Annotated in this window: 47 protein-coding genes, 1 tRNA gene, 2 pseudogenes and 1 riboswitch (2 of these 51 only partly in view); of the genes and pseudogenes, 22 read left to right on the top strand and 28 right to left on the bottom strand. The window is 65.2% G+C overall.

What is annotated here, in order from left to right; genetic code table 11:
- Positions 1-671 (bottom strand): annotated as a pseudogene (locus WBR68_RS24940) (type VI secretion system Vgr family protein) (it extends 1,440 nt beyond the left edge of the window).
- 142 nt (positions 672-813) lie between these two features.
- Here WBR68_RS24940 and WBR68_RS24935 point away from each other — a divergent pair.
- Positions 814-1,050 carry an AbrB/MazE/SpoVT family DNA-binding domain-containing protein gene (locus WBR68_RS24935; protein WP_230695544.1) on the top strand — a complete coding sequence of 79 codons (237 nt, stop codon included), beginning with the start codon at positions 814-816 and terminating at the stop codon, positions 1,048-1,050.
- A 51-nt stretch (positions 1,051-1,101) separates the two neighbouring features.
- Here the strand turns inward: WBR68_RS24935 and WBR68_RS24930 are convergent, their stop codons facing one another.
- A complete protein-coding gene (locus tag WBR68_RS24930) occupies positions 1,102-1,785 on the bottom strand; it encodes a GntR family transcriptional regulator (protein WP_230695543.1) in 684 nt (227 codons plus the stop codon).
- Between the two features lie 98 nt (positions 1,786-1,883).
- Positions 1,884-3,659: an IlvD/Edd family dehydratase gene (locus WBR68_RS24925; RefSeq protein WP_230695542.1), complete on the bottom strand. Its 1,776-nt coding sequence runs from the start codon at positions 3,657-3,659 to the stop codon at positions 1,884-1,886.
- Between the two features lie 222 nt (positions 3,660-3,881).
- Between WBR68_RS24925 and WBR68_RS24920 the strand changes: the two genes are divergently transcribed.
- Together WBR68_RS24920 and pdeR are read left to right on the top strand one after the other, a co-directional pair.
- The gene (locus tag WBR68_RS24920; RefSeq protein WP_050447982.1) at positions 3,882-4,877 is read left to right on the top strand and encodes a Bug family tripartite tricarboxylate transporter substrate binding protein; all 996 of its coding nucleotides are present in this window, start codon (positions 3,882-3,884) and stop codon (positions 4,875-4,877) included.
- Between the two features lie 300 nt (positions 4,878-5,177).
- Positions 5,178-7,175, top strand: coding sequence for a cyclic di-GMP phosphodiesterase (pdeR, locus tag WBR68_RS24915; protein ID WP_050447981.1), 1,998 nt, complete (start codon positions 5,178-5,180; stop codon positions 7,173-7,175).
- 27 nt (positions 7,176-7,202) lie between these two features.
- Here the strand turns inward: pdeR and WBR68_RS24910 are convergent, their stop codons facing one another.
- Positions 7,203-8,087, bottom strand: coding sequence for a crotonase/enoyl-CoA hydratase family protein (locus WBR68_RS24910; RefSeq protein WP_230695541.1), 885 nt, complete (start codon positions 8,085-8,087; stop codon positions 7,203-7,205).
- A gap of 387 nt (positions 8,088-8,474) precedes the next feature.
- On the opposite strand from WBR68_RS24910, the gene WBR68_RS24905 reads away from it, so the two are divergent.
- Positions 8,475-10,574, top strand: coding sequence for a TonB-dependent receptor (locus WBR68_RS24905; protein ID WP_050447979.1), 2,100 nt, complete (start codon positions 8,475-8,477; stop codon positions 10,572-10,574).
- Positions 10,575-10,582: 8 nt separating this feature from the next.
- On the opposite strand, the gene WBR68_RS24900 is transcribed toward WBR68_RS24905, so the two are convergent.
- Positions 10,583-11,338: an SDR family oxidoreductase gene (locus WBR68_RS24900; protein WP_230695540.1), complete on the bottom strand. Its 756-nt coding sequence runs from the start codon at positions 11,336-11,338 to the stop codon at positions 10,583-10,585.
- A 140-nt stretch (positions 11,339-11,478) separates the two neighbouring features.
- Between WBR68_RS24900 and WBR68_RS24895 the strand changes: the two are divergent.
- Positions 11,479-11,692 (top strand): annotated as a pseudogene (locus WBR68_RS24895) (helix-turn-helix domain-containing protein); the annotation flags it as partial.
- Positions 11,693-11,762: 70 nt separating this feature from the next.
- On the opposite strand, the gene WBR68_RS24890 reads toward WBR68_RS24895, so the two are convergent.
- From WBR68_RS24890 to WBR68_RS24865, 6 genes are all read right to left on the bottom strand, one after another.
- Positions 11,763-13,157, bottom strand: a complete 1,395-nt coding sequence (locus WBR68_RS24890; RefSeq protein ID WP_127184197.1) for a GntP family permease — start codon at positions 13,155-13,157, stop codon at positions 11,763-11,765.
- A gap of 153 nt (positions 13,158-13,310) precedes the next feature.
- The gene (locus WBR68_RS24885; protein WP_230695539.1) at positions 13,311-13,739 is read right to left on the bottom strand and encodes an NUDIX hydrolase; all 429 of its coding nucleotides are present in this window, start codon (positions 13,737-13,739) and stop codon (positions 13,311-13,313) included.
- 62 nt (positions 13,740-13,801) lie between these two features.
- Entirely contained in the window at positions 13,802-15,064 is a 1,263-nt protein-coding gene (locus WBR68_RS24880) for an ABC transporter substrate-binding protein (protein ID WP_083447436.1), read from the bottom strand.
- A 132-nt stretch (positions 15,065-15,196) separates the two neighbouring features.
- Positions 15,197-15,940, bottom strand: coding sequence for a GntR family transcriptional regulator (locus tag WBR68_RS24875; RefSeq protein ID WP_050447974.1), 744 nt, complete (start codon positions 15,938-15,940; stop codon positions 15,197-15,199).
- 3 nt (positions 15,941-15,943) lie between these two features.
- On the bottom strand, positions 15,944-17,590 hold the full coding sequence (locus WBR68_RS24870) for an AMP-binding protein (protein WP_230695538.1): 1,647 nt from the start codon (positions 17,588-17,590) through the stop codon (positions 15,944-15,946).
- A gap of 3 nt (positions 17,591-17,593) precedes the next feature.
- Positions 17,594-18,634 (bottom strand): cyclase family protein, encoded by a 1,041-nt coding sequence (locus WBR68_RS24865; protein ID WP_050447972.1) that lies wholly within the window; start codon positions 18,632-18,634, stop codon positions 17,594-17,596.
- A gap of 120 nt (positions 18,635-18,754) precedes the next feature.
- On the opposite strand from WBR68_RS24865, the gene WBR68_RS24860 reads away from it, so the two are divergent.
- The gene (locus WBR68_RS24860; protein ID WP_050447971.1) at positions 18,755-19,750 is read left to right on the top strand and encodes a Bug family tripartite tricarboxylate transporter substrate binding protein; all 996 of its coding nucleotides are present in this window, start codon (positions 18,755-18,757) and stop codon (positions 19,748-19,750) included.
- Complete coding sequence (locus WBR68_RS24855) at positions 19,747-20,469, top strand: SDR family oxidoreductase (protein ID WP_050447970.1); 723 nt, start codon at positions 19,747-19,749, stop codon at positions 20,467-20,469. Before WBR68_RS24860 ends, WBR68_RS24855 begins: the two co-directional genes overlap by 4 nt.
- Before the next feature lie 31 nt (positions 20,470-20,500).
- Here the strand turns inward: WBR68_RS24855 and WBR68_RS24850 are convergent, their stop codons facing one another.
- A complete protein-coding gene (locus tag WBR68_RS24850) occupies positions 20,501-20,947 on the bottom strand; it encodes a hypothetical protein (protein ID WP_230695537.1) in 447 nt (148 codons plus the stop codon).
- Positions 20,944-21,831, bottom strand: a complete 888-nt coding sequence (locus tag WBR68_RS24845) for a GlxA family transcriptional regulator (RefSeq protein ID WP_230695549.1) — start codon at positions 21,829-21,831, stop codon at positions 20,944-20,946. Before WBR68_RS24845 ends, WBR68_RS24850 begins: the two co-directional genes overlap by 4 nt.
- Before the next feature lie 90 nt (positions 21,832-21,921).
- Between WBR68_RS24845 and WBR68_RS24840 the strand changes: the two genes are divergently transcribed.
- Positions 21,922-22,596, top strand: a complete 675-nt coding sequence (locus WBR68_RS24840; RefSeq protein ID WP_230695536.1) for a DJ-1/PfpI family protein — start codon at positions 21,922-21,924, stop codon at positions 22,594-22,596.
- Positions 22,597-22,612: 16 nt separating this feature from the next.
- On the opposite strand, the gene WBR68_RS24835 is transcribed toward WBR68_RS24840, so the two are convergent.
- Positions 22,613-23,095, bottom strand: coding sequence for an Lrp/AsnC family transcriptional regulator (locus WBR68_RS24835; RefSeq protein WP_050448032.1), 483 nt, complete (start codon positions 23,093-23,095; stop codon positions 22,613-22,615).
- 142 nt (positions 23,096-23,237) lie between these two features.
- Here WBR68_RS24835 and WBR68_RS24830 point away from each other — a divergent pair, with 142 nt between their 5' ends.
- Positions 23,238-23,861: a LysE family translocator gene (locus tag WBR68_RS24830; RefSeq protein WP_230695535.1), complete on the top strand. Its 624-nt coding sequence runs from the start codon at positions 23,238-23,240 to the stop codon at positions 23,859-23,861.
- A gap of 32 nt (positions 23,862-23,893) precedes the next feature.
- Here the strand turns inward: WBR68_RS24830 and WBR68_RS24825 are convergent, their stop codons facing one another.
- Both WBR68_RS24825 and WBR68_RS24820 read right to left on the bottom strand, forming a co-directional pair.
- Complete coding sequence (locus WBR68_RS24825) at positions 23,894-25,792, bottom strand: ABC transporter ATP-binding protein (RefSeq protein WP_230695534.1); 1,899 nt, start codon at positions 25,790-25,792, stop codon at positions 23,894-23,896.
- Positions 25,793-26,145: 353 nt separating this feature from the next.
- Complete coding sequence (locus tag WBR68_RS24820) at positions 26,146-27,078, bottom strand: LysR family transcriptional regulator (RefSeq protein ID WP_230695533.1); 933 nt, start codon at positions 27,076-27,078, stop codon at positions 26,146-26,148.
- A 156-nt stretch (positions 27,079-27,234) separates the two neighbouring features.
- On the opposite strand from WBR68_RS24820, the gene WBR68_RS24815 reads away from it, so the two are divergent.
- Positions 27,235-29,829, top strand: a complete 2,595-nt coding sequence (locus WBR68_RS24815; RefSeq protein ID WP_230695532.1) for a penicillin G acylase — start codon at positions 27,235-27,237, stop codon at positions 29,827-29,829.
- Here WBR68_RS24815 and cydC read toward each other — a convergent pair.
- On the bottom strand, positions 29,801-33,433 hold the full coding sequence (gene cydC, locus WBR68_RS24810; RefSeq protein ID WP_230695531.1) for a thiol reductant ABC exporter subunit CydC: 3,633 nt from the start codon (positions 33,431-33,433) through the stop codon (positions 29,801-29,803). The genes WBR68_RS24815 and cydC overlap by 29 nt on opposite strands.
- Positions 33,434-33,527: 94 nt before the next feature.
- On the opposite strand from cydC, the gene WBR68_RS24805 reads away from it, so the two are divergent.
- Positions 33,528-34,499: a LysR substrate-binding domain-containing protein gene (locus tag WBR68_RS24805; RefSeq protein WP_127184208.1), complete on the top strand. Its 972-nt coding sequence runs from the start codon at positions 33,528-33,530 to the stop codon at positions 34,497-34,499.
- 45 nt (positions 34,500-34,544) lie between these two features.
- Here the strand turns inward: WBR68_RS24805 and WBR68_RS24800 are convergent, their stop codons facing one another.
- From WBR68_RS24800 to WBR68_RS24790, 3 genes are read right to left on the bottom strand one after another with little or no spacing between them, the layout of a single operon-like run.
- The gene (locus tag WBR68_RS24800) at positions 34,545-35,333 is read right to left on the bottom strand and encodes an ABC transporter ATP-binding protein (RefSeq protein ID WP_050447955.1); all 789 of its coding nucleotides are present in this window, start codon (positions 35,331-35,333) and stop codon (positions 34,545-34,547) included.
- Entirely contained in the window at positions 35,321-36,091 is a 771-nt protein-coding gene (locus tag WBR68_RS24795) for an ABC transporter permease (protein ID WP_050447953.1), read from the bottom strand. The genes WBR68_RS24800 and WBR68_RS24795 overlap by 13 nt, the downstream gene beginning before the upstream one ends.
- Before the next feature lie 18 nt (positions 36,092-36,109).
- Entirely contained in the window at positions 36,110-37,108 is a 999-nt protein-coding gene (locus WBR68_RS24790; protein ID WP_050447951.1) for an aliphatic sulfonate ABC transporter substrate-binding protein, read from the bottom strand.
- Between the two features lie 265 nt (positions 37,109-37,373).
- Between WBR68_RS24790 and WBR68_RS24785 the strand changes: the two genes are divergently transcribed.
- The 4 genes from WBR68_RS24785 (at position 37,374) to WBR68_RS24770 (ending at position 40,958) form a co-directional block, all read left to right on the top strand.
- Positions 37,374-38,561 (top strand): NAD(P)/FAD-dependent oxidoreductase, encoded by a 1,188-nt coding sequence (locus WBR68_RS24785; protein WP_127184209.1) that lies wholly within the window; start codon positions 37,374-37,376, stop codon positions 38,559-38,561.
- 4 nt (positions 38,562-38,565) lie between these two features.
- On the top strand, positions 38,566-39,204 hold the full coding sequence (locus tag WBR68_RS24780; protein WP_230695530.1) for a HutD/Ves family protein: 639 nt from the start codon (positions 38,566-38,568) through the stop codon (positions 39,202-39,204).
- Positions 39,205-39,276: 72 nt separating this feature from the next.
- Positions 39,277-40,026 (top strand): electron transfer flavoprotein subunit beta/FixA family protein, encoded by a 750-nt coding sequence (locus WBR68_RS24775; protein ID WP_230695529.1) that lies wholly within the window; start codon positions 39,277-39,279, stop codon positions 40,024-40,026.
- Positions 40,026-40,958, top strand: a complete 933-nt coding sequence (locus WBR68_RS24770) for an electron transfer flavoprotein subunit alpha/FixB family protein (protein ID WP_230695528.1) — start codon at positions 40,026-40,028, stop codon at positions 40,956-40,958. Before WBR68_RS24775 ends, WBR68_RS24770 begins: the two co-directional genes overlap by 1 nt.
- A 57-nt stretch (positions 40,959-41,015) precedes the next feature.
- Here the strand turns inward: WBR68_RS24770 and WBR68_RS24765 are convergent, their stop codons facing one another.
- Together WBR68_RS24765 and hutG are read right to left on the bottom strand one after the other, a co-directional pair.
- A complete protein-coding gene (locus WBR68_RS24765) occupies positions 41,016-42,029 on the bottom strand; it encodes a LysR family transcriptional regulator (protein WP_127184213.1) in 1,014 nt (337 codons plus the stop codon).
- A gap of 69 nt (positions 42,030-42,098) precedes the next feature.
- Positions 42,099-42,902 carry an N-formylglutamate deformylase gene (gene hutG, locus WBR68_RS24760; RefSeq protein WP_127184214.1) on the bottom strand — a complete coding sequence of 268 codons (804 nt, stop codon included), beginning with the start codon at positions 42,900-42,902 and terminating at the stop codon, positions 42,099-42,101.
- 280 nt (positions 42,903-43,182) lie between these two features.
- On the opposite strand from hutG, the gene WBR68_RS24755 reads away from it, so the two are divergent.
- Together WBR68_RS24755 and WBR68_RS24750 are read left to right on the top strand one after the other, a co-directional pair.
- The gene (locus tag WBR68_RS24755; RefSeq protein WP_050447941.1) at positions 43,183-43,866 is read left to right on the top strand and encodes a MarC family NAAT transporter; all 684 of its coding nucleotides are present in this window, start codon (positions 43,183-43,185) and stop codon (positions 43,864-43,866) included.
- A gap of 247 nt (positions 43,867-44,113) precedes the next feature.
- Positions 44,114-44,329 carry a hypothetical protein gene (locus WBR68_RS24750; protein WP_127184216.1) on the top strand — a complete coding sequence of 72 codons (216 nt, stop codon included), beginning with the start codon at positions 44,114-44,116 and terminating at the stop codon, positions 44,327-44,329.
- Here the strand turns inward: WBR68_RS24750 and WBR68_RS24745 are convergent.
- Together WBR68_RS24745 and WBR68_RS24740 are read right to left on the bottom strand one after the other, a co-directional pair.
- Complete coding sequence (locus WBR68_RS24745) at positions 44,326-45,627, bottom strand: LLM class flavin-dependent oxidoreductase (RefSeq protein ID WP_050447937.1); 1,302 nt, start codon at positions 45,625-45,627, stop codon at positions 44,326-44,328. The two genes, WBR68_RS24750 and WBR68_RS24745, sit on opposite strands and share 4 nt — an antisense overlap.
- Before the next feature lie 5 nt (positions 45,628-45,632).
- A complete protein-coding gene (locus tag WBR68_RS24740; protein ID WP_230695527.1) occupies positions 45,633-46,415 on the bottom strand; it encodes a 3-oxoacyl-ACP reductase in 783 nt (260 codons plus the stop codon).
- A gap of 106 nt (positions 46,416-46,521) precedes the next feature.
- Positions 46,522-46,626: riboswitch (TPP riboswitch) on the top strand.
- A gap of 101 nt (positions 46,627-46,727) precedes the next feature.
- On the opposite strand from WBR68_RS24740, the gene WBR68_RS24735 reads away from it, so the two are divergent.
- The gene (locus tag WBR68_RS24735) at positions 46,728-48,179 is read left to right on the top strand and encodes a sodium:solute symporter family protein (protein ID WP_230695526.1); all 1,452 of its coding nucleotides are present in this window, start codon (positions 46,728-46,730) and stop codon (positions 48,177-48,179) included.
- 111 nt (positions 48,180-48,290) lie between these two features.
- Here the strand turns inward: WBR68_RS24735 and WBR68_RS24730 are convergent.
- From WBR68_RS24730 to WBR68_RS24720, 3 genes are all read right to left on the bottom strand, one after another.
- Positions 48,291-48,366, bottom strand: a tRNA-Ala gene (locus WBR68_RS24730).
- A gap of 68 nt (positions 48,367-48,434) precedes the next feature.
- Positions 48,435-49,217, bottom strand: coding sequence for an exodeoxyribonuclease III (gene xth, locus WBR68_RS24725; RefSeq protein ID WP_230695525.1), 783 nt, complete (start codon positions 49,215-49,217; stop codon positions 48,435-48,437).
- A gap of 361 nt (positions 49,218-49,578) precedes the next feature.
- Positions 49,579-50,382 carry a FadR/GntR family transcriptional regulator gene (locus WBR68_RS24720; RefSeq protein WP_230695524.1) on the bottom strand — a complete coding sequence of 268 codons (804 nt, stop codon included), beginning with the start codon at positions 50,380-50,382 and terminating at the stop codon, positions 49,579-49,581.
- A 281-nt stretch (positions 50,383-50,663) separates the two neighbouring features.
- On the opposite strand from WBR68_RS24720, the gene WBR68_RS24715 reads away from it, so the two are divergent.
- A complete protein-coding gene (locus tag WBR68_RS24715) occupies positions 50,664-52,100 on the top strand; it encodes an aldehyde dehydrogenase family protein (RefSeq protein WP_127184220.1) in 1,437 nt (478 codons plus the stop codon).
- 123 nt (positions 52,101-52,223) lie between these two features.
- On the top strand, positions 52,224-52,928 hold the full coding sequence (locus tag WBR68_RS24710) for a riboflavin synthase (protein ID WP_050447929.1): 705 nt from the start codon (positions 52,224-52,226) through the stop codon (positions 52,926-52,928).
- Between the two features lie 63 nt (positions 52,929-52,991).
- Here WBR68_RS24710 and WBR68_RS24705 read toward each other — a convergent pair whose 3' ends face one another.
- Positions 52,992-54,485 (bottom strand): M81 family metallopeptidase, encoded by a 1,494-nt coding sequence (locus WBR68_RS24705; protein WP_230695523.1) that lies wholly within the window; start codon positions 54,483-54,485, stop codon positions 52,992-52,994.
- Positions 54,486-54,809: 324 nt separating this feature from the next.
- Between WBR68_RS24705 and WBR68_RS24700 the strand changes: the two genes are divergently transcribed.
- Both WBR68_RS24700 and WBR68_RS24695 read left to right on the top strand, forming a co-directional pair.
- A complete protein-coding gene (locus WBR68_RS24700) occupies positions 54,810-56,243 on the top strand; it encodes an amidase (protein WP_230695522.1) in 1,434 nt (477 codons plus the stop codon).
- A gap of 60 nt (positions 56,244-56,303) precedes the next feature.
- Positions 56,304-56,935, top strand: partial view of an ABC transporter substrate-binding protein gene (locus tag WBR68_RS24695; RefSeq protein ID WP_230695521.1) — the 5' end (the start) only. The gene runs 952 nt beyond the window's last position; the window shows 632 of its 1,584 coding nt (coding positions 1-632); the start codon lies at positions 56,304-56,306; the stop codon falls past the right edge of the window.

The following is a 56,935-nucleotide window of genomic DNA, read 5'->3' as shown; positions in this document are numbered from 1 at the left end:
TGCCGAGCGGTACGGACTTGCTCGGCATAGGAAAACCGCCGTAGCGCGGGTTCGGGTTGGTCGCCGCCGGGCGCGGGTTGATAACGCACGGCATCCCCGTCAATGCGGCCGTGTATGTGCAGGCGGTCGCTGTGCACCAGCCGGTGGCCTTTGGCGTGGTGATGAAAGGCGTAGAAAAATCCTTCTTCGCGGGCCAGGCGTTCAAGAAAGTGCAGGTCCGTGTCGCCCGCCTGTACGCAATATTCACGCGCCAGGTGCTCGTGCGTAATCGTCTGCTCGTAGTCGAGGATGCCGTGCTCTTTCAGCACGAGTTGCAGAATCTCGGGCACGGACAACTGCTGAAAGATCCGCCAATCGGAACACAGGCCTGCGCGGGCCAGCAGCGGTTCAACGGTGGCGCGATAGCGCGTGCGGCGAAAGCCGGTCGTGCCTTGCTCGAAGCGGGACACCACGCCGTGCACATAGCGCACCGGGGTGTCGCCGCGCCAAATGGTCAGCAGCGCGGGTTGATCCAGGATCCGGGCAAAGTCGATCGACGCATCATCGCTGGCCAGTTCCAGGTCCAGGCGAAACGGTTCGGAAAGCGCCTCATCAAGTGTGAACTGGACAAGCTCGAAATCCAAGCCGCCGACAACGCCGAAACTAAAACGCAGGTCGCATTGATGAGTCACGATAGCTCCCCGGAACGTGAGATGCCGACATGGTCGGCCACATCGCCGGAGTAGAGCTATAGGATGATTATGAAATGTAGACGGTGGTGTCTTCAGGCATCATTAATGGAAATGCCCTTCGTTTATCCAAGGAGTACCTCACATGCGAGTCGTCAAGTTCGGTAGCGGCCTGGCTTTACGCCTGCCCGACAACGTGGTCGATACGTTGAACCTGAAAGAGGGCGATGATGTTGAAATCCACGTCAAGGATGATCGCCGTTTCGAAGTGCGCAAGACCGTCGAAGAGGAAGAGGTGCTGATCAGGTTGCGTAAATTCCGTGGGAAGCTACCCGCGGATTTCATCTTCAATCGCGACGAAGCGAACTGCCGCGGTTGGTAACGCGGATTTTTTCTTTCCAACCTTGCCTGATCTATGAAGCGCCGCGGAATTTCACGCCCGTAACCGCGTCTGCTCCGACGCCAGATAGGCGTCTCTTGAAGGCAGCAAATGATCCCGGCAGATCGTCATCAGCGCGTCGCGGTCGCCTGCGCGCAGCGCCTGGATCATGGCCCAGTGTTCCTGCCTTGCACGTTCGCGGTAGGCCGGCGCAACCAGGGTGCCGAAGCGGATCGGATGGGTGCGGCGGGCGTATTCCTCGATAGCCTGGCCCAGCACGGCGTTGTCCAGCAGGCCGAAGAATTCGCGGTGAAAGCGTTGGTTGCTGCGGAACACGCGGCGCGCGTCGCCGTCGGCCACGGCAGCGTCGTGTTCGCGTTGCACGATGACCAAGGCCGCCAGTCGCGCTTCGGGCACGGGTAGCGGCATCTGGCTGGCGGCGTGCACTTCGAGCACTTCGCGCAGCGCGTACAACTCCATGACTTCGCGTGCCGAGAATGCCCGCACGACCGCGCCGACGTTGCGCTTTTTTTCCACCACGCCCAGCAATTCAAGCTCGGTCAGCACTTGCCGCACAGCATGGCGCTTCATGGAAAAGCGCGCCATCAGCTCGTCTTCGGTCAGGCGTTCGCGCGGGTGCAGCCGGCCGAAGACGATGTCTTCTTCCAGGGCTGCCACCGCGGATTGCGTGGCGTCGGGGGCCTCTGCTTGCAGGGCGTCGGGCGTGATGGCGTTCATGTGTGCGGGCGTTTGCTCAGTCGGCTTATGTTGGGTCTGCTTATGTCGAACCAGCCGCTTCGAAGCGGCCGCTTCGAATTGGCTGGCGTCGAGTCGATTTACTTCTTCGGCACGGTGTCATGCGTGACGCCAGCGCGCAGGAAATCAAAATCAACTCCCTGGTCAGCCTGCGTTACGGTTTGCAGGAACAGCTTGCGGTAGCCACGATCGGCGGTCGGTCGCGTGATCGGTTTCTCCGCCGCGCGGCGCGCCAGTTCGGCATCATCCACCAGTAGCGCAATTTCCCGGTTGGCGACCGACAGCCGGATGCGGTCGCCATTTTGCACGTAAGCCAGCGGGCCGCCAATCGCGGATTCAGGCGTAACGTGCAACACGATGGTGCCGGCCGCCGTGCCGCTCATGCGGCCGTCTGAAATGCGGACCATGTCTTTGACGCCCGCGCGCGCCAGCTTCTTGGGGATCGGCATGTAGCCGGCTTCCGGCATGCCGGGTGCACCGGTCGGGCCGATGCGCTTGAGCACCAGGATGTCGTCGGCGGTCACGTCGAGTGCGTCGTCGTCGATGCGGCGCGCCATGTCCTCGGCGTCCTCGAACACCACGGCGCGGCCTTCATGCTCCATCAGCTTGGGGTTGGCGGCCGACTGCTTGATGATGGCGCCGCCCGGTGCCAGGTTGCCGCGCAACACGGCCAGGCCGCCCACCGGATAGATGGGCTGCTTGGCCGTGCGGATCACGTCCTGTTTGAAGGGCGCGGGTGCGTCGTCCAGTTCCTGGCCCAGCGTGCGGCCGGATACGGTCATCACGTCCAGGTGCAGGTACGGGCGCAGTTCGCGCAGCAGCGCCAGCATGCCGCCCGCGTCGTGGAAGTCTTCCATGTAGTGCTGACCTGACGGCTTCAGGTCGACCAGCACGGGGGTTTCACGGCTGATGCGGTCCAGCCCGGCCAGGTCGATGTCGATACCCAGACGGCCGGCGATGGCGGTCAGGTGGACGATGCCGTTGGTGGAGCCTCCAATCGACAGCAGCACGCGCAGGGCGTTTTCAATGGACTTGCCGTTGATGATCTGATCGGGCGTCAGGCGCGATGCGGCCATGGCCACGGCGGTGGCGCCGGTGCGTTCGGCCACGCGCACACGGTCGGCGGTAACGGCTGGGGCCGACGCGCCGCCCGCCACCATCATGCCCAAGGCTTCGGTGATGCAGGCCATGGTGCTGGCCGTGCCCATCACCGAACAGGTGCCCACGCTGGCGACCAGTTGGTTGTTGACGTCGGCGATCTCGGGTGCGTCGATCTCGTCGGCACGGTAGCGGCCCCAGTAGCGGCGGCAGTCGGTGCAGGCGCCGACCCGTTCGCCACGATGCGAACCGGTCAGCATCGACCCCGTGACCAATTGAATGGCGGGCACGCCGGCGGATGCCGCGCCCATCAATTGCGCGGGCACGGTCTTGTCGCAACCGCCAATCAACACCACGGCATCCATGGGCTGCGCGCGGATCATTTCCTCGGTGTCCATGGACATCAGGTTGCGCAGGTACATGCTGGTGGGTTGCGAGAAGCTCTCGTGCACCGAGATGGTCGGGAAGTCCATGGGCAGGCCGCCCGCCAGCATGACGCCGCGCTTGACGGCTTCGATCAGTTGCGGCGCGTTGCCGTGGCAGGGGTTATAGCTGCTGCCCGTGTTGACGATGCCGATGATGGGGCGGGCCAGGGCGTCATCGGACAAGCCGGCGCCCTTGATGAACGCCTTGCGCAAGAACAGCGAAAAGCCCTTGTCGCCGTAGTTCGTGAGCCCGCGCGCCACGCCTTGCGCGGTGGCGCTGTCGCTATCAAAAGGGCCCATCGCGGGCTTGGCGCCCTTGCTCTCGTCCGTCATTTTCAGTCCCGATAATATTATTGATAATCCAGGCCGAAGATCATATCCAGCCTTTGAATACGTCGGCAAGCGGTTTCTGTGGACGCGAATATTGATCTAAATAAACGATCAGTCGATAGAAAAATTCTGATTCTTCAATCAAGTTCAGGCTCCTAAACTGGCGCGGTTGACGAGCCGGGCGTCCGTCCATTCCTATACTCATCCCGGCTGGAGAGAGACCTTATGTCAGACCTGCGTCTGCGGCCGCGCCGTGCCGTCCTGCTATCCCTGCTGGCCTTGTGTGCCGGTGTGTCCGCCCCGGCCCTGTCCGCCGATGCCTACCCGGACAAGCCCATCCGCCTGATCGTGCCGTACCCGCCCGGCGGCGCCACCGACGTGATCGGCCGCGTGCTGGCGCAGGAACTGACGGGCGCGCTGGGCCAGTCCGTGATCGTGGAAAACCGCGCGGGCGCGGCGGGCAACATCGGCGCCGACCAGGTCGCCAAGGCGCAGCCGGATGGCTACACCTTGCTGATGGGCGCGCTGACCAGCCATTCCATCAATGCCGCCTTGTACCGTGGCCGCGTCACGTACGACGTGCAAAAGAGCTTCTCGCCGGTGTCCATCGTGGGCACGGTGCCGCTGGTCTTCGTGGTGAACCCGTCGGTGCAGGCCAAGACTTTGTCTGAGTTCATTGCCCTGGCCAAGTCCAAGCCGGGCTACATCACCATGGCGTCGGCCGGCAACGGTTCGCCGCAGCATCTGGCGGGCGAAATGTTCAAGCGCGCCGCCGGCGTCGACATCCTGCACGTGCCCTACAAGGGCAGTGGCCCCGCCATGACCGACCTGATGGGCGGCCAGGTGTTGAGCATGATCGAAACCGTGCCGGCCGCGCAGGGCAACATCAAGGCGGGCAAGCTGCGCGCCTTGGCGGTGACGTCGCCCACGCGCGTGGACGCGCTGCCGGACGTGCCGACCGCGGCGGAAGCGGGCCTGAAGGATTTCGAGGTCAGCTCCATGTTCGGCATCGTCGCGCCCGCCAACACCCCGGCGCCCGTGATCGACCGCTTGAACGGCGAACTGAAGAAGATTCTGGCCAAGCCAGAGGTGAAGGCGTCGTTGTTGAACCAGGGCGCCATCGCCACCTGGACCTCACCGGCCGATGCGGGCAAGCGGGTGTCGGCGGAAGTTGCGCGCTGGACCAAGGTGATCGACGAAGCCGGGGTGAAGCCAGAGTAAGCCTCGCTGCTGCGATTCACGGCTGAACCATTTAAGCCACACGCTGAAGATTTCCGTACGGAGTCTTCGGCGATATTTTTTGTGCAAGGGTAAAAGGGGCGGCGCAACAAGACGTTCGTTTCAGGGGAACACGGCGCATCAAAGGGCTCGGCGAAGCCGGTGGGTGTTCTATCGATGCAAACTGCCGATGCAATAATTCGTAATACAGGGTTTGTTGCACTGCACATGGGTATTGACCCTGTCCTGCCTAGGCCGTAATGTTCTTTGCGGTCCAGCCTAGGACAGTGGGGGGATACCACGATGACAGAGAATCAAGACGAAAAGTCGATCCTGTACACGCACTTCGGTACGCACAGCCCTTATTGGAGACTGTCGGCCGATAGCGACGCCATACAGTTGGCCGCCATCAAGGGGGCGACCAACATCGCATTGGCGCTGCGGCCGGATCAGGCTGACACGGTTCGATCGCTGACGGGAATTACCTCCAGCGTGCGGATAGACATCTCGCTGTATGGCGACCTGCTGCGCTTGCACCTGGTGGGCCGCAAGATCAACCCGAACGAATGGGCCGGCACCGCGTCCGCCTATTCCGATACCGAATCCGTTGCCAAGGATCTGGTCGAAGGCCTGTCGTTTGCCGAGACCGTGGTGTCCGAGGCCAATTCGGTGATTGTCATCGTGGACCAGAACGGCCGCGTGCAGCGCTTCAACAAGCTCAGCGAGGAATACACGGGCAAGCGCGAACAAGACATCGTCGGGCGCAGCGTGTTTGAAATGTTCATGACGCGCGAAGAAGCCATCGCGTCCCGCCGCAACATCGCGGAATTCTACAAACGCGGGCAGTCGTATGAAGTCGAGCGCCTGATCAACACGGTCAAGGGCCCGCGGCTTTTCCTGTTTCGCAACAAGTTCGTCACCAGTGGCAGTGGTGAAAAGCGCGTCTACCTGATCTGCTCGGGCACCGACATCACTGAAGAACGCCAGGCGCAGGAACGGCTGCGCGTGTTGGCCAATACCGACATGCTGACCAACCTGCCGAACCGGCATGCCATCACGTCGCGCCTGAAGGCGGCGTTGACGGCGGGGCAGGATGGGCGCGGCGGTGTGCTGTTCCTGGATCTGGACAACTTCAAGCGCATCAACGACCACTATGGGCACGGCTTCGGCGACCGCCTGCTGAAAGCCGTGGCGGTGGCGATTTCAACCTGCCTGTCGCCAGGCCAGACGCTGGCCCGCCTGGGCGGCGACGAATTCATCGTGCTGCAGGAACAGGCGCAAGCCTGGGAACTGGAAGCCACTGCCGAACGCATCATCGAACGGCTGCGTGAACCCTTCCGCCAAGGCTTGATCGAGGTCTACACCAGTTGCTCGATCGGCATTGCCATGTACCCCGACCATGGCGCCGACCTGGACAGCGTGGTGCGCAGCGCCGACATCGCCATGTATGTGGCCAAGGAAGCAGGGCGCCATACCTACCGCGTGTTCCAGCCCGACATGGACCGCCGCAACGCCGACTACGTGTGGCTGGACACCAATCTGCGCAAGGCCTTGTCCGAGAATCACCTGATGCTGTATTACCAGCCCAAGCTGGTGGGCCGCACCGGCGAAGTCCACAGTGTCGAGGCGCTCTTGCGCTGGCGCTCGCCCGAGCGCGGCATGGTTTGCCCCGGCACTTTCATTCCTTATGCAGAAGAGTCCGGCCTGATCTCGCCGCTGGGCGTCTGGGTGATGCGCGAAGCCGCGCGCCAGGCGGCCGCCTGGAAGCGCGACGGCCTGAATATCCGCATCGCCATCAACATGTCGGCGCGGCAGTTGGACGACAAGGGCGTGGTCAGCGACTTCATGCGCGCCATCGGCGATGCGGGGCTTGAGCCTTGCATGCTGGATATCGAACTCACCGAAAGCTGCCTGATCGAAGACGAGGGCGCCGCCATCGACCTGATCAAGCAGTTCCGCCAATTGGGCGCGCGCGTGCACCTGGACGATTTCGGCACGGGTTATTCGTCGCTGTCGCAACTGGCGCGCATTCCGCTGGACGCCATCAAGCTGGACGCCAGCTTTGTGCGCGGCGTGAACGAGAACCCGGTGTCGCAGGCGCTGGCTCGCGCCATCGTCGCCGTGGCCCGCACCCTGGAATTGAAGGTGATCGCCGAAGGCGTGGAAACCGTTGAGGAAACCGCCTTCCTGGATACCTTGGGCGTGGACGCCAAGCAGGGCTATCTGTATGCCAAGCCCATGCCGGCCGCCGAATTCGCCACCTGGCTGGCTCAGCGGCGCCGGCTGCATCTGATCGCCTGATGCCGCCGGCGCCATGCGGGTGTGCGCCTAGTGCATGGTGGCTTCCTGCACGGCTTCGCTGCTGACGGCGCTGCGGCGGTTCTGCGCCAGCACCAGGCGCTCCATGTAGGCGCGGTCTTTCGGGTCGATCGAGAACGCGGCCTCGACCCAGTCCTCGGTGATGTCCATCAGTTCGGAACGCGACAGGTTCAGCACACGCTGACGCGCGCGCAACATGGCGCGCATGCCGTTGAGCTTGGGCCGCATCACATCGATGAAGGTGCGGGTGGCGCGGTAGGCCTCGCCCGGTTCGAACAGGGTGTCCACCAGCCCCTTGCCGTGGAACCATTCCGCCGTATGCGATTCGCCCGAGCTGATCAGTTCTTCAGCCAGCTTCATGCCCGACCGGCGCGCCACCAGCGAATAGCCGCCCATGCCCGGGAACAGGTTGAACGCCATTTCCGGAAAGCCCATGCGCGCATTGTTCTGCGCCAGCACGAAGTGGTGCGCCAGCGCGGCTTCAAAGCCGCCGCCCAGCGCCGTGCCTTCGATCATGGCCAACGAGATCGCCCCGGTATCGAAGCCGCGCGACGCTGCATGCACGCAGTCCACGCAAGCGCGTGCGTAGGCCCGCAGCGCTTCACGCTTGCCGGTGCGGATGGCTTCGGCGAAGAAGTTCAAGTCGCCGCCCACGTTGTAGATCTGCGGCACCAGCGAGCCCGTGACCCAGAAGTCGATGGGCAAGCCTGAATCCTTGGCGGCGCGCGCCAAGGTCATGATTTCGTCAATGAGTTCGTGGTTAAAGCACGGCCGCGGTTGTGCACGCAGCATCATCCACATGACTCGGCGTCCCTCCTCATAAAAGGCCGAGATTTGCTTCATGTTGCCCGCGGCGGTGAAGGGGTGGCAGTCGGTATGAATGAGTTGATTCATTTGCTTTCGTCCAATCGATCAAGGTGAGTCGGAGTACTGCCGGGTCAGCCTAAACCAGACCTTCCGGGTGCCGTCTCATGCAAATCTCGTCCGGCTGGCCAGACTTGGCCGTAGGTCGAACTGCCGAGTGATTAACGAAAATGTCTTGACGTCAGGGCCAGGGTCTCGGCCGCTCGGGCGAGACGCGCATCGCCGCAATGGATGAGCAAGCTCGCAAATTCGCGAGCTTGCGGGCGATAGGCCAAACGCCTCTCGGGCGGCTTGCCGTCATGCGTTCGGATGAGAATGTTGCAGCGCTGCAACAAGATTGAGTCTCATTTGTAAATAGAATCAATTCTCGATAGCATCGCGCCTTTCATTTTTCTGAATCTTCAAAAAGGTCTTGCGATGTATCCGCCGTATGTCCCGCGCTCCCTGTCTTTGGCGGTAGCGTTCGCCCTGTCATCCGTCGTGCCGCAGGCACTGGCCCAGACCGCCCAACTGCCCGCCATCAGCGTCGAAGGCGCCAATGTCGACGACCCGCGTGTGCCCGAAGTCACCACCGCCACGCGCACGCAGACGCCGGCCCGCTACGTGCCGCAGACCATCAACACCGTGAAGGTCGAAAACGTGCAGAACTACGGCGTCTCGACGATCAGCGATGCGCTGTCGGGCATGCCCAACGTATCCAGCGCGCAAGACACGCGCTTTGACTCGGTGCGTATACGCGGCTTTGACGCCAGCAGCGATTTCTATCTGGACGGTATCCGCGACGACAGCCAGTACGTGCGCGACTTGCGCAACATTGAGCGCATCGAAGTGCTGAAGGGGCCGGCCGCCGTGTTGTACGGACGGGGTAGCCAGGGCGGCATCGTCAACCGCATCAGCAAGGCGCCGCAGCCTGGCCGGGAATCCAGCATCGAAGCGCAGACCGGCAGTTGGGATTTGCGCAGCGTGTACGGCGACTTCAGCGCCGACCCCAGCGACAACGTCAGCGTGCGCCTGAACGTGGGTCAGGAAGACAGCAACAGCTTCCGCCACAAGATCGGCGGCACGCGCCAACTGGTGGCGCCCGCCATCAACTGGCGCATCACGCCCAACCTGGACTGGCTGGTGCAGTACGAATACAGCCGCTATGACCGCACGCCCGACCGCGGCATCCCCAGCGTCAACGGCCGGCCCGCCGACGTGGGCCGCAGCACCGTCTACGGCGACCCCGACCGCGACTACATCGACGACCGCGCGCAATCATTCCGCTCGCGCCTGGCCTACACGCTGGCGCCGGATTGGCAACTGCGTTACACGCTGGGCGTGTTCAAGCTGGACAGCGATTTCGACAACACCTACCTGACGGGCTACAACGCCGCCACCGGCAAGGTCACGCGCACGCGCTGGCAGCAGGACCTAAGCACGCGCAACATCACCAACAACCTGGAAACCGAAGGGGTGTTCCATACCGGCGGCATCGAGCACCGCGTGCTGTTCGGGGTGGAACTGGCGCACCAGGACCGCTCGCCCACCTTGTATTCCGCCGCCACGCGCGGGCCAGGCGCGCAGCCCGTGCCGGCGCTGGATCTCTACGACCCGGACTTGTCCCAGCAGCACAACGGCGTCATGGCGCTCAGCAGCGACGCGCGCCACAAGGTCAAGAGCCAGGGCTATTACGTGCAGGATCAGATCCGCTTGAACGATGCGTGGCAGGTGCTGCTGGGCGTGCGCATGGACCGCTTCAGCATTGATTCCACCAACCGCCTGCTGGATGCCTCGGCGTCGCACGACAGCAGCGGCGTCAGCCCGCGCGTGGGCCTGGTGTGGTCGCCGCTGCGCGATCATTCCTTTTATGCCTCGTACAGCAAGACGTTTTCGCCCACGGGCGGCGGCACCATCGGCATCACGCCGAATGCGCGCGGCAACACCAACGAGCTGGCCCCCGAACACACGCGCCAGACGGAAGTGGGCGTCAAGAGCGATTGGCTGGACGGGCAGTTGAGCACCACGCTGGCGCTGTACCAGCTTGAACTCTATAACCGCCGCACCACCGACCCCAACGACCCGACGCTGGTGCTGCTGACCGGCAAGCAGCGTTCACGCGGCATCGAGCTGACCGCCGCCGGCCGGCTGACGGGCAACTGGTATCTGCGTGGCGGGATCGGCCTGCAAAACGCCGCCATCATCGAAGACAACAACGGCATGGCAGGCAACCGCGTCAGCAACGTGGCGCGGCGCAATGGCAGCGTGTTCCTGACCTACAAGCCGGCCGAGGGCCTGTACGGTGAAACCGGCCTGACCTTCGTGGGCGAACGCTACGCCGACAATACCAACCTGACGACACTGCCGGGCTATGCGCGCTGGGACGCGCTGGTGGGCTATCGCACCGGCAAGTGGGACTGGCGCCTGGCCATGCGCAACATCACCGACAAGACCTACTACGGCTCGGCCACCAGCGCCGGGCAGATCCGGGTGGGCGAGCCGCGCACCGTGGTGGCCACGGCGCAATACCGGTTCTGACGCCGCGCTCAGGCCATGCCGCCATTGGCGCGCAGCACCTGGCCGTTGACCCAGCCGCTGTCGGGGCTGGCCAGGAACGACACGATGCCCGAGATGTCTTCCGGCTGGCCCAGCCGTTCCAGCGGCGGCATCTTGGCAAAGTGCTCGATCAGTTCGGGGCTCTTGCCCGTCAGGAACAGTTCGGTGGCCACCGGGCCGGGCGCCACGGCATTGACCGTGATGCGGCGCCCGCGCAGTTCCTTGGCGAATACGTGCGTCAGGCTTTCCACGGCGGCCTTGCTGGCGATGTAGATGGCGTAGCCCGGCAGGTTGGTCGCCACGGTGGTGCTGGACACGTTGACGATGCTGCCGCCATCGGCCAGGCGCGTGGCGGCTTCGCGCAGCGTGTTGAAGGTGCCGCGGGTATTGATGTCGAAGGTCTGGTCGTAGTCTTCGTCGCTGGTCTGCGCCAGTGGCTGCACCTTCAGTACGCCTGCGCTGTTGACCAACGCGCTGATGCGGCCCAATTCCGATTCCACCTTGTCGAACAGCGCGCGCACCTGGGCGGGCTTGGCCACGTCGGCCTGTACCGCCAGCGCGCGGCCGCCGGCCTGGCGGATTTCGTTGGTCAGGGTCTCGGCATGCGTGGCGCTGGCCGCGTAGTTGATGGCGACGGCATAACCGTCCTGCGCCAGGCGGCGCACGATGGCCGCGCCAATGCCGCGCGACCCGCCGGTAACCAGGGCGACGCGTGGCGATGCGTGATCAGGGGCTTGCGTATTCATGTGACGGCTCCAATGAAAGGGGGATGCAAGGCAGGAGGTAAACCTGCATGGAACGAATGATGAACTATTCCAAACCGAAAATAATCACCCTATATTCGCTAAGTTAATTTCATCTGCATTAATAATCGGCAGGGGCTTTCGTGGACCGTTTCCAGGAAATGCAGGTAGTCGTCCGCATCACCGAGCGGCGCAGCTTTTCGCAAGCGGCGGAAAGACCTGCGCATCCCGCGCGCCACGGTCACCAACCTGATCAAGCGCATGGAAAAACGGCTGGGCGCGCGGCTGCTGGTCAATGCGCAAGGCACGCTGGCCAAATACTTTCTCATGCCCGGCTTGCCCGGCTTTCCCCGCAGAACCGGCAGGTGTCGGCGCGGGTGCGTGTGTTTACGCAGTGGCTCACCCAGGTGTTCGCCACTGCGTTCGATCAGACGATGCCGGTCAGGTAGTACGTCGCTATCACCACGAATACCGACAGCGTTGAAATCAGCGTAATGGCGAAGATGTCGCCATATGACTGGCGATGCGTCAGGCCGGTAACGGCCAGCAGCGTGATGACCGCGCCGTTGTGGGGCAGCGTGTCCATGCCGCCGCTGGCCATGGCGGCAACGCGGTGCAGCACCTCCATGGGAATGCCGGCCGCCACCGCGCCGTCGATAAAGGTCTGCGCCATCGCGGCCAGCGCGATGCTCATGCCGCCCGAGGCCGACCCGGTGATGCCCGCCAGCGACGTCACCGCCACCGCTTCGCCGACCAGCGGGTCGGGAATGGCCTTGAGCGCGTCGGCCACCAGCAGAAAGCCCGGCAGCGCGGCAATGACGCCGCCAAAGCCGTATTCAGCCGCCGTGTTCATGGACGCCAGCAGCGCGCCCGACACGGCGCTTTTGCTGCCTTCGGCAAAGTGCGCCTTGATGGCGGAAAACGAAAACAGCAGGATGGTCGCGATGCCCGCGATCAGCGCGCCCATCACGGCCCACAGCGCCACCTGGTCGGCGGCGTTGACGGGCAGGGGCTGGGCCAGGCCGGGCAGGTCCACTTCGGCGCCCGCCGGATACCAGCCGGGAATCCAGCGGGTCAGCAGGAAGTTCACCACCCCCACGACCACCAGCGGCAGTAGCGCGATCAGCGGATGGTGATCGCGTTCGGTAGCCGGGGTGGTGGGTTCGTTGTGCAGTTCGGTGCCATAGGTTTCGCCCGCCGCGGCCGCGCGCTTGCGTCGCCATTCCAGATACGTGATGCCCACGGTCAGCGTGAACGCCGCGCCAATCAGGCCCAGCCAGGGGGCGGCCCAGGTGGTGGTTTCAAAGAACGTGGTGGGGATGATGTTCTGGATCTGCGGCGTGCCGGGCAATGCCGTCATCGTGAAGGTGAACGCGCCCAGCGCGATGGCGCCGGGCATCAAGCGTTTGGGAATGCCGCCCTGGCGGAACATCTCGGCCGCAAAGGGGTAGACGGCGAACACCACCACGAACAGCGATACGCCGCCATAGGTCAATACCGCGCACACCATCACGATGGCCAGGATGGCGCGCTCGGCGCCGATCATGCGCAGCACGGCCTGCACGATGGCGCGCGAAAAGCCGGATAGTTCGATCAGCTTGCCGAACACCGCGCCCAACAGGAACACGGGGAAATACAGCTTGGCAAAGCCCGCCATGCGCTCCATGAAGATGCCCGAGAACACGGGAGCCAGCGCCGACGGATCCGTCAGCAACACCGCGCCCATGGCTGCAATCGGCGCACACAGGATGACGCTATAACCTCGATACGCCGCCAGCATCAAAAACGCCAGCGCCGCCACCACGATAAACAATCCGGTCATTCACGGCTCCAGGAATGAAGAGATAAGGGGTGCAGGGGGCTACACCTTACCTGATCATGCGGGCCGGGCCGGCAAGGGGCGGGGCGTCGACTGAGTTGACGCGGCGCGGCTCGGTTCAAGCGCGCACCATTGCACGGGCCTGGTGGGCGATGTTCAGGTCGGGCCGGCCATCAGCGCCGCCGCCTTGCGGGCCAGCCGCGCCACGCCGAAGCTGGTGGCAAGCTCGTGTCCTTCCAGGTCGGCAAGCGCTATCCAGCGCGCCTCGCGCGCGTCGTCGCCGGCTACCGGCTCGCCGGATTGCCAGCGGCACAGCATGGCGATCAAGATGAAATGACGGCGCAGCGCGCCGGTGTCGTCGCGGTCGAAGACGTCCACCGCGTCGAACACATGCAGGGGCTCGGCCACGACGCCGGTCTCTTCCAGCAATTCGCGCGCGGTCGCGGCTTCGAGGGGTTCACCGGCGTTGATCTTGCCGCCCGGAAAGGCCCAGCAGTTTTCATCGGGCGGGTTCGCGCGGCGCACCAGCAGCACGTGGCTGTCGCGGATGACGGCGGCGATGGTGGCGGCAATGGGGGCGGTCATGCGGCAATCTCCTGGGGGTGGCGCTCATCCTAACGTATCCGGCGAGGCCACCCCCAAGGCGCTTACTTCTTCACCAGCGGGCAGGTGGATTTGGACAAGGGCATGAAGGCCTGGTCGCCCGGCAGGGTGGCGACCAGCTTGTAGTAGTCCCACGGCCGCTTGGACTCCGAAGGCTGCTTGACCTCGAACAGGTACATGTCGTGCACCATGCGGCCGTCTTCGCGGATGCGGCCGTTGGTGGCGAAGAAGTCGTTGATGGGCATGGACTTCATCTGCTTCATCACGGCGTCGGGCGCATCGGTGCCGGCCGCCTGCACCGCCTTCAGGTAGTGCATCACTGACGAATAGGTGCCCGCCTGGCTCATGTTGGGCATTTTCTTCAGCTTGTCGTAGTAGCGCTGCGACCAGGCGCGTGTCTGGTCGTTCATGTCCCAATAGAACGCTTCGGTCAGGGTCAGCCCGGCCGCGGCTTCCAGGCCGATGGCGTGGATGTCATTGATGTACAAGAGCAAGCCGGCCATCTTCTGGCCGCCCTGCGTCAGGCCGAATTCGCGGGCCGCCTTGATGGCGTTGACCGTGTCACCGCCCGCGTTGGCCAGGCCCACCACCTGCGCCTTGCTGGCCTGGGCCTGCAGCAAGTAGGACGCGAAGTCGCTGGACCCCAAGGGGTGGCGAGAGGCGCCCAGCACCGTGCCGCCGTTGGCCTTGACCACGTCGGTGGCGGACGCTTGCAGCGTGTGGCCGAACGCGTAGTCGGCCGTCAGGAAGTACCAGGTCTTACCGCCTTTTTCGACGTTGGCGCGCGCCGTGGTGTTGGCCAGCGACCAGGTGTCGTAGGTGTAGTGCACGGAATAGGGCGAGCACAGATCGTTGGTGATGCGCTCGGTGCCGGGGCCGCTGAACACCACGATCTTCTTTTTTTCACGGGCCACTTCCAGCACGGCCAGCGCGGGCGCGGAACCCGCCACGTCCATGATGGCGTCCACCTTCTGCGTGTCGTACCACTCGCGTGCTTTCGCGGCGGCGATGTCGGCCTTGTTCTGGTGGTCTACCACCATCATGTCGATCTTCTTGCCCAGCACCGTGCCGCCGAAATCGGCGATGGCCATCTCGGCCGCGGTGGCGCTGCCCTTGCCGGTCACGTCGGCGTAGACGCCGCTCATGTCCAGGATCAGGCCCAGCCGGACGACGTCGTCAGAGATGGCGGCGGGCTGCTGCGCCCAGGCGGGGGTGGCCGCTGCCGCCAACAGGGCGGACGCGGCGAATAGACGGGTGATCGTGCTGCGGCATTGCATGGAAATCCGGGGCGTGTTGGCGTAAGCCATGGTTTGTCTCCTCTTGTGCCGGATCGGTCTGGAACCTGCTGGCGCTTCAATGGCGCTCTGGTGTCTTGGGGCGGGCGGCGAAAGTGGGCGTGGTGGTGGGATGGGCTCCTTGGTTGGATAAGAAAGGCGGAATCAGCGTTGCGCCAGCAGGTCGAATTCCATCCGCACTTTGCGAAACGGAAACTCCAGCCGCGCGAAATACACCACGCGGCCGTCGATGCAGGCATAGCGGCGCAGCTCGGCCACGGGCGACGACACGGGAATCTGCAAGGACTCGGCCGATTCCTGGCCGGCTTCGATTACGTTCAGCACCTGGCGCGCTTCGCTGATGCGGGTGCCGTAGAACTGGTCCAGCACGGGCGCCACGGTGCTTTTCTGGATGCGGGTGCGATGCTTGCGGAACAGCCCGCTTTCCAGAAACACTTCGCTGTAGCAGAAGGGGCCGGCGTCGGTGGTGTGCACGCGCCGCAGGTATTGGAACAGCCCGCCGCGATCCGCCTCGCAAGGCATGCCCAGCGTGTCGGGCAACGGGGAATCGGCGCTGGATTCCACCAAGGACACCGTGCCCAGTTGATTGCTCAGTTCCACGGTTTCGGCCCAGGTCTTGGGGATCAGCAGCGTGGGGGTTTCCGGCAGTTCCGCATTCACGAACGTGCCTGACCCGCGCGAGCGCCGGATCAGGCCGTCCTGTTCCAACAGGCCGAACGCCTGGCGTATGGTGGCCCGCGAAATGCCATAGGTTTCCATCAGCGACTCAAGCGGCGGGATCTGTTGCCCCGGCCGCCACGTGCGGTTCTGGATATGGCTGCGGAACAGCGCCGCCGCTTGCAGGTAAAGCGGCTGAGGGCTGCGCGAGAAAAGCTTGCGGGCGGGCATGGGTCAGGGCGTGGGTGGCAAGGAAGGATCCGAGAGCATAGCCTCAGCCATGTCGCGCAGCCGGTGTTTCTGGATCTTGACCGAATTGGCGCTTTCCACCGACGGAAAGGCCTCCAGCACGGTAAAGCCCACCGGCGCCTTGAAGCCGGCCATGGCGACCTTGCAGGCGGCGGTCCAGCCGGTGGGGTCGGCTTGGGCGCCCTCATTCAACAGCACGAAGGCGTAGGGCACGATCTTGCCGTGGCGCGTGGCGCCCACCACCTGGCAGGCGCGCACGCCGGGCAGGGTTTCAACCACCTGTTCGATTTCCACGGGGTTCACCAGAAAGCCCGACAGGCGCAGGGAATCTCCCATGCGGGTCTGGAACACGAACTGCCGCTCGGTCAGCGTGTAGCCCAGGTCGCCCGTCTTGAAATAACCGTCCTCGGTGACGGCGTTGCGCGTGGCCTCGGGGTTGTCCAGATAGCCTTGCATCAGGCTGGGTGACAGGATTTCAATTTCGCCGGATTGGCCGTGCCGCAGCACCTGGCCGGATTCCGGGTCGCGGGCGCGGACACGCGCCTGGGGGTAGATCAGCGTGCCGCCGGGTTGGTGGCGGGCGGACACGTCGCCCTCGGCCGGGTCGCGGGGCTGGCCCGCCACCAGCGCGATCAATTCGCTGGAGCCGTACAGGCCGGTCAGCGGCACGCCGGCTTCGCGCGCCAGGTCCAGCATGTTGTCCAGTGCCGGCGTGAAGCTGGCAAAGCCGAACAGCCGGGCGGAGGCGAAGGCGTTGCGGGGCGCTGCCTGCATCATGCCCACTAGCGCTTCGTTGTTGGCATAGGTGTGGGTGACCCGGTAACGCGCCACCGCGTCGGCCGATTCGGCGGCGTTGAACACCGGCGCGCAGACCACGGGCACGCCTTGCGCCAGGCCGCCCGCCAGCGTCGCAAAGCCGAACGCCCCGCAGAACGGCGCGCTGGCCAGCACGCAGCTGTTGTCGTCATAGCCGAAAGCCTGTGCCACCGTGGCGCCGTGGCGCAGCAGCGTTTGTTGATCGTGCAGCACGAACTTGGGCTTGGACGTGGTGCCCGACGTGGTGAAACACAGCACGCCGGCATTGCCTTGCGCGGCGGGCGGCGGCTCTTGGCCTGCCATCAGGTCGGCGTAGCGATGGGTCGGTTTGCCGGGGATGAATACGGCGGGCGGCGTGGCGGCCTCATTCAAGGTGGCGTCATTCGGATCCGGCGTGGAAACGGCGATCACGCCTTGCAGGCGCGTCAGCTCCGACGGCGGAACACCCGCCAGGATGCCCGCGAAGTCGATGCCCTTGAAGCCCGGCCAGAACACCAGCCAGTCGGCTTGGCCACGCCCCAGGATGTCGGCCACTTCCAGGGCGCGAAAGCGCGTGTTGACAGCCAACACCAGCGCGCCCAGATGCGCGCAGGCCAGGAAAGATTCCACCCAGGCGGCGCAGTTGGGCAACCAGACCGCCACGCGGTGGCCGGGGCGCACGCCGATGCGCGCCAGTCCCGCGGCCAGGGCGCGGCTCTGGCCGCGCAACTGCGCGGCGCTGATCCGCTGGTCTTGATCGATCAACAGGGTCGCATCGGGGCGGCGGGCGGCCAGCGCGTCCAGGTGCTCGGCGAAGGTCGAGTACGGCTGCGTCATGGTTTACACCGTGGCGATGGGCGTCACGGGCGACCCCACCGCGCCGGGCATGCGCAAGGGCGGGGCGGTCAACAGGAAGCGGTTGCGTCCGTTGGCGTGCAGCCAGTCGGCCAGGTCCTTCAAATACCACAGCTCTGCCAGCGGCACGCCCAGTTTGAAGAGGCAATGGTGGTGCAGCGGCAGGATGGAATGGCCGGGGCCGGAGGTGCGCGCCGGGTAGGATTCCACCGCGTAGTTGTCGGCGCAGATGGCGGCCACGCCGCTGGCGGATATCCAGTCCAGCAGCGCACTATCCGCGCCGTCCAGCACCGCGCCGGTCTGCTCCAGCGCGTGCGGGTCCGGCTGCCCGTTCATTTCAACCACGCGCTCGGCAAAGCCGGTGCGCAACACCAGCATGTCGCCGCTTTCCACCACCACGTTCTGCTCGCGCATGGCGGCTTGCAATTGTTCGTGTCCCACCAGCGTGCGGCCCGGGCCGAAGGCACGCGCCAGGTCCACCAGCACGCCGCGCCCCTGCATGCCCTTTTCGGCATAGCGGCTGACGCTGAGCTTGCGCGCATATGAGCCGCCGGGCGGGCAGCAGGCCTCTGGCGCGGTGTCGGGGTCGGCGCCGCCAAACACGTCCACCCCGGCGGCGTAACCGTTGTAATACACGCGGCGGGCCTCGCCGTCGCCCTGGATGTCGAACAGCGCGCCCACGTGGCACAGGCCGTCCCACTGCGTGGAATACTGCATCGACAGCGTCACCTGGTCGTCGGACAGCACATCCACGGCCTCGGGCTGCACTTGCGACATCGCAAAGTTCAGGTACGGCGTGCCCTCGCGGAAGGTGGGCTTGAGGGTTGGCGCGTGGCGGCGGGGGTTGAGCACGTTGCCGCCCGGCAGGTCCAGCGGCAGCGACAGGCAGAACACCTTGCCCGCGCGCACTTCGCGCACGGCCTGCAACACTTTCTCTTCGGTCAGCAGGTTCAGCCGGCCCAGCTCGTCGTCGGGCCCGAAGTCGCCCCAGGTGGATCCTTCGGGGCGTTGCGTCCAGCGTTTCATTTGCTTGTCTCCTATCCGATTTCTGTGTTTTTATAACTATAGTACGTATTTACGTACTTTGAGCAGTGATCCATTTCAAGAAGAAATCCGCATGCAGCGGATTCAACAGGAGACAAGTTCATGACCTCATCCGTACCCCCGCGCGCCGTGCGGCGCAGGCTGGCGCTGGCCGCCCTGGCCCTGCTGGCGTTGCCCGTGGCGCATGCCGCGGGCTATCCCGACCACCCTGTCACGGTGGTGGTGCCGTACCCGCCGGGCGGCGGCGCCGACATGTTCGGCCGCGCCATCGCCAACGCGCTGCAACCCGGCCTGAAGCAGACGGTGCTGGTTGAAAACAAGCCCGGCGCGGGCGGCAATATCGGCATGGCTTACGTGGCCCGCGCCAAGGCCGACGGCTACACGCTGGGCCTGGGCACGATCGGCACGCAGACCATCAACCAGTTCCTGTACAGCAACATGGCGTTCGACCCCGAAAAAGACCTGGTGCCGATCGCGCTGGTGTCCACCACGCCGAACGTCATCGCCGTCAGCGCCAAGTCGCCCTACAAGACGGTGGCCGACATCATCAAGGCGGCCAAGCAGTCGCCCGACAAGAAGCTGACCTACGCATCGCCGGGCATCGGGTCGTCGGTGCACCTGACGGGCGCGTACTTTGAGTCGATGGCGGGGGTGACGATGCTGCACGTGCCGTTCAAGGGCACGTCCGCGTCCTTGCCCGCCGTGGCGGGCGGACAGGTGGACCTGTTGTTCGACAATCTGCCCGGCTCGCTGGCGCAGATCAAGGATGGCGGCCTGGTGCGGGGCGTGGCCGTCACCTCAGCGCAGCGCGACCCCTCCGTGCCTGACTTGCCTACCGTTGCCGAATCCGGCTTGCCGGGGTTTGACGTCACAGCCTGGTTTGCGTTGTACGCGCCGCGCGGCACACCGGCGCCCGTGGTCAAGCAATTGATCGACGCGGCCCGCAGCGGGCTGCAAGACGCCGCCCTGGCCAAGAATTTCGCCACCATGGGCGCCAAGCCCGGCACGCTGTTTGGCGATGACCTGGCCGCCTTCGAACGCAACGAGCGCAAGAAGTGGGGCGGGCTCATCAAAGAACAGGGGATCACCGCAAAATGAACACGCCCATCGCACTTGTCACCGGCGGCAGCCGGGGCATCGGCCGCGCCATCGTGGCCCGCCTGATCCAGGACGGCTACCAGGTGGTGAATTTCAGCCGCCGGCCGCCCGATGCCCTGCTGCCGGGCGAGACGTTTCGCTCGGTTGACCTGGGCGATGCGGCGGCCACCCGCGAGGCCGCGCGCGAACTGGCGGCCGAGCGGCGCGTGCTGCATCTGGTGAACAACGCCGGCATGATTCAGGTGGCCAACATCGAGGACGTGACCGAGGCCGAGTTGCAGCGCACGCTGGCCTTGAACCTGACCGCGCCCGTGTTGTTGTTGCAGGCGCTGTTGCCGGCCATGCGCGAGGCGCAGTACGGACGCGTCGTCAATATTGGCAGCCGCGCCGCGCTGGGCAAGGGCGGGCGCACGGTCTACGGCGCGTCCAAGGCCGGCCTGGCGGGCATGACGCGCACCTGGGCGCTGGAACTGGCAGCCGACGGCATTACGGTGAATACCGTGGCGCCGGGCCCGATCGCCACCGAACTGTTCAATCAGTCCAACCCGCCGGGCCAGCCCAAAACCCTGGCGCTGGAAGCGTCCATTCCGGTGCGCCGGGTGGGGCAGCCGGAAGAGGTGGCGCACAGCGTGGCCATGTTCCTGGACAGGCAGGCGGGCTTCATCACCGGGCAACTGCTGTATGTGTGCGGGGGCATGTCGGTGGGGTTGGCGGGGTAGCGCCTAGGCACCGACGCGGGGGGGAGGCCGCTTATTGTGGCTTCCATTCGCGTCCGTCCGAGGACCGGAAGCGGCCGCCGGTGGCGCAGCATCCGCCCGCGCCCATCGCCATTTCGCCGATGATGGCTTCCACCGTGTTGCCTTCGCGGCTTAAGGACTGGCGTTGGCAGGACATGAATGACGGATAGAACTCGGGTTCCAGCACCTTCGTCCAGCGGCGGGCGCCGGCTGACGTGGAATCGGGATCGGCCTCGTTCAGGTAGACCTCGCAATCGTGGACGATCAAGTGCACCTGTTGGCCGTTCAACTCGCCCTTGAATTCCCGGTGGGGCGCCAGGTCCTTGAACAAGCGTTGTTCCAAGGTCAGCTTGGGCGGGTCGTCAGGCTTGTCGCAGCCCGCCAGCAGCGGCAGGGCCAGCAAGGCAAAGGCGGCAAGGGCGCAGCGCGCGGTCTTGCGGTGGACAGCCGGTGTCGTCATGGAGCGGGCCTGTTGTGCATCGGGCCCACATGTTGTAGGACCATTTTTTTCGACATCTTACCGGCGGCTTGCAACGCGCTGGCGCGTTCCTGCCGCAGCCTTCGCAGCACTTCGGTGGGCGCCACGCCGAAGTGCGCCGCGAACTTACGTTGGAAGGTGCGGCGCGACATATGACAGGCATCGGCCATGTCATCCACCGACCAGCGGGCCGACAGCTTTGCTTCAATCTTTTCGACCAGATCCCGGAACGGTGCCGCCACGCGGTCTTGCAAGCGCAGCGTCTGGCTGTACTGGCGCTGGTCGCCATCGCGCCGCATGAAGACGACCAGCCGGCGCGCCACCTGTTGCGACAGCGCGGCGCCCACGTCGCGTTCGATCAGCGCCAAGGCCAGGTCGATGCCGGCCGTGACGCCCGCCGACGTCCAGTACTTGCCGCTTTCGATGAAGATGCGGTCGTCTTGCACGCGCAGGGCGGGGTACATCTGCCGCAGCCGGTCGGCGGACCGCCAATGCGTGGTGACGGCGCGGCCATCCAGCAGGCCGGCCGCGGCCAGCACGAAGGCGCCGGTACACACGCTGCACGTGCGCGGCGCGCCAGCGTTGCGGCGGCGCAACCAGGCCATCGTTTCGGGATGGGCGCTGGCGCGGTCCGCGCCCGGGCCGCCCGGTACCAGCAGCATGTCGATGGGTGCGTCGTCGTCTTGTGTGAAGGTGCGGTCCACCTGCATGCGCAGGCCCTGTTCCCAGGTGCTGACGACCGGCGTGGCGGCGATCGTGCTCAACTGGTAAAGCGGCTTTTCCGCCTCTTCGTTGGCGGAGCTGAATGCCTGCCAGGGGCCGGCCAGATCCAGCGGCTGGAAGCCGTCGTACAGCATGAACACCACGCGCCGTGGCGCGGTTTGGCCGCATTCTGGCGCACTGGCGCGGGCGCGTCCGCCTATGCTGGACGCTGGCATTTCTGAGGGAGCATCGTCATGCATGTGAATTTTCTCTTGTTCGAAGGACTGACCCAGCTGGATATGACCGGACCCTACGAGGTCTTGGCGAACGCGCCGGGCTTTAGCGTGGATTTTGTCGCAAAAACGCGCGATCCGGTACGGTGTGATCGCGGCTTGCAATTCGTGCCCACGCAAACCCTTGCGTCGGCAAGGCAGTGCGACCTGCTGGTGGTGCCGGGCGGGCCGGGCACGGATGACGCCATCATCGACGCGGACTGGGTGGCGTTCACGCGCACGCAGGGCCTGGCGGCGCAATACCTCTTCGGCATCTGCACGGGGTCGCTGCTGCTGGGCGCGGCGGGCCTCTTGCGCGGCAAGCGCGCGTCCAGTCACTGGCGCGCGCGCGAACTGCTGGCGCGCTTTGGCGCGATTCCCAGCGAGGAACGCCTGTGCGTGGACGGCAATACCTACACGGCCGGGGGCGTGACGTCGGGCATCGACATGGGCCTGAAAGTGGTGGCGGCGCTGTGCGGCGAAGACGTGGCCAAGCTGATCCAGTTGCAGATCGAGTACGACCCCAAGCCGCCGTTTCCGGGCGGCACGCCCGCCACGTCCGAGCCCGCCGTGGTTGAGCGTTACCTGGCCATGTCAGCGGCGCGCTTTGCACGGCGCGCCGCGCGGGTGGACCAGGCGGCCGCCAACATGCCTTAGCAAGCAAGGGCGTGGACTACTTGTTCAGATGGTCCAGCGGCAACGGGCTTTGCGGCTTCACCGTTTGAATGGCGAAGTTGCTGCGGATGTCTTTCACGCCGGTCAGCTTCAATAGCGTGCCCAGCAAAAAGCGCTCGTAGCCGCGCAGGTCCGGCACCACCACTTGCAGCAGGAAGTCGGACTCGCCCGACACCAGATGCGCCGCAATGACTTCGGGCAGGGCGCTGACCTCTTTGCGGAATTGCTCGGCGTCGCGCTCGTGGTGCCGTTCGACCTTCACGCCGACGAACACGGTCAGGCCCAGACCCACTTCGTCCGGCGCCAACCGCGCTTCGTATCCCTGGATCACGCCCGCGTCTTCCAGCATGCGCACCCGCCGCAGGCACGGCGACGGCGACAAGCCAATCTGCTCGGCCAGCTCTACATTGCTCAGGCGGCCGTTCTGCTGCAAGGCTTCAAGAATACGGCGGTCATACGCGTCCAGTTCGTGTTTTGGCATGAAATTATGAAAAGCTCTATTGGCGTGGCGAAACGTGCTAATCATCATAATTTCATTGGCATGAATTGCAAGCACATGCCAGCCCGATTTACCTAGAATGAGCGCCTTGAAAGCAATGCATGGGAGCGCGGATATGGCCGATATGGCTTTGTTTCTTGGGGCCTTGTTGGTTGTGTATGTGGTGCCAGGCCCGGACATGATCCTGTTGTTGGAAACGGGTGTGCTGCGCGGACGCGGGCAAGCGCTGGCGGTCGCGGTGGGGCTGGCCATCGCGCGCGCCGCGCATGTGACCTTGGCCGCGCTGGGCCTGGCGGCGTTGTTCAAGACCCATCCCTGGGCGTTCGACGCCGCCCGCACGGTGGGCGGCTGCTATCTCGTGTGGCTGGGCGTAAAGCTGTTGCGCGCGACGCCGGTCGTGCTTGACGCCATGGGCCAGCAAGCGGTGCGCGGCCAGGGGCTGGGTGCGGCGTTGCTCAGCGGCGTGCTGACCAACGTGCTCAACCCGAAGGCTTTGCTGTTTTGCTCGGTGCTGCTGCCGCAATTCGTGTCGCCCGCGCACGGATCGATCGGACAACAGTTTGCGGTGCTGGGCGTCATTCTTGTCAGCTTGGGGCTGACGTTTGACGTGATCTGCGCGCTGGCGGGCGGGGCGGTGGGGCGCTGGATGTCTGCCAGCCCCCGTGCCCAGAAGGTGCAAAGCGTGATCTTTGGCACCGCGCTGATCGGCTTCGGCTTGCGCCTGACCTTCGCGCAGCGCCCGGCGTAATGCCTGGGTTGCCGGGCGCTGCCCGCTGAACCTTATTTGCCGAAAGCGAACTCAGCGGCGTCCACATCGTTGTTGTCCGTCTGGTCCTTGACGGGCGGGGGCGTGGCGCCGTCTTGCAGCATTTCGGCGGCCGTCAGGCCCTTGGTCAGTTCCAGGGCCTGGCGTTCGAACAGGCGCCGATACAGGCCGCCCTGCAAGCGGATCAACTGATCATGGCTGCCTTCTTCGATGATGCGGCCACGGTCCATCACCAGCAGGCGGTCCAGGGCGCGCACGGTCGACAGGCGGTGCGCCACCACCAGCGTGGTGCGGCCCACCATCAGGCGGTCCATGGCCTGCTGGATCAGCACTTCGCTTTCGCTGTCCAGGCTCGAGGTGGCTTCGTCCAGGATCAGAATGGGCGAGTCCGCCAGGAACGCGCGCGCAATCGCCACGCGCTGGCGTTCGCCGCCCGACAGCTTGATGCCGCGTTCGCCCACCAGCGTGTCGTAGCCCTTGGGCAGCGTCATGATGAAGTCATGCGCGCTGGCCTGCCGGGCCGCCTGCTCGATCTCGGCCTGGGACGCGCCGGGCCGGGCATAGGCGATGTTCTCCGCCAGCGTGCGGTGAAACAGCACCGGGTCCTGCTGCACGATTGCGATCTGGCTGCGCAACGACGCCTGCTTCACCTGGGCGATGTCTTGCCCGTCGATGGTGATGCGGCCGTCGTTCACGTCGTACAGGCGCTGGATCAGCTTGATGAACGTGGTCTTGCCCGAGCCCGAATGGCCCACCAGGCCGACGCGTTCCCCGGGCGCGATGCGCGCCGAGAAGTTCCGATACAGCGCCGTGTTGTGCGCGCCATAGCGGAAGGTCACGTCTTCAAAGCGGATTTCTCCTTCGCGAATGTCAATGGCGCGCGCGCCCGGACGGTCGGCCACGCCCAGCGGCTGGCGCCCCATCGCCACCAGTTCTTCCATGTCGTTGACTGAGCGTTGCAGGTTGCGGATATGCATGCCCACGTCGCGCAGATAGCCCTGCAACACGAAGAACATCGTCAAGGTGAAAGTGATGTCGCCTACGGTGGCCTGGTTGCGCGACCACAGCAGCAAGGACGCGCCCAGGATGGCGGCCTGCATCGCCACCAGCATCGCGCCCTGGATGCCGCCGTTCAGCGTGCCGCGCACCCAGGTGCGGCGCGTGCGGTGGCGCCACTTGTTCACCACGCGATCCAGGCGCGCTTCTTCACGCGCTTCCGCACCAAAGGCCTTGACCACCGCGTTGCAACTGACGGCGTCGGCCAGCGCGCCGCCCATGCGCGTGTCCCAGGCGTTGCCCAGGCGCGCGGCCGGCGCCACATAACCCAGCGACAGCGCGGCGGTGACGGCGATGTACAGCACCGAACCCAGGCCCACCACCAGCCCCATCAAGGGCCAGTGCGCGCCCAGCAGGGCCGTTGCGCCCACCAGCATCACCACGGACGGCAACAGCGCGATCAGCAGCGTGTCGTTCAGGATGTCCACGGCCCACATGCCGCGCGTGATCTTGCGCACGGTGGAACCCGCGAAGCTGTTGGCATGCCAGTCGGTGGAAAAGCGCTGCACGCGATAGAAGGCGTTGGACACGATCCCGTTCATCATCTTCAACGTGAACGTGATGATGTTCTGGAACACGGCCTGGCGCAGCAGCGTGCCGCCCACGCCCAGCGCCACCAGCAGCCAGAAGGCCGTGATGGCGGCGTCCCAGGCCAGCGCGTCGCCGCTCGAGCCCGACGCCACGGCGTCAACCAGGCGGCCGGCATACATCGGCGTCAGGATATCGGCCACGGCCGACAGCAAGGCCAGCAACACAATGACCAGGGTGCGCCAGGGCTGCAAGGCCCAATGCTTGAAGGTAAAGCCCAGGACGTCCTTGAAGGCCTGTCCTCGAAAGTCGATTTTTTTTCTAGCCATAACAATGGCCTGGCGGCACAAGACACGCCAGGATGTCCTTGTGAGGAAAGAGGGATAACAAGCCGGATGCGCGAGGCATCGGCAACTGCGTTTACGGGTGTTGAGCGAGCGCGGTGGACCAGTCGCTAGGTAACGGGCTAGCGATGGATCCGCGCGGGCGACGACTTAATGGCGTCGCGGGGATACGCGCGGGACGGCGGTGGGCATGGGGCAAAACGTCATGCGGCCTCCCTGGCGGTAAGTGAAGTGGGTGAAAAAGAAAAGGGGCAAAGGCCCGAATTGCTGATTCTATAGAGATGATGTAAGCGAATCAACGGGGTGAATTGTGTGGGTATTGCCGCTGTGGGTTTTTTTCAACGGCCGGGGCCGCGGGGCTTGAAGGCGGCGAACCCCGCCCAACATTGCTGCGTGAATTCGTACAGCGCATCTTGCGCCGCCAGGGGCGTGCGCCCGGCCAGGCGCGCCAGCACGTAATGGCCCTGACGCTGGCGATCAGGCGGCAGCGGCACTTCCACCAGTCGCCCCGCCTCTTGTTCGCGCCGCGTCACGCAGATCACGCCCAGCAGCAGCGTGTCGGTATGTAGCGCCAGGTCGGCCAGCGCATCCAGGTTTTCGCAACGCAGCGTCACCATCTGCTCGGGCGCGCCGCCCGGCCCCAAGGTGTCGGCAAGCCGCAGCGATACCTCTGGGCTTAGCGTGCTGGAGGCCACCGGATATTGCCGCACCTGTTCGATGCCCACGCGCTTGTGCGCCAGGATGGGGTGCCCCTTGCGGCAGACCATGCCTGCGCGCAGCGGCGCCAGCGGACGGGTGTCGATATCGGCGGCGTCGTACAGCATGCGCGCATCGCACACCATGGCATCGATGCGTTCGGCGCGCAGCATGTCGAGCAGCGCCGCCGTGCTGCCGAGTTCAACGCCCACGCGCACCTGAGGCCGGTGCGCGGCCATGTGGGCCAGAAACGGCGACAGCAGCAACGAGGCCGGGGCGGGGCTCAGGCCGATGGTGAGCGAGCCGGCATCGCCGCCGTGCAACGCCTTCAGTTCGCGTTGCAGCTCGGCTTCTTCAAAGCGCATGCGGCGCGCGCGCTCGGCCACGCAAGCGCCATAAGGCGTCAGGCGGACCCGGCGCGTGCCGCGATCCAGCAGCGGCAGGCCCAGCTCGGTTTCCAGCGCCTGAATGCTGCGGCTAAGCGCGGGTTGAGACAGGTTCACCTTTTCCGCCGCCAGCGAAAAAGTGCCGTGTTCCACCACCGCTAGCAAGTGTTTGAGCTTTTGAAAGTCCATGAGCTTTGCGCATTGAATCCATGACATAAATGCATTGGCATTATAAGTAGCGGCTTCTTATCATGGTCTCCGGACGGTGCCCGCCAGAGGCGCCGCATCCCGCGCTGAAGGTCGCTCGCAAGCATGGCGCGGTTTATCAATTTGGAGACAGATTCAATGAAGCAGCATTTGTTGTCGGCCGCCATCCTGGCAGCCTGCGCCGGCGTGGGCGCAGCCCCCGCGCAAGCGCAATCCCAGCCGCAATCCCAGACCCAGTCGTCGTTCACGGCTGACGCTCAGCGCCCCGCCGCCAGGCAGGTCACCATCCGCCGCGACGGCTACGGCATGCCCCACGTCTACGCCAACACGGTGTACGGCATCTTCTACGGCTACGGCTACGCGGTGGCGCAAGACCGCCTGTTCCAGATGGAGATGGCGCGTCGCAGCACGCAGGGCCTGGTGGCCGAAGTGCTGGGCGACAAAATGGTGGCCTTCGACAAATCGATACGCGGCAATTTTTCGCCCGAGCGTATCCAGCGCCAACTGGCGGCGCTGCCCGCGTCCGAACGCCAGATTCTGGACGGCTACGCCGCCGGCATGAATGCCTGGATCGCGCGAGTGCGCGCCGAACCCGGCACGCTGATGCCCAAGGAATTCAACGACCTGCAATTCCAGCCCTCCGACTGGACGCCCTATGACGTGGCGATGGTGTTCGTGGGCACGATGGCCAATCGGTTTTCGGACGCCAATAGCGAAATCGACAACCTGGCGCTGCTGACCGCGCTACGTGACAAGCACGGCGACGCGCGCGCCATGCAGATCTTCAACCAATTGCGCTGGATGACCGACAGCCGCGCCCCGACCACGGTGCCGGAAGAAGAAGGGGTTTATCAGCCCGCCACCTATCAGCCCACCGCGCCTGCGCCCGCCAAGCTGTCCTACGCCTTGCCGCGCTACGACGGCACGCCGCCCATGCTGGAGCGCGTGGCGCGCGACCCGCAAACGCGCGGCGTGCTGCAAGACGCGCCCGCCGACGCGCCCGCCCGCCTGCTGGCGCAGTTTGCGCAAAGCGGCCAGCCCGGCATCGCCGGCTTTCCCACCACCAGCAATATGTGGATCGTGGGCCGCGAGCACGCCAAGGACGCGCGCTCCATCTTGTTGAACGGCCCGCAGTTCGGCTGGTGGAACCCCGCCTACACCTACGGCATCGGCCTGCACGGCGCGGGCTACGACGTGGTGGGCAACACCCCGTTCGCCTACCCCAGCATTCTGTTCGGCCACAACGCGCACGTCACCTGGGGCTCCACGGCGGGCTTTGGCGACGACGTGGACATCTACGCCGAAAAGCTCGACCCCGCCGACCGCACCCGCTACTTCCACAATGGCGAATGGAAGACGATGGAAAAGCGCACCGAGCTTATCCAGGTCAAGGACGGCAAGCCGGTATTGATGGACGTGTACCGCACGGTGCATGGCATCGTGACCAAGTTCGACGACAAGCAGCATGTGGCCTACGCCAAGGCGCGCGCGTGGGAAGGCTTTGAATTGCAATCGCTGATGGCCTGGACGCACAAGACGCAGGCGCGCAATTGGGACCAGTGGAAGCAGCAGGCCGCGCGCCATGCGCTGACCATCAACTGGTACTACGCCGACGACCGCGGCAACATCGGCTACGCGCACACCGGCTTTTATCCCAAGCGCAAACCCGGCCATGACCCGCGCCTGCCCGTGCCCGGCACGGGTGAAATGGACTGGGACGGCATGCTGCCGTTCGCCACCAACCCGCAGGTCTACAACCCGCGCCAGGGCTACATCGCCAACTGGAACAACCAGCCCATGCGCGGCTATCCGTCCACCGACCTGTTCGCCATCGTGTGGGGCCAGGCCGACCGCTACGCCGAAATCGAAACGCGCATGAAGGCCATGACGGCCAATGGCGGCAAGGTCAGTGCGCAGCAGATGTGGGACTTGATCCGCACCACCAGCTACGCCGACGTCAACCGCCGCCACTTCCTGCCGTTCCTGCAACGCGCCGTGGCCGGCCTGCCGGCTGATGACGCGCGCGCACGGCTGGTGGCTGACTTGTCCGCCTGGGACGGCATGGGCACCAGCGACAAACAGCCCGGCTACTACGACAACGCCGGGTCCGCCGTGATGGATGCCTGGCTACGCGCCATGCTGCGCGCCACGCTGGCCGACGAGATGCCCGCCGACTTCTTCAAGTGGTACAGCGCCACGGGCTATCCCACCCCGGCCGCGCCGGCCACCGGTTCGCTCAACCTGACCGTGGGCGTGAAGGTCTTGTTCAACGCCTTGGCCGGCCCCAACGCCGGCGTGCCCCAGCCCTATGACTTCTTCAACGGCAAGCGCCCGGAAGCGGTCAGCCTGGTCGCGCTCGACGAAGCCCTGGCCGCCTTGCAAAAAGCGTATGGCCAGGACCCGGCCGCGTGGCGCATCCCCGCGCCGCCGATGGTGTTTGCGCCGAAGAACTTCCTGGGCGTGCCGCAGGCGGATGACAAGGCGGTGCTGAGCTTTTCGGCCACCCAAAACCGGGGCACCGAAAACAATATGACGGTGTTCGACGGCAAGGGCGTGCGCGCGGTGGATGTGGTGGCGCCGGGGCAGAGCGGTTTCGTGGCGCCGGACGGCACGCCGTCCGTCCACACCCGCGACCAGTTCGACTTGTACAACCGCTTTGGCAGCAAGCGCGTCTGGTTCACGGATGCGGAGGTGCGCGCCAACGCTACGTCGGTAGAGACGTTGCGCTACTGACCGTGTAGCCGCCCTGGTGGCTGGCCAGGCGCGCATAGGCCCCTTGCTTGTGCAGCAATTGGTCATGCGTGCCGGCCTCGGCCAGTGTACCCCGATCCAGCACCAGGATCAGGTCCGCGTTGCGGATGGTGGACAGCCGGTGCGCAATCACCAGGGTGGTGCGGTGCTGCATCAGCGCGTCCAGCGCCGCCCGCACCTGCATCTCGGACAAGGTGTCCAGGTGTGAAGTCGCCTCGTCCAGGATCAGCACCGGCGCGTTCTTCAAAAAGGCCCGTGCAATCGAGATTCGCTGGCGCTGCCCGCCCGACAACTGCATGCCGCGTTCGCCTACCTTGGTGGCCAGCCCGTCGGGTAGTTGCTGTACGAATGTCGTCAGCGCCGCCTGGTCCAGCGCGCGCGCCAGTTCCTCGGGCGTGGCCTCGGGGCGCGCCAGCCGGATGTTGCCCTCCAGCGTGTCGTTGAACAGGTAGGTGTCTTGCGTGACCAGGGCTACCCGCTCGCGCAAGCCGTCCAATTGCAGTTGACGCACATCCAGGCCGTCCAGCTTGACCGCGCCTTGGCGCGGGTCCCAGAAGCGTAGCAACAGGCTGGCCACGGTGCTTTTGCCCGCGCCCGAGGCACCCACGATGGCCACCGTTGCCCCGGCCGGCGCCTTGAAACTCAAGTCCTTCAGCGTGTCTTCCTGTTTGCCGGGGTAGGCGAAGCTGACGTGCTCAAACGCCAACGACAAGCCATGCGTGGCGACCGGCGGCGCCAGCGGACCGTCGGTGACGGGTTCGGGCTCGTTGCTGACCACATGCAGGCGGCGCGTGGCGGCGATGGTGTCGGCCAACTGGCGGCTGACCTGCGAAATTTCAGACACCGGCAGAAAGGTCGCCATCGCAATTAACACCAGCAAGGGCAGCATGCTGGCCGACAGCGCGCCCGCCGATACCTGCAAGGCGCCCACGACCGCCACGGCCAGGCCGCCCAAGCCCATGGCTACTTCAAACCAGGCCGTTTGCTTGGACAGATCGCGCAGGATGTCTAGACGGCGGATACGGTAGTGGTCGGCCACGTTCAGGAACTGGCCTCGGCGGCGGTCGGTGGCCTGGAAGGCGGTCAGGTCGGCCAGGCCCTGGATGGTGTCGGTGGTGTGCGCGCTCATTTCGCCCAGCGCCTGCCGGGCCTTGTCGCCCAGCGCATCGATATGGCGGCGGCCCCGCACGGGCGATACCAGTGCATAGGCCAGGAAGGGCAGCAGCGCCAGGGCCACCGGCCAGCTATACACGCCCAGAAATCCCAGCACCGACAGCGGCACCAGCACCGACACGATGGCCGGAGCGATGGTGTGCGCGTAGAAATATTCGACCATCTCGATGTCTTGCGTGGCCAGCGCAACCAGATCACCCGAGCGGCGCTGCAACAGATAGGCAGGCGCCAGCCGCTCCAGCTTGTCGAACAGCTTTACCCGCATGTCGGCCAGCAACTGATAGGCCATCGCATGCGCCAGCCACGATTCCAGCCAATGGAACAAGGCGGCCAACGGCGCGCAGATCAAGAGGCCGACGATCAGGCCGGAGATCTCGCGCCCGTCACGGATGGCGGCCACGATCAGCGCGCTGAACACGCCCACGCCGATGAAGGCGGCCACCCGCGCAACGCCCAGCAGGATGGTGGCGGTCAGCGTGCCGCGCCACGGTTTGACCACGGACAGCAAGGTGCCCAGCGTGGCGCGCCAGCCCACCTGGTCGGCATCGGCATCCAAGGGCCGCAGGACGGGGCCTCTTGCGCCGCCGTCGCCGCCGTCGCCGCCGTCATCGTCTTCGGGCGTGGTGGCATCCAGCACCGGCGCCGACGCCAAGGCGGCCACACCGGCCGACGGGTTCTGGTGCGCTTCTGCCTGCTCGTGCATCAGCTGGTAGTACAGCCCGCGCGCCTGCATCAGCTGTGCATGCGGCCCGGCTTCCACCACGCGGCCCTGATCCAGCACCAGGCTGCGGTCGGCGCCGATGACGCTGGCCAGCCGGTGCGCCAGGATCAGCGTGGTGCGGCCGGCCATCAGGCGGTCCAGCGCTTGCTGGATCAGCGCTTCGTTTTCGGTGTCCACCGATGACAGCGCTTCGTCCAGGATCAGGATGGGTGCGTCGCGCAGCAGCGCGCGCGCGATGGCCACGCGCTGGCGTTGCCCGCCCGACAATTGCAGGCCGCGTTCGCCGATGCGGGTGGCGTAACCGTCGGGCAGCGCCATGATGAAGTCGTCGATATTCGCGGCACGGGCGGCGGCGCGCACCTGCTCGTGCGTGGCGTCCGGCCGGCCCAGGCGCAGGTTGTCGTCAATGGTGCCGTGAAACAGCGTGATGTCCTGGCTGACCAGCGCAATTTGCGACAGCAGCGCCTGCGTGTCCAGCGTGTTCACATCGTGCCCGCCCACGCGGATGACGCCCGCCTGCGGCACACATTCACGCAGCAGCAGCCGCACAATGGTGGACTTGCCCGCGCCGCTGGGGCCGACCACGCCAACGCGCTCGCCCGCCGCGATGCTGAACGCCAAGCCTTGATGCGCGCGGCGTTCGGGCGTGTAGGCAAACGCCACGTTATCGAATTCGATAGTGGGGGTTAGATGGGCAGGTGCAGTGCGCTTGCCCGGGGCCGTGGTAGGCACGGGCGTCAGCGGCTGCGCGTCCATCAAGGCATGGATGCTGACGGCGGCCGACTGGCCCAGCATGCCGCGGTGCAAGACCGAGCGCAGGTCGCGCAGCGGCCGGAAGATCTCGGTGCCGGCCATCAGCACGATCAGCAGCGCTTCCACGCTCATGTCGCCCGCGGCCACGCGCCAGGCGCCCAGCGTCAAGGCCAGCGCCGCGCCCAACGCCACGCCCAGGTCACTGATGCCGCGCGTCAACAGGCTCACCGACAGCACCCAGAACGTGTTGTCCGACAGGCTGCGGGCGCGGGCCGCCAGACGCCGGCCCCAGGCCTTGCCCTGGCCGTAAGACTTCAGCGTGGGCAGGCCTTGCACCGCGTCCAGGAAGTCTTCGCCGAAGGCATTCAGCGCCTGCGTGCGCGCCTGGCTGGCGCGGCGGTCCAGCATGTGCACCGCCATCGGGCCAAACAGCGCGAACAGCGCCGCCACCAAAAACACCAGCGCGGTGGGCACGTCCCAGAACGCGATCACGGCGAAGATGGCAAAGGGCGCGGCCGCCGCAATGGCGACTTGCGGCAGGTATTGGCCGAAGAAGGTTTGCAACTGCTCCACGCCGTCCACCACGGTCAGCATGACGCCGCCCGTACGCTGATTGGCAAACCAGGCCGGCCCCAGGGCAACGATGCGGTCGTATAGCTTGCCGCGTAGCGTCTGCTGGATTTGCGCGGACGTGTGGTTGGCTTGCACGGTGCGCCAATGGTCGAACAGCGCGCGCAGCAGCACCATGGCGCCCACGCACAGGGCGGGCACGATCCAGTCTTGCCATGGCGCGCCGTCGAACACGCGGGCCAGCAACTGGCCCAGGAAGACATAGCGGGCAATGCCCGCCGCCAGCGCCAAGAGGCCCAGGAAAATGCCGCCCGCCATGCCGGCGCGCAATCCCGCCGTCAGGCGCCACAACCGAGAGTCGAAATACATATCAATGCTCCATGCAGAGCCTGCATGGTCGCTGATCCCACGCCGTTGCGATAGCGAGTCTTTTTCAATCTTGGGTTGAGATAAACTCAACTCCATGTCTGATTTGCCCAACCAGAATCCATCCCCCGAGCTGCCCACGCACACGCCGCCCCTGGCCGCCTTGCGTGCGTTCGAGGCCGTTGCCCGTCTGGGCAGTCTGAGCCGCGCGGCGGGGGAACTGCATGTCACCAAGAGCGCGGTCAGCCATCAGCTACGCGCGCTGGAGACGGACCTGGGCGTGCAACTGCTGCGCCGGGGCGGCACGGTGCGCCGCGCCGAAACCACCGAAGCGGGCGCCAAATTGCTGGCCTCCGTACAACAGGCCTTGACCCTTCTGGAGTCTGCGTGCCGCGATGTACGCGCCACCGCGCGGGGGCGTCGCCGCTACACGCTGAACGTGTCGGCCAACCCCTCGCTTGCCGCATTGTGGCTTGCGCCGCGCATCGGGCGTTTCATCGAACTGCATCCCGACATCGGCGTGCAGGTTTACTTGCACGCCAGCCAGGAGCCCGCCTGGAAAAGCCAGGACATTGACCTGGCCTTTCTGCACGTGCGCGCGCGCGGGCCGCATCTGGCCGAGCCGGGTGATATTGCGCTGATGACGGAAACCGTGGTGCCGGTGTGCAGCCCCGCGCTGATCGCCGAGGCCGAGCGCGGCGACCCGCGCGTGTTTTTGCGGCACCGCTGGCTGGAAGAAAAACACATCGACAGCCCCGAGACCGATTGGCGCACCTGGGGGCCGCGCTTGGGGCTGGCCGAATCCGATTGGCAAGAGCCCATGGTGTTCAGCGGCCTGAGCACCGTGGTGGCGGCCGCAGCCGCGGGGGTGGGCATAGCGCTGGGGCGCGCGCCGCTGATCGATGAAGACCTGGCCAGCGGCCGGCTGGTGCCGCTGATGCCGCAACTGCGCATGCCGGGCTCGTGGGGCTATGTAATGCGCATCCACGCCAACCGGCCGATGGATGCGTCGCTGCCCGCACTGGTGGAATTCCTGGCAGAAGAAGGGCGCAGCCAAGGCGCATGGTAGTGGACCAAGCGGGGGCTGACCGTGCCCGGTCGCGCCCCGGCCCGCCTAGTCGGTCGTCAGCTCCATGCTGCGCGTGACCTCTTCCTGCACCCGTTCCCAGATCGACCGCTTCAATTCCACAAAGCGCGGCGACAACTGCACGTCGGCGCTGCGCGGATGCGGCAGGTCGTTGTGGATGTCTTGCACGATGCGCCCGGGCTTGGAACCCATCACGGCCATGCGGGTGGACAGCGTCAGCGCCTCGTCGATGGAATGCGTGATGAACACAATCGTCTTGCCGCTTTGTTCGTAGATGGACAGCAACTGGTCTTGCAGCACCTGGCGCGTCATGGCGTCCAGCGCGGCGAAGGGCTCGTCGAACAGCATTACGTCGGGGTCATTGGCCAGCACGCGCGCAATCGACACGCGCTGCTTCATGCCGCCCGACAGCGCATGCGGATACTTGTCCGCCGCCGCCTTCAAGCCCACCATCTCGATGAACTTGCGGGCAATGGGCGCGCGTTCCTGCTTGGACATGCCACGCATCTTCAAGCCGAATTCCACGTTCTCTTGCACGGTGCGCCACGGAAACAGCGCGTACTGCTGAAACACCATGCCGCAGGCGGCGGTCACGTCGGTGACGGTCTTGCCATTGATGGCGACGGTGCCCGTGTTGGGCTGGATGAAGCCGGCCATCAAGTTCAGCAAGGTGGACTTGCCACAGCCGGACGCGCCCAACAGCACCAGGAATTCACCGCGCTTGACCTCCAGGTTGACCTTGTCCAGCACGGTCACGTCGCCATAGGCCTTGGACACGTCGGTCAACTGGATCATCGTTTCGTTCATCGTTGCCATGCCAGCACCCATCGTTCAAGCAGCCGCAAACACAGATCGGTCACCAGCACGGTGAAACTGATCAGCACCATGCCGAGCACCACGGTGTCGGTCTGGAAGAATTCCTTGCCGTTCATGATCATGAAGCCCAGGCCTTCGCGTGACGCCACCAATTCGGCCGAGATCACGCAGGTCCAGGACAAGCCCAGAATGATCTTCATGCCCGACAAGATCTGCGGCAGGCAGCCGGGAAACAGCACTTCACGCATCACCTGCCAGCGGTTGGCGCCCAGATTGCGCGCGGCACGCACCAGCACGGGGTCAATGCTGCGCGAGGCTTCCATCACATACAGCAGCGCCGGCACGAACGAGCCCATGAAGACGATGCTGTACTTCTGCGTTTCGGTAATGCCGAACCACAACAGCGACAGCGGAATCCAGCTCATCGATGGCAGCGGCCGCAGGAACGAGATGATGGGGTCAAAGACGGCGCGTGCCACCTTCGACGTGCCCAGCAAAATGCCCAGCGGTATGGCCACGAAGACAGCCGCCAAAAAGCCCACCATCACGCGGCGGGTGGAAGCCAGCACGTTGTAGAACAGCGTGCCCTGGTCCGACATGGACATGGCCCGCGCCAACACCTGCGACGGCGCGGGCAAAAAGATGGGGTCGACCGCGCCGGCACGGCACAGGCCTTCCCACAGCAACAGAAAGCCAAGAAGCGAAAACACGCTGACCCAGATCAGCCGTGTTTGCTTTGAAGATGAACGCGCGGACATGGCGATTGGGTTCCGCGTTTACAGGTACGAGGCCTGGACCCAGTCCTTGACCTGGGGCGCCTTGTCGATCTGCTTGAGCGACACCAGCATTTGGGCCAACTGCTGCATGCCGGTGACGAAGTTGCCCGGGTCCACCATCAAGGCCTTCTGGTCGGCGGCGGAATACCACTGCGTTTGCTTGATGACGGCCAGTTGCTCGGGCCGCGACAGGCCGGTCAGTTCCAACAACACGCTGGCCGCTTCATCGGGCTGCTCGGTCAGCATGGCGTTGGCCTGGAATACGGCGTGCAGGAATTTCTTCACGGCTTCCGGGTTCTCGCGCCCCAGCTTGGCGTGGGTCAGCAGCACGTCCGGGCCCGGGGTGATGGCGTATTGCTTGTAGAGCGAGAACGCCGTGTCGTCCAGCAGCACATGCGTGCCGGGCACGGCCTTGATGCGGTCGAAGGCGGGCGTCCAGGCCACCGCCGCATCAATCTGCTTGCCCTGGTAGGCAGACAGCAGGTTGGTGGCCGGCAGGTTGATGATGGACACGTCGCGCTCGGCGTCCAGACCGGCCTGGCGCAGCACATCAAGCAGCAGCACATGGGCGCTGGAGGCATAGGTGACGCCGATCTTCTTGCCTTTCAGGTCCGCCACCGACTTCACGTCTTCGCGCACCAGCACGCCTTCGGCGCGGCCGAAGTTGTTGGGCGTGGCGATCACCTGAAACTGTCGCGCGCCGGCCGCCATCAAGGCCAGCGACGACACCACGCCGGTGCCGGCCAGGTCGATGTTGCCGGCCATCACGGCGCTCATGCGGTCGGACGACGTGGCGAAGCTTTGCCACTTGATATCCAGGCCCTGCTTGGCGAACAGGCCCGTCTTCATGGCGATGTAGGCCGAGTAGTGGCCCAGCCACGCCGAGCCGCCATACGTATAAGACGCATTGGCGGCGCGGCCGATCATCGGAAAGCCCAGGGCGCTTGCGCCCGCCAGGGCAGCGGTGCGCACCAGCATGGCGCGGCGATTCATGTTCATGTTTTTCCCCTACGTGGATGTAGATTGACGGATAGATTCCATGTCGCCGGCACTCTATGGTGCGGCAGACGAGACTTTCACCCGGCCGCCGCGCCAAGCCATGAATATAAGTAGCGGCGATGGTCAAAATTCGCCGCGCTTAAGCAATCCGCTTTCGTCACGCCCTGTTCTTGCCGCGCTTTTATTAAGTATTCGCGATGCTTATATTGCGATCGGCCAGACCACGCAGGTTCACACTCGCGCCACTTGTCCTTGGAGCCTTGTCGTGAAAAGTTATGACGTGATCGTGATTGGTGCCGGCGTGATCGGCAGTTCGGTGGCGTTCCACCTGGCGGAGCTGGGCGCGAAGAACGTGCTGGTGCTGGACCGCGCGACCATCGGCGCGGGCACGACGTCGCAGTCGTCCGGCATTTTGCGCACCCATTATTCAGTGCGCGAAAACGTGGAGCTGGCACAGCGTTCCTGGAACGTGTTCAACCACTTCGCCAATTATGTGGGTGACGACGAAGCGTCCTGCGGCCTGGTCAAGTGCGGTTATCTGATCACCGCTGCCGACGACGACAAGCTGGCGCCCCTGCAGAGCGCGCTGGACCAGCAACGCGAACAAGGCATTGCGCTGGAATTGCTGAACCCCGCCCAGGCCCGCGAGCTGCTGCCCATAGCCTCGTTCGACAATGCCGCGCTGATCGGCTTCGAACCCGAAGCGGGCTTTGCCGACGCCTATCTGGTGGCCACCAGTTTCGCGCGCGGCGCGCGCCGCCGTGGCGTGACCATCCGCGAAAACGTGGACGTGAAAAAACTGCTGGTGGAAAACGGCCGCGTGGTGGGCGTGTCCACGTCTGACGGCGATTACGCCAGCCCCGTGGTGATCAGCACGCAGAACATCTGGACCTCCGAACTGGCGGGCTGGACCGGCGTGGCGATGCCCGTGGTGCCCGAACGCCACGCGGTGCTGGCGCTGGAATGCGACGCCGCGCCCTATACCTATTCCATGCCGGTCTTCAAGGACCTGGCCTCGCCCGGCATGCTGTATTGCCGCAGCTATGGCGGCAACCAGATGCTGGTCAGCGAAGGCATCGTGGGCGAGGCGCTGCAAAACAGCGACGCCGAGCAAGGCGATATCCCGCTGGACTATGTGGCCGAAGTGGGTGAGCAGGTGGCGACGCGCTTTCCCGCCTACGAGACGGCGGGCCTGGCCTCGTCGTGGACGGGCGTGTACGACGTCACCCCGGACTGGAACCCTGTGTTGGGCCGCGTGCCGGGCGTACAGGGTCTGATTGTGGGCTTCGGCTTTTCGGGCCACGGCTTCAAGCTGTCGCCAACCGTGGGCCGCGTGCTGGCGCAGGAAGCGCTGGGCTTGGCCACGGATGTGTCGCTCAAACCTTATGACATTGGCCGCTTTGCCAGCGGCGCCTTGCTGACCGGCAAGTACGGCCTTGGCGCCGTCTCGTAACGCGATGCGCCCGCTGCACGCAAGCTGGTTGGCCGTTACGCCCGAGCCCTGGAAGAACGGCGGCGGCGTGACGCGCACGCTGTCGGTGGATGCCGCCCAGCAACCGCCACGCTGGCGGGTGAGCGTGGCGGACATCGACCGCGACGGCCCGTATTCCCGTTATCCCGGCTATGACCGTGTGTCGGTGGTGTTGTCGGGCGGCGGTGTGGAGCTGGTGGAGGATGTGGCGGATGCCGAGCGCATCACGCTTGCGCCCGGTGTGGCCACGGCCTTCGCGGGCGATGCGGCATTTCAATCGCGCCTGTTGAATGGGCCGGTGCGTGTGCTGAACCTGTTTGTATTGCGCGGCGCGGCGGCGGCCAGCGTCGTGTGCGTGGGCGGCGGGAAGGCTGCGGTAGAGGCGGGCGGGCTGACGCAAGACGGCGTTGCTACGCACACGCTGCGCATCATCGTCGCGGCGCAGGCGGGGCGCCAGCACCACGCCGCAGAGGCTGGCGTGGTGCTGGCGGCGGGCGACTACATCGTCGGTCCGTCCTGTGGCGTCGATGCGCGGCAGGCCTTTGCGCCTGCGCAGCCTACGGCACGGAACGGCGTGGCCGCAGCGGTGCTGGATGTGCGCGTGCCAGCGCCTGCCGCCGTCTGACCTGTTCCGCTTTATCCGCTTTATTTGATCCGTTTCATTTGATCCGAAATTTCCTGACCCAGGAGTGTTTGCATGAAGGTATTAACCGCGGTCAAGCGCGTGGTTGACTACAACGTCAAGGTGCGCGTGAAGGCCGATCAAAGCGGTGTGGACATCGGCAACGTCAAGATGTCGATGAACCCGTTCGATGAAATCGCCGTCGAGGCGGCTGTGCGCCTGAAAGAGCAGGGCGCGGCGACGGAGGTTGTCGCCGTGTCTTGCGGCCCCGCGCAATCGCAGGAGACGCTGCGCACGGCACTGGCCATTGGCGCCGACCGTGGCGTGCTGGTGCAGACCGACGCCGCGCTGCAACCGCTGGCCGTGGCCAAGCTGTTGCGCGCCGTGGTGCAAAAGGAACAACCCGCGCTGGTGATTCTGGGCAAGCAAGCCATTGATGATGACGCTTGCCAGACGGGCCAGATGCTGGCCGCGCTGTTGGGCTGGCCGCAAGCCACCAACGCCAGCGCCATCGAGATCGACGGCGGCACGGCGCGTGTCACACGCGAAGTGGATGGCGGCCTGGAGGTGCTGGATCTGACCCTGCCTGCCATCGTCACGGCCGACCTGCGCTTGAACGAACCGCGCTACGTGACGCTGCCCAACATCATGAAGGCAAAGAAAAAGCCGGTGGACATCGAAACGCTCGAGGGCTTGAGCGTAGACCCCGCGTCGCGCCTTTCAACCTTGCGCGTGGAAGAACCCGCGGCGCGCGCGCCCGGCATCAAGGTGGCCGACGTGGCCGCGCTGGTCGACAAACTGAAGAACGAAGCCAAGGTGATCTGATGACGGTCCTAGTTATTGCCGAACACGACAACCACAGCCTGAACAACGCCACGCGCAACGCCGTTGCCGCCGGGGCCAAGCTGGGCATGCCGATCCATGTGCTGGTGGCGGGCGCGGGCGCGCAAGCCGTGGCGCAAGCCGCCGCACGCATCGCGGGCGTGGAAAAGGTGCTGCTGGCCGACGCGCCGCATTTGGCCGACGGCCTGGCCGAGAATCTGGCCGCGCAAGCGGTCGCCGCTGCCGCAGACGCCTACACGCATGTATTCATGGCCGCCACCACGCAGGGCAAGAGCGTGGCCCCGCGCATTGCCGCGCTGCTGGATGTGGAGCAGGTGTCGGATGTGATCGAGGTGCTGGCGCCCGACACGTACAAGCGTCCCATCTATGCGGGCAACGCCATTGCAACGGTAAAAAGTGGCTACGCCGTCGTGGTGGCGACGATACGCCCGACCACGTTCGACGCGGCGGCCGAGGATGGCGGCAACGCCGCGATCGAACCCATCGCCGCCGTGGCCGACCTGGGCCTCACGCAATTCAAGCGCCGAGACATCGCCGCGTCGGAACGGCCGGAATTGGGCGGCGCGCGCGTGGTGGTGTCGGGCGGGCGCGGGCTGGGCAGCGCCGAACATTTCAAGCTGCTGGACCCCCTAGCCGAAAAGCTGGGCGCGGCGCTGGGCGCCTCGCGCGCGGCGGTGGACGCGGGCTATGCGCCCAACGACTGGCAGGTGGGGCAGACCGGCAAGATCGTGGCGCCGGCACTCTACATCGCGGTGGGTATTTCGGGCGCCATCCAGCACCTGGCCGGCATGAAGGACTCCAAGACCATCGTCGCCATCAACAAGGACGGCGACGCGCCGATCTTCGGGGTGGCGGATTATGGCTTGGTGGGCGACTTGTTTGAGGCCGTGCCGGCGCTGACGACGTCGCTGTAAGGGCTGAAAGAGCTGTAAGGGCTGCTAGGGCTGTAAGAGCTTAAGCGCCCGCCCGTCTCAACGCCGCATGCTGCGCCAGAGCGTGGCGGGCGGCAGGCCGAGGGCCGGCGCGATGTCTTTCTGGATCAGGCGTTCCACCGCCATCAGAATCACGTCGCGCGCCTCGGTGGGCAGCTTGCCCACCTCTTGCTGGCGCGAGGCCAGGTACAGCGTGCGCGACAGGCCGGGGTCATCGGCGCGCGTCACGCCCAGATAGGGCGCCAGCGGCAGCACCCGCAATTGGTCCACGAAATGGCGCGACTGCCAGATGCACAGCGGCGTGCTGATCGCAAAGCCGATGCCCGCCGTGACCAGGCTGAGCAGCGGGTCCGTGTTGTCGAATTCAAAGGTGCGTTCGATCATCACGTCGTGCGCTTCGATCAGGCGGTCGATTTCCGCGCCGATGAACGACCGCGCGCTGTAGCGGATGAACTGCATGCGCTTGCCCAGGTCTTTCAGCGAGCCGATCTTGTCCACGTCCAGCGTGCGCGGCACGATCAGCACATAGGGTTCGCTGAACAGGCTGATCTTGCGGATGGTGGGCTTGCCCGCCACGGCGCTGGTGGTGACGACAAGGTCCAGTTGCCGGTCTTCCAGTTGCTTGTCCAGCACGGGCGTAATGCCCGACCACAAACGAATCTGGCGCGACGCGCCGGACAGGCCATGGATCAAGGTCGGCCCCAAGGTGCCGGCAAAGGAATCCACGCAGCCGAAGCGCACGATGTTGCGCTTGGCCCGGCTCAGGTTGCGCACGCTTTCCGTCATGTCGCCGGCTTGCGCCAAGAGGCGCGCGGCGTGGTCGAACAGCAGTTCGCCCGCCGGGGTAGGCCGCGCCGGGCGCGTGCTGCGGTCCAGCAGCTCGGTCGACATGGCGGCCTCGAGTTGCTTGACCCGCTGCGACACCGCCGCCTGCGACAAGCCCAGCAGGCGCGCCGCGCCGGACACCGACGCGGCTTCCACCACCGCCACCCAGGTCAGCAGCAGGCTCCATTCCGGATAGTTTTCCGTCGTGCTGAAGGAAAAGCGGTTCATGGCCTGGGTGGTCCTGGATACGGTGGAGGAAAGGCTGGCGCTTGGCGTTTATCGCCTAGCGCTTAGTGCTTAACGCTGGCGCGCCGTGGTCTGCTCCAGCGCGGCCCGCACCATGGCTTCGACCACCGGGATGACGCGACCGGCCAGGTCGGGGCGATAGCCGTAGGGATGCGTTTCGTCCATGTAGGTGGACTGGCACATTTCCAGTTGGATGGCGTGCACGTTGTCGGCCGGCGAGCCGTAGTGGCGCGTGATGTAGCCGCCCTTGAAGCGGCCATTGACGGCCCAGGTGTAGTCGGTGCAAGGGTCCAGTTGCGCCTGGACGGCGGCCAGGATGTCGGGCGCGCAGGCCGCGCCGTCGGACGTGCCGATGTTCAGGTCGGGCAGCTTGCCGTCGAACAGGCGCGGCAACACGCTGGCGATGGAATGCGCTTCCCACAGCAGCACGGTGCCGTGCTCGGCCTTGATGCGGTCGATTTCGCTGCGCAGTTGCGCGTGGTACGGCTCCCAATAGGTCTGCAGGCGCTGCGCGCGTTCGGCGTCGGTCAGCACGGCGTCGTCCTGGTAGAGCGCATCGCCACGGAAGGTCTGGGTGGGGCAGAGGCCCGTCTTGGTCTGGCCGGGGTACAGGCTTTCGTCGTTGGGCGGGCGGTTCAGGTCCACCACATAGCGCGAATAGCGCGCGCCGATCACGGACGCGCCCAGCGCCTGGGCAAATTGGTACAGCGTATCCAGGTGCCAGTCGGTGTCGCCGGACTGCAGGCCCAGCGGCGTCATCTGCGCGCGCTGCGCATCGGGAATCTGGCTGCCAAGATGGGGAATGGAGATCAGCAGCGGGGCGGTGCCGCGGCTGAAATGAAAGAGGTCGCTCAAGGGAAAACTCCGGGTCACAAAATGAATGCGCGGCGTGGGGCGCTGCTGGCGGGGGCACGATAGCGTCTTTGTCAGCCGCCCGTAACAGCCAGCTATGCTAGGCAGCGCCGCCCCCATCCGTAATTGCATAAGTTTAATGGATGTTGATAATCACAGAGCGTGATGCTGATGGTCCGGTGCAGGACTGGGCCTGTGTAAGGTAGAGTGCGTGTCACGATTGCACCATTGAACGCGGTAAGCCGGCCGTCGTGCGGCCCGTGTTTCTTTTTCCGGGAGTCCCATGATTGATGACCTGATTGAACTGGGCAAGCTGATCAGCCTTGGCCTGGCGTTGATGCTGCCATTGGCCAATCCGCTGACCTCCATGACGCTGCTGCTGTCCCTGGGTGGGAAGATTCCCTACAAGGAGCGCGAACGCCAGGTCACGCAGGCGGCGTTCTACGTGGTGGGCGTCATGGTGGTGACCTACTACGCCGGCGCGTGGATCATGCACACGTTCGGCATCTCGATTCCGGGCTTGCGCATCGCCGGCGGGCTGATCGTGGTCAGCATCGGTTTCAGCATGCTGTTTCCGCCGGCCGAGCCTCGCACACTGGCCGTGGAAGCGGCGGCCGATGCCCAGCAGCGCGACGTGCCGAACATTGCATTCGTGCCGCTGGCGCTGCCCGGCACGGCGGGCCCGGGCACCATCGCCATGATCATCAGCGGCGCGGCGTCGGTGGACGGCGCCATCACGCCGCAGTATCCGGAATGGGTGGTTGCGGTGACACCCGTGATCGTCTTCGTCCTGCTGGGCGTGCTGTTCTGGGTATGCCTGCGTTCGGCGGGCCGCATCGTGGCGGTGATCGGGCAGAGCGGCGTCGAAGCCATCTCGCGCGTGATGGGTTTTCTGCTGGTGTGCATGGGCGTCCAGTTCGTCATCAATGGCGTGCTGGAAATCGTGAGCCAGCACGCGGGTGGCTAAGTGGGTGACGTCATCGCGGCGGTGTAACAGAGGCAGCGTAATGTGGGTGGGCTAATGCAGGCGCTGTGCGCCTGCCACATTCCATGACCTGTTTCTCGGCGTTACGGAACAGTGTTTTCCATTCCGTGATCGCGTATTTCGCGGCAATTGTGGAGTAAATTTTCTCCCGCATGCGCTGGGTTGTGAGTGTTTCCAGCGCGATTTTTCTGCCGGTTTCATACCGCGATGTCTTCAAGGAGGTCGTCAGATGTTCTGGCTGACCCTGGTTATTGCTGTTGTTGTGGCGGTCGGTATTGCCGCCGTGTTGTTGCGCCACCCAGGGGTTGTGTTCTATGACTGGATCGCCACCCACCGAACCGCACGCCACGCGCGTGAGCGCGCGGCCACGGCGCTGCCGCGCGTGCCAACGCCTGTTGGCAAGCATGTCAAGCGTGTCGACCCCGCGCCGTTGATGTCGAACTAACTGGCCGCGCCGCGAGTTTCCGGCCTGCTCAACCCCAGATGCCCACGCAAGGTGCGGTGTTCGTATTCCGTGCGGAACAGGCCGCGCCGTTGCAATACCGGAATGACATGTTCCACGAAATCATCGATCCCGTCCGGCAATGACGGCGGCATCAGGTTGAACCCGTCGGCGCCTTCATTCCTGAACCAGTGCTCCATCTGGTCGGCAATATGCGTCGGCGTGCCCACCATGGTGCAGTGGCCGCCGCCCGCCGCCAGGCGCCCCAGCAATTGGCGCACGGTGGGTTGTTCGGTTTCGATAATGCGCAGAATCGTGGCGTAGCGTCCCTTCGGTCCCTTGAATTCATGCAAGGGCGGCAGGGCCGGCACGGGCGCGTCCAGTTCCCAGGCGGTGCAATCCTGCAGCACAAAACTGCCCAATTGACGCAGCGAGGCATCGCTGGGCAGCAGCTCATCCAGCTTGCGCTGCTTGGCGCGTGCCTCGGCGTCGGTCGACCCCACATAGGTAACCAGGCCGGGCATGATAGGCACGGAAGCGCTGCGTCCCGCCGCGCGCACGCGCTGTTTGATGTCGCGGTAATAGGCTTGCGCGGCCGGCAGGTCGTAGGCCACGGCGTAGATTGCCTCGGCGCGGCGGGCGGCCAGGTCGCGCCCCTGGTCCGATGCGCCGGCCTGGAACAGCACGGGATGCCCCTGCGGCGGGCGCGGCACGGTCAAGGGGCCGTCAACCAGGAAGTGATCGCCATGGTGGTGGATGGGCCGGATGCGGTCGGGCACGCCATAGACGCCGTCGCGGTCGATGGCCAAGGCGTCGTCTTGCCAGGAATCGAACAAGCGCAAGGCCACGTCGACGAACTCTTCGGCGCGCGCGTAACGCCAGTCGTGACCGGGCATGGCTTCAAAGCCGTGGTTGCGCGCTTCGGCGTCGAACATCGACGTGACCACGTTCCAGCCCATGCGACCGCCCGAAATATGGTCCAGCGACGCCACCATGCGCGCCGCGTGAAAGGGCGTGAAGAAGGTGCTGGACACCGTGCTGATCAAGCCGATGTGGGTGGTGGCGCGCGCAATCGCGGCCATGGTCGTCAGCGGCTCCAGATACCAGCGCGGTCCGTCGCCGATGTTGTCGGTGGACTGGCCGTCGGCAAAGAAAATGGCGTCCAGCTTGCCGCGTTCGGCCGTTTGCGCAAGCGCTTCGTAATAGCGGATGTCGCCCAGGCGTTCGGCGGCCGAATCCGGGTGGCGCCACGCGGCGCGGTGGTGGCCGCAGCCGAAGATGAACAGGTTCAGGTGCAGCATGGCGGTCAATTCTTGACGAGTCCGCCGTCCACGACCAGGTTCTGGCCGGTGACGCTGCGCGACCACGGGCAGGCGAAGAACAGCACCGCATCGGCGAATTGTTCGGGCGTGGTGACGGTGCGCAACGGTGTGCTGGCCGCAATCAGGTCGAACACCGCTTCGGGCGTGGCGGCCGATGCGTCGGTGGTGCGCAGCAAGCCGCCCGACACCATGTTGACCGTGATGCCATCGGGGCCCAGGTCCTGCGACAGCGTGCGCGTGAATGACAGCAGCGCGGCCTTGGCGGCGGTGTAGTCGTGATAGGGCACCACCGGGTTCTGGACCAGGTTGGTGCCAATGTTGATGATGCGGCCCACGCCCGCGCGGCGCATGCCGGGCAGCGCGGCCTGCGTGGTGTTCAGCGCGCCGCGCACGCAGCCTTCGATCTGCTGGTTCAGGTGGTCCCAGGTCAGCGTGTCGGCGTGGGGGCGGGCATCGCCATTGAACTGAAAGGCGGGCAGCGCATTGTTGACCACCGTGCTCACCGGCATGCCGAAATGGCTTTGCGCCTGCGCGACCATGGCGGCCACGGCAACGGCATCGCGCACGTCGGCCTGCACCGCCAACGCCCGGTCGGGCGCGGTGGCCGCCAGCGCCTGGGCGGCATCCGCGCTGTTCAGGTAATTGATCACCACGCGCGCGCCTTCCCGCAGAAAGGCCCGCGTGATGTGCGCGCCCAGTCCGCGGGCGCCGCCCGTGACAATCACCAGTTGTTCGTTCAGGGCAGGGGCGGAAGGGGCAATGGACATGGTCGGCTCGTCGGTTCACCGGCACGCACGCAAACAGGTGCCGCAAGCGGGCGAACTTAGCATAAATCCATGCGTTGACATTGGCTCGCCGCGACCCTAATCTTGCGGCAATTCCTGGGGGAGCCCGTTTGGGCTGAGATTCCGCGTCATGCGGTAACCCTTTGAACCTGATCCGGGTAATGCCGGCGAAGGGAAGGACATCGCACGGTTCGTGCGCCCTCCCTAGACTTTCATCCATCAGCGGCCCCTGTTCCTCACGGGCCGCCGCGTTGTGCGTCCGGCTGTCGGCCGGGCCAGGGAGGACTGTTTTTCATGCTGACCCAAACCACCGCCTTGTTGTGGCTGCTGCTGTTTTCAGGCGGCTTCGCCGTCGCCAGCGTGCTCTATACCCGTCGCAAGCGCGGCACGCTGGAAGACTACATCGTGGCCCGCAACAGCCAGGGTGCGTTCGGCACCATCCTGACGCTGATGGCGTCAACGCTGGGCGCGTGGATCCTGTTCTCACCCGCGCAGGCCGCCACCTGGGGCGGACTGGCGGCGGTGATCGGCTATGCGCTGGGGTCCATGTCTCCGCGCCTGGTAATGATTCCGTTGGGGCGTCGCATGCGCGAACTGATTCCGCACGGCCATACCCTGACTGAATTCCTGATGGCGCGTTACGGTCGCCCGATGTACGGGCTGGCGCTTTTCATCATGCTGTTCTATCTGTTCATAGCCTTGTCGGCCGAGGTCACGGCGATTGCCAAGCTGGTCACCATGCTGGCGCCCGTGCCGCTGTGGACCACCGCCGCCATCGTGATGGGCACGACGCTGCTTTACACCACCTACGGCGGGCTGCGTTCGTCGATCTTCACCGACCAGGTGCAGATGATGGTCATTCTGCCGTTGCTGGTGATCCTGTGCGTGGTGGGCTGGCAGGCGGCGGGCGGCGCGCTGCCCACCATCGACGCGCTGCAAGCCCGCGCGCCCCAATTGCTGGACCTGACGGACCCCGTGGGCGTGAAGGCGGGCCTGACGTTCTTCGTGGCGATCCTGTTGACCGGCATCTTCCACCAAGGCAACTGGCAGCGCATCTACGCCGCGAAAGATGCGCGGTCGATGCGCAATGGTTTTCTGCTGGGCGGCCTGCTGGCCGCACCCTTCATCTTTCTGATGGGCCTGTTCGGCCTGGCGTTCGTGGGCCTGGCGCCGCAGGGCGATAGCTCTATCGCGCTGTTCAGCGTCATCATGCCGCACGCGCCGGCCTGGTTCGTGATTGCCTTGATCCCGCTGGGCCTGGCGTTGGTGATGAGCACGGCCGACACGGCGATCAGCGCGGTGTCCAGCATCGTGGCGGTGGACATGCGCCGGCTGATGCCGCAGGCCAATGGCGGCGACATGAAGCGCCTGGCCCGCTGGGCCGTGCTGCTGCTGGCGATTCCCGTGATGATCGTGGCTTCGCAAGGCTATAGCGTGCTGTATCTGTTCCTGCTGGCCGACCTGCTGTGCTCGGCCGCGGCGTTTCCGGTTTTCTACGGCCTGTTCAGCCGCAAGCATGACGGAGTGACTGCCACCACGGCAACGGCGGCGGGGCTGGTGGTAGGGCTGTTCTTTTTCCCGGCGCCGGGCGACAAGCCCACGTTCCTGCTGGAATCGTTTTTGCTGGCGGCGTTTGTGCCGGTTGTGGTGACGGTGCTGATGCGCCTGGCACGCCGTGGGGTGCCGGAGTTTGATTTGTCCACGCTGAGCGCGGCGGTGCGGCGGCTGGATAAGGATGCGGTCTGAGGGGCGAGCGGTCTGAGGGGGACTCGGTCTGAAGAGGCTTGACGGACAGGCCCCGAATACAAAAAAGCCTTGGAACACGTAGTGGTGTCCAAGGCTTTTTCGTCTGGTGTTTGGTGGAGCGGAGGAGGATCGAACTCCCGACCTTCGCATTGCGAACGCGACGCTCTCCCAGCTGAGCTACCGCCCCAATGAAGCAAGAGCAAAACTATACCTGAACTTCAAAGCGCCGCGCAATACGACGCCGGGCAATTATTTTCAGACGAATTCCAGCGTGGCCACGACCGGCGCGTGATCAGAAGGCTGCTCGTTGCGGCGCGGTTCCTTGTCGATGACGCAGGCCACGCAGCGCTTGACCAGCGGCGCGGACAGCAGCACGTGGTCGATCCGCAGGCCGGCGTTGCGGCGGAAGGCGAATTGCCGGTAGTCCCACCACGAAAACGACTTCTCCGGCTGCTCGAACAGGCGGAAGGAATCGGTCAGGCCCAGGTCGAGCAGGGCGCGCAAGGCGGCGCGCTCGGGCTCGGACACCAGCACCTGGCCTTCCCACTTTTCGGGGTTGTGCACGTCTTCATCGGCGGGGGCAACGTTGTAGTCGCCCAGCACGGCCAGACGCGGAAACTGCTTGATCTCGTCGGCCAGCCAATTGCGCATGGCGTCAAACCACGCCAGCTTGTACGCGTACTTGTCCGAATCCACCGACTGCCCGTTGGGGCAATATGCGCACACCACGCGGACATCGCCTTCCGGGCTGGGAAAGGTCAGCGCCAGCACGCGCTGCTGCGGGTCTTCGTAGCCAGGAATGTTGCGCACCATCGTCGTGCCCGGCATCCGCGACACGATCGCCACGCCGTTATAGGTCTTCTGGCCCGCCCAGACGGCGTGGTAGCCGGCTTCCTTGAAAGCCGCCTCGGGAAACTTGTCGTCCGTCAGCTTCAGTTCCTGGATGCACAGCACGTCAACCGGATTGGCCGCCAGCCAATCCAGCACCTGCTGCAGGCGTACGTTCAAGGAGTTCACGTTCCAGGTGGCGAGTTTCATATCTTTCGTAGACCGTTTGTTTATGCGGTTCTCTGGGGGCTGCCTTCCAAAAAACCGATCTAGCTACGCAGTTGGATACGCATTTGGCTACTCATCCGTGGCGTGGTTGGCGGGCGCCATGGAGAAGGCCAGATGATACCTGCTGATGCTGCGTTCTTCTGCTGGCTGCTCAATGGGGGAAGTGGGGCTCCTCTTGCGGCACGTTAGCCTTAGGGGGCCCTAGTTTCTTCATCTGCTTGACGTCGGTCGCGCTGAGTTCACAGGTGTCCACGTCTGCGGCAATGCCACGATTGATGGCTTCGTCCTCTTCCTGAGTGGGAACAATCGTTCCTTGCTTAAGCTTCGGCATACTTCACCCTGATCAACACTCCGAGCCGCTGTTCAGCATCCGGCTCTTCGCTTTTTCAATATGGGCCCGCATGACGTTGCGGGCGCCGTCGGCGTCTTGTTCCTGGATCAGGCGGTAGATGTGGCGGTGTTCGTCGATGGCGGCGCGGGTGCGTTTCCAGGGTTCGCTGTGTACCAGGTGGCGCATGACGTTGACGGCGTGGCTGACGTCGTATTCCAGCGACTTCAACACCTGCACGAAGCGCTGGTTGCTGGTGGCGGTGGCGATGGCGCGGTGAAAGCCGTAGTCGTAATGGTGGGCGATGGCGCCGGAGGCGTCGGCTTCTTCGTAGCCGGTCAGCATGCGGTCCATCTCGCGCAGGTCGTCGTTGCTGCGGCGCAGGGCGGCCAGGTAGGCGCATTCGGGTTCGATCACCATGCGCAGTTCCAGCCCTTCCAGAATGTGGCCGACGCGGCGTGCCGGGTCGACGGCGGGCATGCCGCCCATCAGGTCGGGCTTGGCGCGCACGTAGGTGCCCGAGCCTCGGATGGAATCCACCAACTGGTCTTCGCGCAAGCGGTCCAGCGCCTGCCGGACCACCGGGCGGGACACCTCGAACAGCGCGGCCAGTTCCAATTCAGTGGGCAGCTTGTTGCCGGGGGCGATCTTGCCGGTGGCAATGGCATAGAACAGGCTTTCATAGACGCGCTCGGCAAAGCGCTCGGCGCGCACATAGCCCAAGCCCGACGCCACGTCCGCCAGCACATCCAGTTCGGGACGGGGGCGCGAGGCGGATTCCAGCAGTGAATCCAGTTGGGGGTCACGCACATTGCTCATTGGCGCGTTCCTGAATAGGTTGAAGACATTCGAAGTTTGTCAGTCGCCATGACAAAAATCGTGGGCCGCTGGTGTCAAGGCAATGGATTGATAAATCAGGGATTACCCGAATTCCAAGCTAAATATCCCGAAGCTTAGGAAGAAAGCTGTCAATTCAATTGACAAGTTAGGGGGGCTCCCTTAATTTTCGATCAGACGTTTGCCATCCGCATATTGCATCACTGACATCGCCCGCGCTTGACGCGCATCACAGGCCGTTCGGCCGCTACTTTACTCCGCACATCGTGACTCAGAAGAACTTTATCGCCAACCAATGGGTGGCCGCTGCCACCGGTGAAACCATCCCCGTCCTGAACCCGTCCGATGGCAAGCCCTTCGAGTCGATCGCCCGCTCGGGCGAGGCGGATGTCGACCGCGCGGTGCAGGCCGCCCGCCAGGCATTTGAAGGCGAGTGGGGCCAGATGGCGCCCGCCGTGCGCAGCCGCCTGTTGATGAAGATTGCCTTCGCGTTGCTGGACCGCCAGGAAGAACTGGCGCAATTGGAATCCGCCGACACGGGCAAGCCCATCAAGCAGGCGCGCGCCGACGCCGCCGCCGTGGCGCGCTATTTCGAGTTCTATGCCGGCGCCGTCGACAAGCTGCACGGCGAGACCATTCCCTACACCCCCGGCTTCACCGTGTTGACCGTGCGCGAGGCGCATGGCGTGACCGGCCATATCGTGCCGTGGAACTACCCGCTGCAGATCTTTGGCCGCAGCGTGGGCGCCGCGCTGGCCGCGGGCAATGCCTGCGTGGTCAAGCCCGCCGAGGATGCGTGCCTGTCGCTGTTGAAGCTGGCTGAAATTGCCGCGGAAGTGGGCCTGCCCGCGGGCGCGCTGAACATCGTGACCGGCTACGGCCACGAAGCGGGCGCGGCCTTGTCCGCGCATCCGGGTATCGACCACATCTCGTTCACGGGTTCGCCGCAGACGGGCAAGATGGTGGCCCACGCCGCCGCCGACAACCACGTGCCGGTGACCCTGGAACTGGGCGGCAAGTCGCCGCAGATCGTGTTCGACGATGCCGACCTGGACGCCGCCTTGCCCGTGCTGCTGGCCGCCATCATCCAGAACGCTGGCCAAACCTGCTCGGCGGGCAGCCGCGTGCTGATCCAGCGCGGCGTGTACGAAACCGTGTTGAAGCGCTTGTCGGATGCATTCGCGGCCACCGTGACCGGCCCCGCCGCGCAAGACCTGGACGTGGGCCCGCTGATCAGCGGCCGCCAGCATGACCGCGTGCGCGGCTTCTTGGCCGAAGCCGAAGCTGAAGGCCTGAAAGTGGCCGCGCGCGGCACGCTGAAGGAAGGCGCGCCCGAAGCGGGCTATTACCAGCCGCCCGTGCTGTTCCGCGACGTGCCGCCCAACAGCCGCCTGGCGCAGGAAGAAGTGTTCGGCCCGGTGCTGGCCGCCATGGTGTTCGACACCGAGGAAGAAGCGCTGGAAATCGCCAACGGCACGCTGTACGGCCTGGTGGCCGGTGTCTGGACGCGCGACGGCGGCCGTCAGATGCGCCTGGCTCGCAAGCTGCGCGCCGGCCAGGTCTTCGTCAATAACTACGGCGCCGGCGGCGGCGTGGAACTGCCGTTCGGCGGATCGCGCCAGTCGGGCTATGGCCGCGAAAAGGGCTTTGAAGCGCTGTACGGCTTCACCACCTTGAAGACCATCGCCATCCGTCATTGATGGCGGCGCGGGGTGGCGTTCGCCACCCCCGTGCACGGGGCGGCGCCTGGCGGAACATCGGAAAATATCGGTTAATGTTCATGTTTTGCTTCAGGGGCCCGCCGCCCCGTATTCAGGATCCGTATGTTCACCGGTATTGTTCAAGGCACCGCGACGATCGCGAAGATCGCGGATCGCGAAGGCCTGCGCACCTTCACGCTGGATTTTCCCCCTGGTTTCTGTGTTGACCTGGCCATTGGCGCCAGCGTGTCGACGGATGGCGTCTGCCTGACCGTGACCGAGCTGCTGTCAGACCACCAGGCCACGTTCGACGTCATGCTGCAAAGCCTGGCGATCACCACGCTGGGCAGCTACGTCGAAGGCGACCGCGCCAACGTCGAACGCGCGGCAAAAGACGGCGCCGAAATCGGCGGGCATCCGCTGTCGGGCCATGTGGACTTCACGTCTGAAGTCGTCATGGTGAAGTCGTCGGACACCAATCGGCTGATGCGTTTCAGCATCCCCGAAGCATTCCGCAAATACGTCTTCGCCAAAGGCTATATCGCCATCAACGGCGCCAGCCTGACCGTGTCCGAGGTGAACCGCGCCGAAGGCTGGTTTGAGGTGTGGCTTATCCCCGAAACCCGCCGCATGACGGTGTTCGAGGACAAGCAGGTAGGCGATTTCGTGAACATTGAAATCGAACGCAGCACGCAGGTGGTGGTTGATACCGTGCGCGAAACGGTCCAGGAAAGCCTGGGCAAGCTGCAGCCGCTGCTGGAAGCCATCCTGAAGGAAAAGGGTTTGACCCTGGAAGACTTCATCAGCCCCCAGGGCAAGCTGAAATAGCGAGCCGGAGTTTAAGCCCGGGATTCAAGCCCGGAATTCAAGCCCGGGCTATCCGGCTAGGTATTACCCATTGAACGGCCGGCCTTGAGGCCGCACGCGGATCCCTGGCTGCAAGCGGGTCCAGGGCAGATCCGCGGGGTCGGCCTGCATCGGCCCGGGCGCCTTGGCTACCAGCACCTCGTGCGCAATCGGCTGGAAGTCGGCGCGAAAATGCACCGAACTCTTCACGACCAGAATCCCCATTTCCTCGGGCTGCACTCCGCCCACGCGGAACAGGTTGCGGTCCAGCATTTGCGCCTTGCTGGCGCTGACCACCACGCGCACGCCGCCGATCCGCAGGCCGGCCACGGCGCCCAGGTCCACTTCCATGCCATGCATCATCGGCCCGTCAAAGCGCAGCTTGCCGGGCGATAGCGTTTCCACCACGAAGTCCCCCGTGAAAGGCGCGTCGCCCGCCACGCCCGACTGTCCGCCCAGGCTTAGCGTCACGGTTTGGCCGATGCCGGCGGCGGTGGCGGCGCGCACGGCCTCGGGGTCATAGAGCAGGCCCAGCGCGGCGTTTTGTGCATCGGCATCCACCAGTGCGCGCAGCATGCCCGTGGTGTTGGCGTCGCCGCCCGCGCCGGGGTTGTCCTGCGTGTCCGCAATCACAATGGGGCGCCGTGCACCGGCCGCCAAGGCCTGTGCACGGCGCACGGCGTCAGCAGGTTCCAGAAAGTCGGGCGACCATTGCGGCTCAAGTTCCAGCACCTGCCGATACAGTGATTCGGTGACTTGTTCGACCGCCGCCGCGTCGGTGCCGTAGGCCCACACCACCGGCCCGCACTCCGGAAAATCAGCCGCCGGAAAGCCCGGCGCAAACGACATCGATGCCACCCCCGGCGTCTGCTCCAACTGGGCCAGCGTGTTGTACACGCCTTGCGATGGTTGCAGCATCGTGCACATGCCGTTGATGGGAATCAGGAAGGGCAGGCGGCGCACATGCCGGGTCCAGCGCGAGCCGGCCGCGATGCGGTCCAGCAGCAGGCGCGCGGCGTGTTCCCCGGTATCGGCCATGTCCACGTGCGGATAGGTGCGGAAGGCCACCAGCGCATCCGCTTCCCGCAGCATCTGCGCGGTGACGTTGGCATGCAGGTCCAGGCTGGCCACCACCGGCACGTCGGGCCCCACTACCTGGCGGACGCGCGCCAGCAGCTCGCCTTCGCCATCGTCCAGGTGTTCGGTGACCATCGCGCCGTGCAGGTCCAGGTAGATGGCGTCATAGCGCCCGGCACGCGCCGCATCCACGATTTCTCCGGCAATGCGCTCAAAAGCATCGCGCGTGACGTGGGCCGACGGGCTGGCCCCCGCCCAGATCACGGGGTGCACGCTATGCCCCCGCGCCTGGATGGCGTTGATGAAACCGCCCGCGGGAATGTTGACCGAGCGCAGCGCCAGCATGTCCTGGCCGCGCACCATCGCGGGGAAACCTTCGCCGCGGACAAAGTTGTCGTACCCCGCCTTGGACGGCGCAAAGGTATTGGTCTCGTGCTGAAAGCCAGCCACCAGGATGTGCATGTCGTTTCCTCTTGATTTCAGGTCGGTGAAATTCCGGGTCTGCCGAATTATTGGAGACCGTGCGGGCTTTCAGCAATAGAGATGTCCGCGCCCCGGTTCATTGCTTCCGCTTCCCGCCGATTTCGCGGGAAATCCCTGATCAAACTCGCGTTGCGTGCGCCCGATGGGCTCGCTTAGAATATTTTTATGAGCTACGTAGGTATTGCTAAACAATACTTTCAAGCAAGCAGGACGAACGCGGTATTCATCGGAACGGGGCATGCGCGCCGGCCGCTTCCGAGCCAAGTTCCGTCACACCCAGGCGTATCAAGGTTGCAGGACTTCATGCGGACAGAGGAATATGAAGAGCGCGATGGCTTGGGCTTGGCCCAACTGTTGGCTCACAACGAAACCACCCCGGCCGAGCTGATGGCGTGCGCGCTGGAACTTGCCAGCACACGCGGCACGCCATTGAACGCGCTGACCTATGTGCAGCCCGACACGGGCCGGGGCCTTGCTGCCGACTGGCGCCAGCGTGGCGCCTTTCGTGGCATTCCCTTCATCTTGAAAGATTCAGGTCTGCCCAGCCGGCGCTTTCCGTCCAGCCTGGGCTCGCACCTGTTCAACGACACGGCCTATGACATTGAGGCCACCTTGGCAGAACGTTTCGAAGCCTCGGGCCTGATTCCGTTTGCGCGCAGCACCGTGTCGGAACTGTGCATGGGGCCGTCCACCGAAGCGCGCCGCAACGGCGGCGCCACGCTGAACCCGCGCGCGCTGGACCGCTCGGTCGGTGGCTCCAGCGGCGGCGCGGCGGTGGCCGTGGCGGCGGGCATCGTGCCGGTGGCGCACGGTAGCGACGGCGGCGGGTCGATCCGGATTCCGGCGGCGTGCTGCGGCGTGTTCGGCTTGAAGCCCAGCCGGGGCCGCGTGCCGATGGGCCCGGCGCGCGGCGAAGGGTGGGGCGGCATGGCCTGCGAAGGCGTGCTGTCGCGCAGCGTGCGCGATACCGCCGCCGCCCTGGACGGCATCGGTGGCTATGCCCTCGGCGCGCCCTATGCCGCGCCGCCGCAGCCCGGGTCGTACCTGGACTCGGTGCGTGAGCAGCGCCGCGAACCGCTGCGCATTGCGCTGTGGCGCCAGGCGTGGAACGGCATCGCGATTGCGCCGGAATGCCTGGCCGCTGTTGAACGCACGGCACGCCTGTGCCGCGAACTGGGGCACGAGGTGATCGACGCACCCTTGCCTGAACTGGATTACGCCGGCTTCGTCCGCGCACACGGCACGGTGCTGGCCACCAACATCGTGCTGGCCGTGCAGGCCCGCCTGACGCTGCGCGGCCGCGACCTGCGCGACGACGATCTGGAACCGGTCATCCGCGATGGCCTGTCGGTGGGCCGGGGCCTGACCGCCACGCAATACGTGGATTCGATCAACCGCTTCCATGCCATCGGCCGCGCCATTGAATCGGCCATGACGGGCTTTGACCTGGTGCTGACGCCCACCTTGGCGCAGTTGCCCGCCAAGCTGGGTGAGCTGGCGCTTGAGGGCGAGTTCTGGGCGTTTCGCGAAAAGGTGTCGCGCTACGCCACGTTTCTTGCCGTGATCAATGCATCGGGCCAGCCGGCAGCCAGCCTGCCGCTGGACTGGACTGAAACAGGGGTGCCCGTGGCCAGCCAGCTGATCGGGCACTTCGGGCGCGAGGACCAGATCCTGCGCCTGGCGGCGGAGCTGGAACGCGCCGCGCCTTGGGGCACGCGGCCAATCCTGCTGCCCTGAACCACGCCACGGTCCGCCGCCATACCGGCGGCGCCGTTCAAAACCATACAAGGGGAAGAAATGAAACGCGCTTTTCTGTTTTCGACCGCATTGTTCCTGGCATCGGCCGGGCCGCTTGCCGCCGTGCCCACGACCAGCCAGGCCGAGACCACCGCCAAGTTCGTGATGCATGCGCCGCTGCGTGTGCTGGACCCGATCCTGACGTCGGCCTACGTCACGCGCAACCACGGCTATCTGGTCTACGACACGCTGTTCTCGATGAATGCCCAGGGCCAGGCCAAGCCGCAAATGGTGGATTCCTGGACCGTGTCGGAAGACCGCCTGACGTATACCTTCAAGCTGCGGCCCGGCCTGAAGTTTCATGACGGCGCGCCGGTGACGGCGGACGACGTCGTGGCCTCGCTGCAGCGCTGGGAAAACGGTGACCCCACCATCGGCAACCGCCTGAAGCTGGCCACGGCCGAATTGGCCGCAAGCGGCGCCGACACCTTCACGCTGAAGCTTCGCACCCCCTACGGGCTGGTGCTGGAATCGCTGGCCAAGGAAAGCTCGCCGGTGCCGTTCATCATGCCCAAGCGGATTGCGTCTGTGCCGGCCTCGCAGGCAATCAGCGAAACGATCGGGTCGGGGCCGTACAAGTTCGTGCAGGCTGACTTCCAGGCGGGGGTCAAAGCCACCTACGTGAAGTTCGC

The organism is Achromobacter sp. JD-1 (assembly GCF_038594925.1).
GTDB classification, from domain to species: domain Bacteria; phylum Pseudomonadota; class Gammaproteobacteria; order Burkholderiales; family Burkholderiaceae_B; genus Achromobacter; species Achromobacter spanius_C.
Note: the sequence above shows the minus strand (reverse complement) of the source record. Positions and strands in the feature narration are given on the sequence as shown.

Coding starts and splice junctions, on each gene's coding strand:
- WBR68_RS24935 (WP_230695544.1), top strand. CDS start 814: ATGCGAGTCGTCAAGTTCGGTAGCGGCCTGGCTTTACGCCTGCCCGAC.
- WBR68_RS24930 (WP_230695543.1), bottom strand. CDS start 1,785: ATGAACGCCATCACGCCCGACGCCCTGCAAGCAGAGGCCCCCGACGCC.
- WBR68_RS24925 (WP_230695542.1), bottom strand. CDS start 3,659: ATGACGGACGAGAGCAAGGGCGCCAAGCCCGCGATGGGCCCTTTTGAT.
- WBR68_RS24920 (WP_050447982.1), top strand. CDS start 3,882: ATGTCAGACCTGCGTCTGCGGCCGCGCCGTGCCGTCCTGCTATCCCTG.
- pdeR (WP_050447981.1), top strand. CDS start 5,178: ATGACAGAGAATCAAGACGAAAAGTCGATCCTGTACACGCACTTCGGT.
- WBR68_RS24910 (WP_230695541.1), bottom strand. CDS start 8,087: ATGAATCAACTCATTCATACCGACTGCCACCCCTTCACCGCCGCGGGC.
- WBR68_RS24905 (WP_050447979.1), top strand. CDS start 8,475: ATGTATCCGCCGTATGTCCCGCGCTCCCTGTCTTTGGCGGTAGCGTTC.
- WBR68_RS24900 (WP_230695540.1), bottom strand. CDS start 11,338: ATGAATACGCAAGCCCCTGATCACGCATCGCCACGCGTCGCCCTGGTT.
- WBR68_RS24890 (WP_127184197.1), bottom strand. CDS start 13,157: ATGACCGGATTGTTTATCGTGGTGGCGGCGCTGGCGTTTTTGATGCTG.
- WBR68_RS24885 (WP_230695539.1), bottom strand. CDS start 13,739: ATGACCGCCCCCATTGCCGCCACCATCGCCGCCGTCATCCGCGACAGC.
- WBR68_RS24880 (WP_083447436.1), bottom strand. CDS start 15,064: ATGGCTTACGCCAACACGCCCCGGATTTCCATGCAATGCCGCAGCACG.
- WBR68_RS24875 (WP_050447974.1), bottom strand. CDS start 15,940: ATGCCCGCCCGCAAGCTTTTCTCGCGCAGCCCTCAGCCGCTTTACCTG.
- WBR68_RS24870 (WP_230695538.1), bottom strand. CDS start 17,590: ATGACGCAGCCGTACTCGACCTTCGCCGAGCACCTGGACGCGCTGGCC.
- WBR68_RS24865 (WP_050447972.1), bottom strand. CDS start 18,634: ATGAAACGCTGGACGCAACGCCCCGAAGGATCCACCTGGGGCGACTTC.
- WBR68_RS24860 (WP_050447971.1), top strand. CDS start 18,755: ATGACCTCATCCGTACCCCCGCGCGCCGTGCGGCGCAGGCTGGCGCTG.
- WBR68_RS24855 (WP_050447970.1), top strand. CDS start 19,747: ATGAACACGCCCATCGCACTTGTCACCGGCGGCAGCCGGGGCATCGGC.
- WBR68_RS24850 (WP_230695537.1), bottom strand. CDS start 20,947: ATGACGACACCGGCTGTCCACCGCAAGACCGCGCGCTGCGCCCTTGCC.
- WBR68_RS24840 (WP_230695536.1), top strand. CDS start 21,922: ATGCATGTGAATTTTCTCTTGTTCGAAGGACTGACCCAGCTGGATATG.
- WBR68_RS24835 (WP_050448032.1), bottom strand. CDS start 23,095: ATGCCAAAACACGAACTGGACGCGTATGACCGCCGTATTCTTGAAGCC.
- WBR68_RS24830 (WP_230695535.1), top strand. CDS start 23,238: ATGGCTTTGTTTCTTGGGGCCTTGTTGGTTGTGTATGTGGTGCCAGGC.
- WBR68_RS24825 (WP_230695534.1), bottom strand. CDS start 25,792: ATGGCTAGAAAAAAAATCGACTTTCGAGGACAGGCCTTCAAGGACGTC.
- WBR68_RS24820 (WP_230695533.1), bottom strand. CDS start 27,078: ATGGACTTTCAAAAGCTCAAACACTTGCTAGCGGTGGTGGAACACGGC.
- WBR68_RS24815 (WP_230695532.1), top strand. CDS start 27,235: ATGAAGCAGCATTTGTTGTCGGCCGCCATCCTGGCAGCCTGCGCCGGC.
- cydC (WP_230695531.1), bottom strand. CDS start 33,433: ATGTATTTCGACTCTCGGTTGTGGCGCCTGACGGCGGGATTGCGCGCC.
- WBR68_RS24805 (WP_127184208.1), top strand. CDS start 33,528: ATGTCTGATTTGCCCAACCAGAATCCATCCCCCGAGCTGCCCACGCAC.
- WBR68_RS24800 (WP_050447955.1), bottom strand. CDS start 35,333: ATGGCAACGATGAACGAAACGATGATCCAGTTGACCGACGTGTCCAAG.
- WBR68_RS24795 (WP_050447953.1), bottom strand. CDS start 36,091: ATGTCCGCGCGTTCATCTTCAAAGCAAACACGGCTGATCTGGGTCAGC.
- WBR68_RS24790 (WP_050447951.1), bottom strand. CDS start 37,108: ATGAACATGAATCGCCGCGCCATGCTGGTGCGCACCGCTGCCCTGGCG.
- WBR68_RS24780 (WP_230695530.1), top strand. CDS start 38,566: ATGCGCCCGCTGCACGCAAGCTGGTTGGCCGTTACGCCCGAGCCCTGG.
- WBR68_RS24775 (WP_230695529.1), top strand. CDS start 39,277: ATGAAGGTATTAACCGCGGTCAAGCGCGTGGTTGACTACAACGTCAAG.
- WBR68_RS24770 (WP_230695528.1), top strand. CDS start 40,026: ATGACGGTCCTAGTTATTGCCGAACACGACAACCACAGCCTGAACAAC.
- WBR68_RS24765 (WP_127184213.1), bottom strand. CDS start 42,029: ATGAACCGCTTTTCCTTCAGCACGACGGAAAACTATCCGGAATGGAGC.
- WBR68_RS24755 (WP_050447941.1), top strand. CDS start 43,183: ATGATTGATGACCTGATTGAACTGGGCAAGCTGATCAGCCTTGGCCTG.
- WBR68_RS24750 (WP_127184216.1), top strand. CDS start 44,114: ATGTTCTGGCTGACCCTGGTTATTGCTGTTGTTGTGGCGGTCGGTATT.
- WBR68_RS24745 (WP_050447937.1), bottom strand. CDS start 45,627: ATGCTGCACCTGAACCTGTTCATCTTCGGCTGCGGCCACCACCGCGCC.
- WBR68_RS24740 (WP_230695527.1), bottom strand. CDS start 46,415: ATGTCCATTGCCCCTTCCGCCCCTGCCCTGAACGAACAACTGGTGATT.
- WBR68_RS24735 (WP_230695526.1), top strand. CDS start 46,728: ATGCTGACCCAAACCACCGCCTTGTTGTGGCTGCTGCTGTTTTCAGGC.
- xth (WP_230695525.1), bottom strand. CDS start 49,217: ATGAAACTCGCCACCTGGAACGTGAACTCCTTGAACGTACGCCTGCAG.
- WBR68_RS24720 (WP_230695524.1), bottom strand. CDS start 50,382: ATGAGCAATGTGCGTGACCCCCAACTGGATTCACTGCTGGAATCCGCC.
- WBR68_RS24710 (WP_050447929.1), top strand. CDS start 52,224: ATGTTCACCGGTATTGTTCAAGGCACCGCGACGATCGCGAAGATCGCG.
- WBR68_RS24705 (WP_230695523.1), bottom strand. CDS start 54,485: ATGCACATCCTGGTGGCTGGCTTTCAGCACGAGACCAATACCTTTGCG.
- WBR68_RS24700 (WP_230695522.1), top strand. CDS start 54,810: ATGCGGACAGAGGAATATGAAGAGCGCGATGGCTTGGGCTTGGCCCAA.